The organism is Taibaiella chishuiensis, assembly GCF_003014535.1.
GTDB classification, from domain to species: domain Bacteria; phylum Bacteroidota; class Bacteroidia; order Chitinophagales; family Chitinophagaceae; genus Taibaiella; species Taibaiella chishuiensis.
The window spans coordinates 230,687-288,357 of the sequence record NZ_PYGD01000007.1; the positions used below are offsets into that span (position 1 = coordinate 230,687).

General features: G+C 39.3%; 56 protein-coding genes (2 of these 56 running past the window's edge). 41 read left to right on the plus strand and 15 right to left on the minus strand.

Annotated features, from left to right (window positions below):
- The 3 genes in view from B0I18_RS17720 to B0I18_RS17730 are tightly spaced (at most 26 nt apart) and all read left to right on the plus strand, a layout consistent with a single transcriptional unit that may run on beyond the window.
- Positions 1-687, plus strand: partial view of a SusC/RagA family TonB-linked outer membrane protein gene (locus B0I18_RS17720; protein ID WP_219906001.1) — the 3' portion only. The gene continues 2,928 nt to the left of window position 1, outside the view; only the last 687 of its 3,615 coding nucleotides appear in the window; the start codon falls outside the window, past its left edge; it ends in the stop codon at positions 685-687.
- An 11-nt stretch (positions 688-698) separates the two neighbouring features.
- Positions 699-2,096 (plus strand): RagB/SusD family nutrient uptake outer membrane protein, encoded by a 1,398-nt coding sequence (locus B0I18_RS17725; RefSeq protein ID WP_181358509.1) that lies wholly within the window; start codon positions 699-701, stop codon positions 2,094-2,096.
- A gap of 26 nt (positions 2,097-2,122) precedes the next feature.
- Positions 2,123-3,643: a TlpA family protein disulfide reductase gene (locus tag B0I18_RS17730; RefSeq protein ID WP_106524074.1), complete on the plus strand. Its 1,521-nt coding sequence runs from the start codon at positions 2,123-2,125 to the stop codon at positions 3,641-3,643.
- A 30-nt stretch (positions 3,644-3,673) separates the two neighbouring features.
- Here the strand turns inward: B0I18_RS17730 and B0I18_RS24980 are convergent, their stop codons facing one another.
- A complete protein-coding gene (locus B0I18_RS24980) occupies positions 3,674-3,958 on the minus strand; it encodes a hypothetical protein (protein ID WP_146146792.1) in 285 nt (94 codons plus the stop codon).
- Positions 3,959-4,627: 669 nt separating this feature from the next.
- On the opposite strand from B0I18_RS24980, the gene B0I18_RS17740 reads away from it, so the two are divergent.
- Entirely contained in the window at positions 4,628-5,674 is a 1,047-nt protein-coding gene (locus B0I18_RS17740) for a sensor histidine kinase (protein ID WP_106524076.1), read from the plus strand.
- Entirely contained in the window at positions 5,671-6,375 is a 705-nt protein-coding gene (locus tag B0I18_RS17745) for a LytR/AlgR family response regulator transcription factor (RefSeq protein WP_106524077.1), read from the plus strand. Before B0I18_RS17740 ends, B0I18_RS17745 begins: the two co-directional genes overlap by 4 nt.
- 16 nt (positions 6,376-6,391) lie before the next feature.
- Here B0I18_RS17745 and B0I18_RS17750 read toward each other — a convergent pair whose 3' ends face one another.
- From B0I18_RS17750 to B0I18_RS17760, 3 genes are all read right to left on the minus strand, one after another.
- The gene (locus tag B0I18_RS17750; RefSeq protein ID WP_106524078.1) at positions 6,392-9,211 is read right to left on the minus strand and encodes a lantibiotic dehydratase; all 2,820 of its coding nucleotides are present in this window, start codon (positions 9,209-9,211) and stop codon (positions 6,392-6,394) included.
- Positions 9,212-9,322: 111 nt separating this feature from the next.
- The gene (locus B0I18_RS17755; protein ID WP_106524079.1) at positions 9,323-9,694 is read right to left on the minus strand and encodes a helix-turn-helix domain-containing protein; all 372 of its coding nucleotides are present in this window, start codon (positions 9,692-9,694) and stop codon (positions 9,323-9,325) included.
- Positions 9,695-9,773: 79 nt separating this feature from the next.
- Positions 9,774-11,309 carry a hypothetical protein gene (locus B0I18_RS17760; RefSeq protein WP_106524080.1) on the minus strand — a complete coding sequence of 512 codons (1,536 nt, stop codon included), beginning with the start codon at positions 11,307-11,309 and terminating at the stop codon, positions 9,774-9,776.
- Between the two features lie 181 nt (positions 11,310-11,490).
- Here B0I18_RS17760 and B0I18_RS17765 point away from each other — a divergent pair, with 181 nt between their 5' ends.
- The gene (locus B0I18_RS17765) at positions 11,491-13,767 is read left to right on the plus strand and encodes a T9SS type B sorting domain-containing protein (RefSeq protein ID WP_106524081.1); all 2,277 of its coding nucleotides are present in this window, start codon (positions 11,491-11,493) and stop codon (positions 13,765-13,767) included.
- A gap of 38 nt (positions 13,768-13,805) precedes the next feature.
- Here the strand turns inward: B0I18_RS17765 and B0I18_RS17770 are convergent, their stop codons facing one another.
- Positions 13,806-15,257 carry a hypothetical protein gene (locus B0I18_RS17770; RefSeq protein WP_106524082.1) on the minus strand — a complete coding sequence of 484 codons (1,452 nt, stop codon included), beginning with the start codon at positions 15,255-15,257 and terminating at the stop codon, positions 13,806-13,808.
- Between the two features lie 420 nt (positions 15,258-15,677).
- Between B0I18_RS17770 and B0I18_RS17775 the strand changes: the two genes are divergently transcribed.
- The 4 genes from B0I18_RS17775 to B0I18_RS17790 all read left to right on the plus strand — a co-directional run bounded on the left by B0I18_RS17775 (position 15,678) and on the right by B0I18_RS17790 (position 17,859).
- The gene (locus B0I18_RS17775; RefSeq protein WP_106524083.1) at positions 15,678-16,025 is read left to right on the plus strand and encodes a hypothetical protein; all 348 of its coding nucleotides are present in this window, start codon (positions 15,678-15,680) and stop codon (positions 16,023-16,025) included.
- Positions 16,026-16,142: 117 nt separating this feature from the next.
- Positions 16,143-16,544, plus strand: a complete 402-nt coding sequence (gene tssD / locus B0I18_RS17780) for a type VI secretion system tube protein TssD (RefSeq protein ID WP_106524084.1) — start codon at positions 16,143-16,145, stop codon at positions 16,542-16,544.
- 11 nt (positions 16,545-16,555) lie between these two features.
- Positions 16,556-17,497, plus strand: coding sequence for a hypothetical protein (locus tag B0I18_RS17785; protein ID WP_106524085.1), 942 nt, complete (start codon positions 16,556-16,558; stop codon positions 17,495-17,497).
- Between the two features lie 2 nt (positions 17,498-17,499).
- Positions 17,500-17,859, plus strand: coding sequence for a hypothetical protein (locus tag B0I18_RS17790; protein ID WP_106524086.1), 360 nt, complete (start codon positions 17,500-17,502; stop codon positions 17,857-17,859).
- A gap of 266 nt (positions 17,860-18,125) precedes the next feature.
- Here the strand turns inward: B0I18_RS17790 and B0I18_RS17795 are convergent, their stop codons facing one another.
- From B0I18_RS17795 to B0I18_RS17805, 3 genes are all read right to left on the minus strand, one after another.
- Positions 18,126-19,820, minus strand: coding sequence for a toll/interleukin-1 receptor domain-containing protein (locus B0I18_RS17795; RefSeq protein WP_106524087.1), 1,695 nt, complete (start codon positions 19,818-19,820; stop codon positions 18,126-18,128).
- Positions 19,821-19,859: 39 nt separating this feature from the next.
- Positions 19,860-20,597 carry a hypothetical protein gene (locus B0I18_RS17800; protein WP_106524088.1) on the minus strand — a complete coding sequence of 246 codons (738 nt, stop codon included), beginning with the start codon at positions 20,595-20,597 and terminating at the stop codon, positions 19,860-19,862.
- A gap of 79 nt (positions 20,598-20,676) precedes the next feature.
- The gene (locus B0I18_RS17805) at positions 20,677-21,468 is read right to left on the minus strand and encodes an XRE family transcriptional regulator (RefSeq protein ID WP_106524089.1); all 792 of its coding nucleotides are present in this window, start codon (positions 21,466-21,468) and stop codon (positions 20,677-20,679) included.
- Between the two features lie 73 nt (positions 21,469-21,541).
- Between B0I18_RS17805 and dinB the strand changes: the two genes are divergently transcribed.
- From dinB to B0I18_RS25535, 7 genes are all read left to right on the plus strand, one after another.
- Positions 21,542-22,681, plus strand: a complete 1,140-nt coding sequence (dinB, locus tag B0I18_RS17810) for a DNA polymerase IV (RefSeq protein ID WP_106524090.1) — start codon at positions 21,542-21,544, stop codon at positions 22,679-22,681.
- A 22-nt stretch (positions 22,682-22,703) separates the two neighbouring features.
- Positions 22,704-25,652 (plus strand): DNA polymerase III subunit alpha, encoded by a 2,949-nt coding sequence (locus B0I18_RS17815; protein ID WP_106524153.1) that lies wholly within the window; start codon positions 22,704-22,706, stop codon positions 25,650-25,652.
- A 75-nt stretch (positions 25,653-25,727) separates the two neighbouring features.
- The gene (locus B0I18_RS17820) at positions 25,728-26,282 is read left to right on the plus strand and encodes a GNAT family N-acetyltransferase (RefSeq protein ID WP_106524091.1); all 555 of its coding nucleotides are present in this window, start codon (positions 25,728-25,730) and stop codon (positions 26,280-26,282) included.
- A gap of 87 nt (positions 26,283-26,369) precedes the next feature.
- Positions 26,370-26,579 carry a hypothetical protein gene (locus tag B0I18_RS17825; protein ID WP_106524092.1) on the plus strand — a complete coding sequence of 70 codons (210 nt, stop codon included), beginning with the start codon at positions 26,370-26,372 and terminating at the stop codon, positions 26,577-26,579.
- Positions 26,580-26,585: 6 nt separating this feature from the next.
- Positions 26,586-27,065 (plus strand): hypothetical protein, encoded by a 480-nt coding sequence (locus B0I18_RS17830; protein ID WP_106524093.1) that lies wholly within the window; start codon positions 26,586-26,588, stop codon positions 27,063-27,065.
- Between the two features lie 5 nt (positions 27,066-27,070).
- Complete coding sequence (locus B0I18_RS17835) at positions 27,071-27,874, plus strand: SOS response-associated peptidase (protein ID WP_106524094.1); 804 nt, start codon at positions 27,071-27,073, stop codon at positions 27,872-27,874.
- Between the two features lie 16 nt (positions 27,875-27,890).
- Entirely contained in the window at positions 27,891-28,127 is a 237-nt protein-coding gene (locus B0I18_RS25535; protein WP_106524095.1) for a DUF6965 family protein, read from the plus strand.
- Positions 28,128-28,276: 149 nt separating this feature from the next.
- Here B0I18_RS25535 and B0I18_RS17845 read toward each other — a convergent pair whose 3' ends face one another.
- Together B0I18_RS17845 and B0I18_RS17850 are read right to left on the minus strand one after the other, a co-directional pair.
- A complete protein-coding gene (locus B0I18_RS17845; protein ID WP_106524096.1) occupies positions 28,277-30,034 on the minus strand; it encodes a UvrD-helicase domain-containing protein in 1,758 nt (585 codons plus the stop codon).
- Entirely contained in the window at positions 30,027-32,087 is a 2,061-nt protein-coding gene (locus B0I18_RS17850; protein ID WP_106524097.1) for an ATP-dependent nuclease, read from the minus strand. Before B0I18_RS17850 ends, B0I18_RS17845 begins: the two co-directional genes overlap by 8 nt.
- Before the next feature lie 302 nt (positions 32,088-32,389).
- On the opposite strand from B0I18_RS17850, the gene B0I18_RS17855 reads away from it, so the two are divergent.
- The 3 genes from B0I18_RS17855 (at position 32,390) to B0I18_RS17865 (ending at position 34,762) form a co-directional block, all read left to right on the plus strand.
- Entirely contained in the window at positions 32,390-33,256 is an 867-nt protein-coding gene (locus B0I18_RS17855) for a hypothetical protein (RefSeq protein WP_146146793.1), read from the plus strand.
- 54 nt (positions 33,257-33,310) lie between these two features.
- The gene (locus tag B0I18_RS17860) at positions 33,311-34,099 is read left to right on the plus strand and encodes a DUF5677 domain-containing protein (protein ID WP_106524099.1); all 789 of its coding nucleotides are present in this window, start codon (positions 33,311-33,313) and stop codon (positions 34,097-34,099) included.
- A 93-nt stretch (positions 34,100-34,192) separates the two neighbouring features.
- The gene (locus tag B0I18_RS17865) at positions 34,193-34,762 is read left to right on the plus strand and encodes a hypothetical protein (protein ID WP_106524100.1); all 570 of its coding nucleotides are present in this window, start codon (positions 34,193-34,195) and stop codon (positions 34,760-34,762) included.
- A 72-nt stretch (positions 34,763-34,834) separates the two neighbouring features.
- Here the strand turns inward: B0I18_RS17865 and B0I18_RS17870 are convergent, their stop codons facing one another.
- The 3 genes from B0I18_RS17870 to B0I18_RS17880 all read right to left on the minus strand — a co-directional run bounded on the left by B0I18_RS17870 (position 34,835) and on the right by B0I18_RS17880 (position 37,342).
- The gene (locus B0I18_RS17870; protein ID WP_106524101.1) at positions 34,835-36,034 is read right to left on the minus strand and encodes a phospholipase D-like domain-containing protein; all 1,200 of its coding nucleotides are present in this window, start codon (positions 36,032-36,034) and stop codon (positions 34,835-34,837) included.
- Between the two features lie 12 nt (positions 36,035-36,046).
- Positions 36,047-36,865: a phospholipase D-like domain-containing protein gene (locus B0I18_RS17875; RefSeq protein WP_106524102.1), complete on the minus strand. Its 819-nt coding sequence runs from the start codon at positions 36,863-36,865 to the stop codon at positions 36,047-36,049.
- 195 nt (positions 36,866-37,060) lie between these two features.
- Positions 37,061-37,342 (minus strand): helix-turn-helix domain-containing protein, encoded by a 282-nt coding sequence (locus B0I18_RS17880; protein ID WP_106524103.1) that lies wholly within the window; start codon positions 37,340-37,342, stop codon positions 37,061-37,063.
- Positions 37,343-37,398: 56 nt separating this feature from the next.
- Between B0I18_RS17880 and B0I18_RS17885 the strand changes: the two genes are divergently transcribed.
- Positions 37,399-37,659, plus strand: a complete 261-nt coding sequence (locus tag B0I18_RS17885; protein ID WP_106524104.1) for a hypothetical protein — start codon at positions 37,399-37,401, stop codon at positions 37,657-37,659.
- A 24-nt stretch (positions 37,660-37,683) separates the two neighbouring features.
- Positions 37,684-38,442 carry a metallophosphoesterase gene (locus tag B0I18_RS17890; protein WP_106524105.1) on the plus strand — a complete coding sequence of 253 codons (759 nt, stop codon included), beginning with the start codon at positions 37,684-37,686 and terminating at the stop codon, positions 38,440-38,442.
- A gap of 111 nt (positions 38,443-38,553) precedes the next feature.
- On the opposite strand, the gene B0I18_RS17895 is transcribed toward B0I18_RS17890, so the two are convergent.
- A complete protein-coding gene (locus B0I18_RS17895) occupies positions 38,554-39,576 on the minus strand; it encodes a hypothetical protein (protein WP_146146794.1) in 1,023 nt (340 codons plus the stop codon).
- Between the two features lie 559 nt (positions 39,577-40,135).
- Here B0I18_RS17895 and B0I18_RS17900 point away from each other — a divergent pair.
- From B0I18_RS17900 to B0I18_RS17965, 12 genes are all read left to right on the plus strand, one after another.
- Complete coding sequence (locus tag B0I18_RS17900) at positions 40,136-40,402, plus strand: single-stranded DNA-binding protein (RefSeq protein WP_106524107.1); 267 nt, start codon at positions 40,136-40,138, stop codon at positions 40,400-40,402.
- Between the two features lie 181 nt (positions 40,403-40,583).
- Complete coding sequence (locus tag B0I18_RS17905; protein WP_106524108.1) at positions 40,584-41,654, plus strand: DUF932 domain-containing protein; 1,071 nt, start codon at positions 40,584-40,586, stop codon at positions 41,652-41,654.
- 48 nt (positions 41,655-41,702) lie between these two features.
- Positions 41,703-42,110: a hypothetical protein gene (locus B0I18_RS17910; RefSeq protein WP_106524109.1), complete on the plus strand. Its 408-nt coding sequence runs from the start codon at positions 41,703-41,705 to the stop codon at positions 42,108-42,110.
- Positions 42,094-42,588, plus strand: coding sequence for a DUF1281 family ferredoxin-like fold protein (locus B0I18_RS17915; RefSeq protein ID WP_106524110.1), 495 nt, complete (start codon positions 42,094-42,096; stop codon positions 42,586-42,588). Before B0I18_RS17910 ends, B0I18_RS17915 begins: the two co-directional genes overlap by 17 nt.
- Before the next feature lie 5 nt (positions 42,589-42,593).
- Positions 42,594-42,782: a hypothetical protein gene (locus tag B0I18_RS17920; RefSeq protein ID WP_106524111.1), complete on the plus strand. Its 189-nt coding sequence runs from the start codon at positions 42,594-42,596 to the stop codon at positions 42,780-42,782.
- Positions 42,783-43,324: 542 nt separating this feature from the next.
- Positions 43,325-43,651 (plus strand): hypothetical protein, encoded by a 327-nt coding sequence (locus B0I18_RS17935; RefSeq protein ID WP_106524114.1) that lies wholly within the window; start codon positions 43,325-43,327, stop codon positions 43,649-43,651.
- A gap of 11 nt (positions 43,652-43,662) precedes the next feature.
- Positions 43,663-44,208, plus strand: coding sequence for a prtrc system protein e (locus tag B0I18_RS17940; RefSeq protein WP_106524115.1), 546 nt, complete (start codon positions 43,663-43,665; stop codon positions 44,206-44,208).
- Between the two features lie 18 nt (positions 44,209-44,226).
- Positions 44,227-44,433, plus strand: coding sequence for a PRTRC system protein C (locus B0I18_RS17945; RefSeq protein ID WP_106524116.1), 207 nt, complete (start codon positions 44,227-44,229; stop codon positions 44,431-44,433).
- A gap of 61 nt (positions 44,434-44,494) precedes the next feature.
- Positions 44,495-45,589 (plus strand): hypothetical protein, encoded by a 1,095-nt coding sequence (locus B0I18_RS17950; protein WP_106524117.1) that lies wholly within the window; start codon positions 44,495-44,497, stop codon positions 45,587-45,589.
- Positions 45,586-46,302 carry a PRTRC system protein B gene (locus tag B0I18_RS17955; protein WP_106524118.1) on the plus strand — a complete coding sequence of 239 codons (717 nt, stop codon included), beginning with the start codon at positions 45,586-45,588 and terminating at the stop codon, positions 46,300-46,302. The genes B0I18_RS17950 and B0I18_RS17955 overlap by 4 nt, the downstream gene beginning before the upstream one ends.
- Positions 46,299-47,099 carry a PRTRC system ThiF family protein gene (locus B0I18_RS17960; protein WP_106524119.1) on the plus strand — a complete coding sequence of 267 codons (801 nt, stop codon included), beginning with the start codon at positions 46,299-46,301 and terminating at the stop codon, positions 47,097-47,099. The genes B0I18_RS17955 and B0I18_RS17960 overlap by 4 nt, the downstream gene beginning before the upstream one ends.
- Positions 47,100-47,549: 450 nt before the next feature.
- Positions 47,550-48,323: a hypothetical protein gene (locus B0I18_RS17965; protein ID WP_106524120.1), complete on the plus strand. Its 774-nt coding sequence runs from the start codon at positions 47,550-47,552 to the stop codon at positions 48,321-48,323.
- Positions 48,324-48,361: 38 nt separating this feature from the next.
- On the opposite strand, the gene B0I18_RS17970 is transcribed toward B0I18_RS17965, so the two are convergent.
- Positions 48,362-48,643 carry a hypothetical protein gene (locus B0I18_RS17970; RefSeq protein ID WP_106524121.1) on the minus strand — a complete coding sequence of 94 codons (282 nt, stop codon included), beginning with the start codon at positions 48,641-48,643 and terminating at the stop codon, positions 48,362-48,364.
- Positions 48,644-48,795: 152 nt separating this feature from the next.
- Between B0I18_RS17970 and B0I18_RS17975 the strand changes: the two genes are divergently transcribed.
- From B0I18_RS17975 to B0I18_RS18005, 7 genes are all read left to right on the plus strand, one after another.
- Positions 48,796-49,704, plus strand: a complete 909-nt coding sequence (locus B0I18_RS17975; protein ID WP_106524122.1) for a toprim domain-containing protein — start codon at positions 48,796-48,798, stop codon at positions 49,702-49,704.
- Positions 49,705-49,894: 190 nt separating this feature from the next.
- Positions 49,895-50,284, plus strand: a complete 390-nt coding sequence (locus tag B0I18_RS17980) for a plasmid mobilization protein (protein ID WP_106524123.1) — start codon at positions 49,895-49,897, stop codon at positions 50,282-50,284.
- A complete protein-coding gene (locus B0I18_RS17985; protein ID WP_106524124.1) occupies positions 50,269-51,558 on the plus strand; it encodes a relaxase/mobilization nuclease domain-containing protein in 1,290 nt (429 codons plus the stop codon). The genes B0I18_RS17980 and B0I18_RS17985 overlap by 16 nt, the downstream gene beginning before the upstream one ends.
- A gap of 12 nt (positions 51,559-51,570) precedes the next feature.
- Positions 51,571-53,565, plus strand: a complete 1,995-nt coding sequence (mobC, locus tag B0I18_RS17990) for a conjugal transfer protein MobC (RefSeq protein WP_106524125.1) — start codon at positions 51,571-51,573, stop codon at positions 53,563-53,565.
- 282 nt (positions 53,566-53,847) lie between these two features.
- Positions 53,848-54,192 (plus strand): hypothetical protein, encoded by a 345-nt coding sequence (locus tag B0I18_RS17995; RefSeq protein ID WP_146146796.1) that lies wholly within the window; start codon positions 53,848-53,850, stop codon positions 54,190-54,192.
- A 138-nt stretch (positions 54,193-54,330) separates the two neighbouring features.
- Positions 54,331-55,740 carry a S41 family peptidase gene (locus B0I18_RS18000; protein ID WP_181358510.1) on the plus strand — a complete coding sequence of 470 codons (1,410 nt, stop codon included), beginning with the start codon at positions 54,331-54,333 and terminating at the stop codon, positions 55,738-55,740.
- Positions 55,730-57,671: the 5' portion of a response regulator gene (locus tag B0I18_RS18005; RefSeq protein WP_106524128.1), read on the plus strand. It continues 89 nt past the right edge of the window; only the first 1,942 of its 2,031 coding nucleotides appear in the window; its start codon is at positions 55,730-55,732; the stop codon falls past the right edge of the window. Before B0I18_RS18000 ends, B0I18_RS18005 begins: the two co-directional genes overlap by 11 nt.

Sequence of the window (57,671 nt, forward strand, 5' to 3'; positions counted from 1 at the left end):
TCTATTCAGACAACGGGAGCGCCCGTTGCGTTAATAGGGAAACCTATGTATAGCATTTTTAGTTACAAATGGACAGGTCTTGACCCACTCAATGGCGATCCCCAAGGCTATTTGAATGGCGTAATGAGTAAAGACTACGCTGCAATAATAAATAACTTTAGTCCGGACAGCCTTATTTTTCATGGCTCTGCAAGACCAACCGTGTTTGGTTCCCTGCGTAATGATTTCTACTACAAGGGTTTTAGTCTTTCCGTTAATGTGGTTTATAAGTTTGGTTATTATATTCGAAAACCGACGATATCGCTTAACTACTCGGACATTGTCAGTCAAAATAGGAATACCGATTATGGGTCTCGATGGAAGGTGCCGGGTGACGAATTACACACTAATATACCCTCTATCGTATATCCTTCCAACTCAGCCCGAAATAATTTTTACCAGTATTCCGAGTCCCTGGTTCAACGCGGTGACCATGTTCGCCTACAGGATATTAGCCTAGGCTATCTGGTGCCTCAGAAGCTTATTAAAGGAATTAACCGTATCCAGTTGTATGCGTATTTGAACAATATTGGTATTTTATGGAGAAAGAATGATTCTGGAATCGACCCTGATTCCTACAGTACTGGCGGGGCGTCGGTATTTCCCAATCCGCTCTCTATTTCATTTGGTGTAAATGCTAACTTTTAATGGGACCTAACATGAAAATTAATATGCAAATAATATATTCAGCATTCCTGATCGTACTTGTAATGGCAGTAGCGGGCTGTAAAAAACAAAATGATTGGCTGGATGCAAAGAGTCAGAATTCATTTGTTGTTCCGGAAACCTTAAAGGATTATCAAGCTTTATTGGAGAATCCAATCACAGTCCATAACGCGTTTTCAATATTTGGGCTTGTGGGCGCGGACAACTATTATTTAAGAGAATCTGATTTTCCGGGTTCTGCTGAAGATGTGCGTAATGGTTACATCTGGAGGCCTTCAATTTGGGTTGACGGAAATTCTCCTGACTGGAATAGTTTCTTCGCCATTATAGAACTTTCCAACATCATACTTGACGGATTAAGCAAAAAGGGACTCAATAATGATCAGGCAACTTTCAATAGCATAAAAGGGCAGGCTTTGTTCTATAGAGCGATCAGTTATTACAACCTTTCGCAGTTATTCTGCAAAACTTATGACGCTGGTTCCGCATCATCAGACCTCGGCTTACCAATTCGATTAAACTCCAATGTCAATATTATCTATCAAAGAAGTTCGATTGAAGAAACCTACAAACAAATGGTAGCGGATACAAAAGCAGCTATTGAGTTGCTTCCTGCGACTCAGGTAAACAACCGTAGACCAACAAAAATTGCTGCCAACGCTTTACTCGCAAAAATATACCTGTGTATGGAAGTTTATGCTGAGGCAGAGTACTATGCTAGCGAGTCACTAAAATTGAATAGTACACTGCTTGACTTTAACAGCAGTTATGCTTCTCTGAACCTCACTTATCGTTTTGCGGAAGCCGGAATAAATCATCCTGAAATATTGTTTTATGCTCAAGGCGTAGGGTACTCTCCAGTAATACCTCATGCTTTCGCGAATGGTAGAGTATCGATGACGCTTATTAATCTTTATAATGCCAACGACCTAAGAAAGTTGTTTTTTTTCGCCTCAAATGGTAATGAATTTCAGTACAGGGGAACGTATACAGGAAACACCAGCACATTTTGTGGAATTGCCAATAACGAAGTTTTTCTTATAAGTGCGGAAGCAAAAATTCGTACCGGTGATATTAATGGCGGAGTAACGGATGTCAATACGCTTCTCAGTAAAAGATACAAAACTGGAACCTTCGTGCCATATACCATAACTGATGGCGAGCTGGCATTGAGCCTTGTTCTTGAGGAAAGAAGGAAAGAATTACCGTTTGTTGCAAATCTAAGGTGGGAGGATCTTAGACGACTGAATAAAGATCCAAGGTTCAAAATTACTTTAACCAGGCAGGTCGCAGGAGTAAACTATATTTTAGAGCCCGGCAGTAATAAATATGTACTTCCAATTCCAGATAATGAAATCCAGATAAGCGGCATATCCCAAAATCCCAGATAAAATTTGCACACTTAATTTGATTAGAAATGAATAATATATTATCCGCATTAGCTTCCGTATCGCTATGTTTTGCCTTACTATTTACAAGTAGTATCAGTAAGTCGGGGACTAAAAGTAAGGCCATTTCAATTGCAAAAGCAGGCACCGTTATTATTAATCTTGAATACAGTCAATATCAGCCGGGGGACACCTTAATGATCAGAAAAATAGATCTGATGAACACTACTGATCACAAGAACTACTATCCAGTAAAAGACCTAAATGGGATGTTTCGATTTGAATTTCCGGCCGTCGAAAAATGTGGCTATTGGGAGCTCATTGAAATAAATAGGAATTTCGATAAACGAGGACAATTTATCGAACAAGCCCTTTCGATGTCTTACTTTTGGGAAACTGGAGATAGTATTACTTATTACCTTTCTAAAACCCGGCTTGCTCCTTTTGCTTTTGCAATGGCCCAGTTCATCGGCCGTGGTGCCTTTAAGTACAATGTTAGCCGGGCAATCAATGATTTAAGTATCGTTAACGGGCTTCCACAAAAAAAACGTTTAAATCCCTGGTTTAACGATCGTTTTGAATTTATAAGACAAACAGATACGCTACTCCAAATGAAATTGGATTTACTTCTGTCACTTAAGCCGGGGCTATCCTCTTTGTCATATGAAGTACTAAAAGCTGATGCTATTTATTCCAATGATTCGCCAGAATATTTTACTCGTAAATATTTCGATGATTATGTTTCGAAACTTCCCAAGTCTAATAGAGAAAAGTTGGTTGCAAATTATTTCAGAACATTTGGTAATGTTTCCCTATCTGCGATTAGTATTGATGGAATTGAAAACTCTGCTTATTCAGCTTCTTACTTGCGGAAAAAGCTTTCAACATCAGCGTATTTGTTATCCGGCAAGGAAGATCAAGTTGGTACATACAACCAGATTAAACAAAATACCGGCGGTTATATTCGGGAGCGAATATTATCAGGATATTTTTTGGGATCAAGACTGGTGGAAAATATTGATAGCCTAATAGTTGACGCTAAGAACTTGTTTGTTTCAAATTCGGGTAAGATTATTTATGAAAAGAAGATCTTACCAATGACCTTCAAAAAGAAATTTAAGAATTACGAATTAGTAAACCGTGAAGGTAGTACGGTCACTTTAAATAAATTCCTTGGTAAAATTCAGGTACTGGATTTTTGGTTTTCTGGCTGCGGAGGCTGTATGCTGTATTATACTACTGCGCTATCAAAGGCGGAGGAACATTTCAAGAACGACCCGGAGGTTGAATTCATTTCTATAACATCAGATCGCAATGCAGACATTTGGGAGCAGGCCATAAAAAGCAAGAAATACACAAACGAAAGAGTTACGAATCTGAGTACCAAAGGAAGTGAGCATGCTATTTATAAAGAGAATAACATTCATTCTACTCCAACAGCATTGTTACTGGATAAGGACGGTACGGTTGTATTCAACAACACCTCCAATTTGTACAATGTCGATGGGTTGATTAAGGCAATTGCTGAACTTAAAAGTAAAAAAAGGTAAACAAGGAATTTCCTTGTTTACCTTTTGCCGTTAAAAAGCAGGCCTTTTGCTTACGATTGTTGTTAAGCCAGGGTTGTTTGCTTCCGAAATGGAAATCTGAAGATCGGAATGTTCTTCTGTTGTAACGATTTCACATGGCACAGCGGTTCCTTGGTCACAAAGTGGACTTGGCGAAGTTGACAATAAGTAGTCAGAGCCACTTACACCTACGACATAGTAGGTATAGGTATCTTCCTGGGTTGTTTTGTTTTCGCGAGCAAAAGAAGCGTTAGCAACTGCCATGAGGATGACAGCGGAAAAAAGTACTTTTTTCATAAAAAATGGTTTAAGAAATTAAGAAAATGATTAAAATGAAATGAAAAATGAAAGTGGGCTTCTGCTGCCTCATAAAGGAGCCTTTACAAGCGGTGAGGGAATGTGTTTGAGTATTGGGAATGCTTATCTGGACGGCCTGGAAACAAGGCCTAGTGTGATGTTTTCTATGGTGATAGAATCTGGATTCTTTTCGAGAGCTTATACTTCTAAATCCTGGAATTGGACAATATTTAAATAAATAGCGTTTTGACACTAAGTGTTTATGAATAGTTTATAAAGAAAATATTATAACTTATGATTAAAGTTTAAATTTATTTTCGGTATTTTTAATTACAAAAAGTATCAAATGAACCGGGCGAATTCGCCCGGACTCATAGCTTCTTACTTCAAACAAGTTTTACTTACGGTTGTAGCTGTGAGCAATGAAGAAGTAGGGTCTGACTTCCCTCCTTTTACAGAGTCATTTGAGTTTTTCTCAAATTTGTAAGTGGTTTTCCTCATGATTGGAAATGTTAATGATCTTGTTTTCATCTTGTTACGGTTTGTGTTAATATTTGTTTTGTTGTTGGTATGTCAAAGATAATATCCCTTGCTGACGCTATTTTTCAATTTATGTGAAATCCGCTTTTCACGATGTGAACCCCGCATTTCACTTTTTATGCTAAAAAAATGAACACCGAAAAAGGAACTAATTTTAAAACAATTGGATTGCATGCGCTGGCAGTACTGACGTTTGTAGCCTATGAAATCACGACTATGGTTTTAACACAAAAGCCATTTAATCCTTGGGTTTTGCTTTGCTTTTATTCAATGCATATAGTTTTCTTCTACATTACTGCGTTTTATTTCCTTTCCTATATCAACTCTAAAGTCTATTATCGGTTAGTAAGAATCCTGATGTGCGTCTTGGAAATAGTATTGTACAGTATAATTACCGTGGTAGTCTATAAAGTTATAGAGCTAATCCTGAAGGGGAAATACACGACAGATAATCTTATCGGGGAATTCGTTGACAATGCCTGGAGGGGCTTTTACTTTTTTTTCCTTGCGTTGTGCTTTTGGTATGCCAGGTATAGCGTATTAAAGAAATTAGAGGCTAGGAATCAAGAAATTTTGAGATTACAAGCACAGGAAAATGAACTTAGAATGGAAGGCGCCTTTCTTCGCTCTCAGGTTAATCCCCATCAGCTTTTCAATACTTTCACTGTACTCTACTCGCGGTTACTTAGTAAAGCACCGGAGGAAGCCAAAATCATGCTTCTTATATCTGATATGATGGAATACTCTTTGGATGCGGACGTAATAAGTGGTCAGGTCAGGTTGGGTGAAGATCTGTTACAAATTGACAGAGAAATCAGACTGCAGCAGGTTTTTTACAATGCGAACCTTAAAATAAAGTATGAGATAAAAATCGATGACCAGATTAAAGACATTAAACTGCCTCCCTTACTATTCATGAATTTCGTGCAGAACATATTTAAACATGGCGATCTTAACGACCCGCTGGAACCTGCGACCATTACTATTGATAATATTGGAAACGTGCTTCACTTTCGCACAAGCAATAAAATCGCACCATCACCTAATGCCCCGAGTAAAAATACTGGATTAAATAACACACGGACCCGCTTGGAGAGACATTATCCGGACAGATTTGAATTGCTAACACACCAGGAGTCCGGTTTATTCTTGGTGGACCTAAAAATTTCATTATGAGTATACGTTGTTGCCTCATTGACGATCAGCCCGCAGTAATGGAATTGATCGAAGGTTATCTGACCAAAATGCCAGGATACGAAGTGGTCGCTAAAGAAACAGATTCTTTAGAAGCTTTCCGAAAGTTTGTAGCTGATGAAATAGTTGCTGATCTAACTTTTATGGACATCGATATGCCGAGAATGAACGGCATAGAGTTAGGTTCTAAAATTAAGGATATGACTTCAATTATTTACTTGACTGCTCACAGAAACTACGCACCGGAATCCTATGAGAATGGTGCAATAGATTATCTTGTAAAGCCTGTATCATTCCAGAAATTTCAATCGTGTATTGAAAAGGCTAGGCAAAAGCTTGACGCTCAGGAGCGTGAGGCCGAAAAAGAATCGATTATTTTCATCCCCGGTAGTGGTAGAACAAAGATCAGAGTAAATAAGCCCGAGATAGTCCGCATTCAGGGAGCTTCAAATTACATCTGGGTTATCACTCATGAGCATCATCACTTGGCCTATATTTCAATGGCCCAAATGGCATCGTACCTACCTAAGAAAAATTTTGTCAGAATTCATAAGTCCCACATCATTAATCTGGCGCACGTTATTCAGCTCGACCCAAATACGGTCTATATGCCTGAAAATCAGGAATTACCTATTTCTGAATCCTTCAAGAAAGAGCTTGCGGCCAGGATAAGACCTCGCTAATCCTGGAGAAATTGCCTCATTTTCTGAGCATTTTAAATGCACTCTCACGCTGAAGGTCCTTAAGCATGAAGTTATAGATGAGCATCTCATGGGTCCTTTGGTTGCTGTTAAACAACCTGTTTACATGCATATGGAACAGGTCCGTAAACAGATTGTATCTCCTGGTTAGTGCACAGTCTCGTAGCGTATCCTTAAATGATTCCTTGAAATCATGACAGCTGCGGTTGGTTTCACGATTCACATCATTTTGGTTACTTTCAAGATATTTCGAGTAGTATCTGTTGGCCTTTTTAAAATCATCCATATTCATGGAATGCTCTTTATTAAAGGAATCCCGCATTTTTTTAAGGGTATCATGAAAATTATCCTGGGGTTGGAAGACTTCCTTTGCAACCGCTGTTATAAACTGCGAACACAAACGATACTTTACCTGATCGGTTAAAGATTGGCGTAAAAGAATGAGCACATATGCGCTATCTTTTTGAAAATGGGATTCGACAAGATCTATTAGGTCGTTTCCATATCTTTCGACCTCCCTCCTATAGGTCTTCACCTGCAGATCAGATATTATTCCTAATGCGAATTCTTTGGCAAAAGAAACATTGAGTGCTTGTATTATTTTTTGACCGTCGCTAAACTTCTTGAATTTTACTCTCAACCTGATATGATCACCATTTTCGTTGTACCGGATAAAGAACCAACTTTCGATATATGCCTTATAATTTCTGAGCAATCTGGATATGGGTTCAAGCAATAATCCGTCAGCACGCTGAGGATGGCAGTAGATTTCAAAGTATAACCAGTCATATGCAGGTGGATACGCAGGCGTATTTGTGATGTTCAGATTGCGATTCTCAATCGACACGTCTTTATAAATCTCTTCGGTGTGCGTCATCGTGAGTAATACCTGTCCGCAAAACTGCTTGCCCTTTCTGTCAAAGAATGGGCTTCGGTCAGGAATCAGAGCCTCCTCAATATAGAGCGAACTGACCTTTTTGCTATATTGAATAAACATCCGAATATCTGAAGCATTGTTGACATTGAAACAAAGAGTCTGATCCAATTGGCCTGTTTTAAAATACGCGCCTATACCAATGTCCTTTAGATATTGAGTGCAGGCATCGATATTTTGTTGTTCGTCTTCATGTTCGAGAAAATCGTTAGGCACAATCTTCCACGATGCTGGTGAGACTATGATGTTTTTATATTGCACTCGCGGATAGAACTTCAGGTTAGGAATGCTATTTTGTATTCTTATGGAAAAACCGGATTGGATTCCCTGGTGTTGAAGATCACAAAGGAACCGGAATGCAGGCAAGTCAGAGCGAGAATAATTATAGGCTGAAGCCAGACGTGGGATAACTCGTTTATTGTTGATTTTAGACCGTAAAATCAGCTCATCTCCCTGCAATCTTATTACAAGGTCGTTTAATGAAACTGGAGCGTCGCAAGCGCTGTAATTTTGAATATTCAATTGATGCTCGTAGATAGATTTCCTTCTATTCACATTGTCAACAGTAACCTCGGCCATGTAAGCAATGTCAAAAAATATAACCTCGGGGTTACTTTGGCTTTCTATGTTTGCTATGTCTCTGCAAAAATTCAACAATTCATTACTGGCAAGTGTAAACCTTCCAGCAAGTGCGTTGGCGGTGCACCCGCCTAGGTGGTCTATCTGAATCAGCCCGTCTGAAACCGAAAGCATTGCGCTAAAGGAATTGGGTAGCATTGTCTTTTTAGTACCTGGCTTAAATTTATGATCGTCCAGAAGAATAACCTTACGCTGAAAACCTTCTGTATCATTAAACCGGTCGATAAGCAAAGACTTTAAAGGCAGATCTACATCCTCTAGGTTATTTTTCTCTTTTGCAATAAAATCGGTTACTTTAAATTCCGTGCTTTCAGTTTGAGCGAATGTCCCATATTCTATACCAAGCTCCGGGTCCAGGGCTTCGAGCAACGACACCTCTTTCTGATCGTATTTCCTTCTGAAGCTTTGCTTGAATTTTTTCATAAGATTTGGCTCCAGGTCTTCACCACTGATATCTTGCAGTATTTCAGTAAGCTGCGGCAGTGCTTTGAACAGATCCGCAGGCAAATGACCCGCTTCCTTTGCCCGCTGGCTAATGATGTATTTCTGTTCTGCCTTATTTAAGGTAATTCCATTTCGTTGAAAAAAATCGATCCCTACGATATTTCGGTGCTGATCGCTGAAGATCAGCTGTAGATTGACCAGTTCATTGATCAACAGGTGAAGATCTCTCCAGCTCAAACCGAGGGCATCGACTTCATTTCTTAAAAGACTAAATCTGATTGGTATGCGGCAGGCATTTAAAATTGTTTCGATAGTTTTATCATACCCGATATCTGTTAACTCAAATGTTCCTGAGTCCTTGTAGATATAACGTATAATGTCATCAATACGATAATAGCTGCTGTTTGATATCACAAGTCCATCCTCTGCAAGCAGCGTAGAGAAACTAAACTGCGGGTCGTTTTGATATGCCCAATCAACAAACTCATGTGCTTCCTGCTGATCTTTTAATAGGATTCCAGAAGAAAAGTCATTGCTTATTTCACTTATTCCAATGCTCGCAAAAGTGCCATAGGGGACTGCTCTTAACCTTGCACGATTGAAGTATTTAAAAATAGAAAAAAGGACTTTGGGGGAAAGTCCTTTAAGTTCTTCTGCTGTAATGTCTTTTATCTCTTTGTAAAAATCCTTCGAAGATATTGAAATAGCATCTTTTAAATCCTCCCAATGCCATTTCAACTCTGCATCTATTGGAAATTTAGGAATTCGGTATAGTACTGTTTTTTCAATTTTCAATTTCATTTTTCAGGTTTAATTCCGAATTATAATGAAACAAATCTTTTGAAAATCTGAAACTATGTGAAATGGCCGATTGACTATGTATAATGCCGTTCTATGTCCGCTTATTAGTATCTACTTTTCAGCCAGTTTCTTTTCCAGTACTTGAATCTTTTCCCTTTCCAGGCGTAAAAGATCTTCATACAGCGCCACAATTTTATCTACTGGATTAAAGTTGTAATGATAGACACTTGCCTGCTGGTTCATATTCTGGATATTGATGTTTACAGCATCATCATTAAAGGTTCTGATTGATTCTGCTGTTACGCCCAGCGCATTAGCGATTTTTCCCAGCGTTTCATCGTCAACGGTTTCACTCTCTTCTAAAGCTTCTACATCTGCGACTGAAAGCCCCAATTCTTTGGCGAACATTTCTGGACCAATACCTCTTAATCCCCTGATTTTAGCAATTCTTCTACCTAATGGGGCGGCAAATGGCTGGTGCATAGTATTGATGTTTAATGTAAATAAATTATTTGATTATTGAGTAACAATAAATATTAAAGCAAATTTAAGCATTTATTCTTTATTTTCTGGAAAGCCCTGAGTACCAAGCAGCGGCCACCTTGCTGTAAGGCTCATTAGCCAACATGCTATCTATCCATATCAAATACCTTGAATAATGCTCCTGAAAATTATTCGCCCCCTTCAACCCGGAAATGAACTTTTGAATAACTCCTCTGATCTCCTTCAAAACTTTTGCCAGTGCAGCAGGATTATCATAGTCGATATTTTTCGTTAACAACATGGATAATGGAAGTTCTACCTGATAGACGGTCTTTGCATCATCAAACTTCTTGTAATACCTGCTTGCTGAAAGGGCAGCGGACGGCAATAAAACGTAAGTTTTATTATATAGTAAGCTAAACAATCGGAATAGATATAGATCTGCATAAATGTCTCTTCGGAGTGTTTTTGTTTGCTTGTTAAATATGGAATCCCAGATAACATCGGCACTTTTAATATCGCCGATCCCGACATATGCATTCATCAGGTTTCCCATTAAAATCTGTTTTAGTTCCAGGGATAGTGAGTTTTCGTATAATTTCAATTTGGCTTCGGTGGTCTTTATCGCATCCTTCAGCTTACTTTTTCTGCCCATATAGTTGTAAATGATAAGCTGATAAGTCGCATGGTAGGCAAACATCAGTGTATTGTAGGTTGGGGACTGATTCAAATGATATTGATCTATGTAGGCCTCGCTCAATTCGATTCCCTGAAGAGCAGTTTTAAATTCACCAATACAAACACTGGAAGTGATGTGCTGCAGCAAAGCGCTAATGTGAATGCTTGGAAGTATCGTGCTGCTTCCAGGATTAATTAAAGTCCCACTGAACATGTAAGCCTGTTTGTGCTCATAGATCATCCAGTGGTAGATCGAATTAATAAAGTTATGGTAGAATCTGGCTTCATTACTACGACACTCCTCTAATAGAGGCATTTCTTTCGAACCGACTGTTTCTTTTTCAAGTTGCGTCTTTAGATCACCCTTTGCATATCCGTAAAGCTTTTTAAACTCCATGATTCTACCATAAATACTCTCCAGGGTACTGATCTGTACCAATTTGCCTAATGTGTTCTTTTCATCATCAGCGATTTCTGGTTGCGATCTTGAAGGAGTATCGATCACAATATTTATCCTCTTTTCCCATTTGAGTAATTGCAACACCAGGCCAAATTTCTCATGATCATTGGCTAGGGCAAGGCTTTTAGATAAAATTTCGTTGGCCTGCGCTGGTAATGCCCGCTTATACAAAATCTCAATTTCTGTTAGCATATTTTGGATATCGATTTCAACTGACATCCCCTCATAGAAGATCCTTAATCCCTTCAACAGATTGTTATAAAGACGCTGTTTGGTCTTTGCAAGAGCCATCGGCGTAAATTCAGTCTCTAAATCTGAAGATTCAGAAACATTTCCATCGAGTAGTTCAAAGAGCTTAACATAGAGACTCTTGTTTTCTTTCTTACCAAAAGCAGCAGAAAATAAGGAAAAATGCCGTTTCTCTGCCATTGAAAGGCTTCCAATTAAGTCTGTTAAGGCATTTTTCTTTCGGTTCATTGATGGGTGTTTTGTCCAAATTACATCATTTTTCGGGATAAAAGTGTTAATCTGAAAGTTCAGAAAGCGTTCAAAACTGTCCTGTGTTTTACTATTCTATTAATTTACTTTGTAGGCATCAATATCAGAAAAAACTTTTTTCAACACTACTGCCGCTCCGGTAGAGCAAACCTGAATCCACATGAAGAACTATTTATTCCAATTTGCTTTCCTCCTATTGAATTCCTATTTATCATTTGGACAAGGGGAAAATAATATTTGTGCTTATGGCTTTGAATCTAACAATGGTATCAATTTCGGTTCCGGCGCACCGGGAGTAACAACCCTCCCTTACGTTCCCTATAATCAATCAGGATGGGCAAGTGTGGTATGTGATCCAAGCGGACAGCTTCGTTTTTTCGTACGGTTGAAATACAATTTTAGCGGTGACCCTGAGTTTTATGTTTTTGACCACTTAGGTACACCTATTGCCGGTAGTGATCTTATGACCGACGCCGGGATGCTTGACAATTCAATGCCTGTGGTTATTCCAAGGCCGGGAAATCCTGATCAGTATTACATCTTCCATTCTCAGGACTACGGTCTGTTTTATTCCCTTCTGGATATGAGCCTGAATTCAGGCGCCGGTGCTATAGTCGCAGCTGAGAAAAACATTCAGATAGCCGATTTTGGCTCAGTATATACCCGTTTAATAAGCCCGGTAAAAGCCTGTGATGGGGCTTGGTTAGTAATCCGTTCGCAAATTGCAAACGAGTACTACAGCTACCACATCACCACTGCCGGAATCGACACACATAAAGTAATATCCTCCATTGGGAATTTCCCTGAGCCGGATTACAATTCTTATGGTTCCTTAAAAGCCTCACCTGACGGAACTATGCTTGCAACTACAAATTGGGCCGGTGTTGAATTATATAGCTTTGAGCAGTGTAGCGGTATTTTGAAAAATGCTGTAGTTATAGAGTCCTCTGGAAATCCGCCTATGTTCCCAGGTGCGGGAGCTGTGCTTCCCTCCTATAGTTATTTTACTGGGGTAGGTTTTTCTCCTGATAACGGAAAACTTTACATAACCAGAAATTCACACACGAATTTCATGGTTGATCCGGGAGAACTTTATCAGTTCGATTTGAATCTGCCCTCTACAGCAGCTATAATTGCCTCAAGAACCTTGATACTTACAAATTATCCTTCCTTATTTGAAAATATTAACTGGATGTGTGATGTGATTGTACAAAACCCATTGGGTGAAATAAAAAGAGGTCCTGATGGGAAAATGTATGTTGATAACGGCTCCTATACTTGTCTGGATACTGCGTCTGTACCTGCAGGCTTTAACCCTGGCCCTGCATTCCATTCGATAGACTTCCCCAATCTTGCAGGTAGTGCCTGCAGCCCCTTTCGGAACCGAATTAAAACCCCGGTTACCTATCCGTTTTTTGTATCTGGTGATGGTGGTGTATCACTACTGCAAAATGAAATTGTTACCCCCGGCATTTCTCCGGATACGATAACCGGCTCTTCCATTATCGTTTCGGCTTGTTTTGTTGACAGCATAGAGTTACATGCAGATACTTCAGGGCGTTGTCTGACTTGGAATGATGGTTCAACAGGGTATAAAAGAATGGTTTACTTTCCTGGCAAGTATTACGCAAGCTTTATTAAAGACTGCAGTTTTATCACTGACACTTTTCTTGTTTCCTTTAGCGGCCTTCCCACAATTCAAGTCGTTAGTAACAGCTGTGAAGGAAAGCCATCGGGCAGGATTGCCATAGCTTCTGAAGGGGATTTCACAGCACTATGGATTGGCCCAGACAGTGATACTGTTAAGGTATCAAATAATTTCAATGTTGATACTGTTAATGGCCTTAGAAAAGGAGCTTACACAGTATATATCTTAACCGCTACCGGATGCGATACGGTACTAACGGCAACAGTTGGACAATATCCTGCACCGATCATCACCACTTCGCCAGCAGATACAATGATTAGGTATGGCGACAGCGTGCAATTATTTGTTTCGGGTGCTTTATTTTACACATGGACACCTTCAGGTTTGTTGGATTCTGCTATCAGCGCAACACCTTTCGCAAGGCCAATTGAGCCTACAAATTTTTACGTTCTAGGCCTTGATGAAAATGGTTGTATCGATACAGGCATGGTTCGGATAAGGATAGACTATACTATGCCTGACTTTGTCCCAAATGCATTTTCCCCAAATGGGGACGGTTTGAATGATGAATTTATTATTTCGAACCTAACTTTTCAAAAAATAAAGCAGTTCAGTGTTTTTAATAGGTATGGGCAATTGGTATTTAGTACAACTGATCCCAAAAAAGGATGGAATGGCACCTTCAACGCTAAGCCAAGCGATCCCGGCACATATTACTATTTGATACAGCTCGAATATCCCGACAAAAATGAGAAAACATATAAAGGCGACGTTCTTCTTATCCGGTAAAATTAAAGGCATCCGAACTGATCGGATGCCTTTTTAAGCTAAATACAATAGTTAACGTCACCAGGACAAGGCGCTATCCAACCTTGTGTCCAGTCGGTGCTTCCAAATGCGCCACGGTAATTTGGGTGAGCAAAAGCGCTTCCTGTATCCCATGAGTATACTGGCGCCAGTAAAGAACTTGCACCAAGAACAAGATTAGGACTGAACCCAGAAGCACAGAAATTACCGCAGAAAGAGGCATCATAGCCTAATGTGGCTACAGACAATTGATTTCCTGTTTCACGGCAAGCAACAGGGCCTGTTCCATTTATCCAACTTGCAATTGAAGTACCACATCCTCCTGACAAACTCCATGAAGTTCCTGAAATAAAATTGAAGGTGGATGCAGCTGAATTGTGGAACGAATTATAAGAGAACTGCAGATTATTTAATCCAGTTTGGTTTACGGCCTGCTGGCCGTCTATAAGCAATCCCTTGCCGTTAAACGATGACAAAACCGAATTATACATTTCTGCTGCACCATTATTAAAGAACCTTACGGCATACTGGTAGTTTGTGCTTACACTGGTTGCTCCACAATAGTTGGGTCCCAGGATTGTAAGGTTTGAAATAACCGGTTTAGTAATTGGAGTTGCGCTGAGGCTGCTCGGATGATTGCTAATATTCATTCCATATACACTCAATGGCGGTACTATAGATGGTGTAAAACGTAAGGCCGCGATAAACTGCATGTTTCCTTGATAGCCGTAAGACAGCTGGTAGTCCATCCTTCTTTGATTGTAACTGAAAATATTATCCAATTTTACCTTGCCTCCGAAAACTGCAAGCCCGTCATTTAGGGAATTAGTGATCTGGATATGATCAATGGCGGTTCCGGTTCCGACAGAATTCAGAAGTAGAGCACTTCTGGTAGTGGTCGTTGCATTAGCAGGTGATCCTGCAAAATGAACCTGAACGTATTTAAAAATTCCTGAGTTGTCTGCATTATTTGTACCTCCGCCGATATATGGCGCGCAACCCATGTCTACAGATAGCGAATTTGAATTGTTGTTGTTCGAATTTCCAAAAAACGCAATTCCTCCCCAGTCGCCGGGTGCTCTTGACCCTACGGGTTGATCACTGGTAAAGATAATCGGATTTGTAGCCGTTCCATTGGCAACGATTCGACCGTTCCTTTCAACAATTAGAAAGGCTTGGGCACCGGTAGTTTTAATGCCTTGCAAAATTGTACCAGCCGGGATGGTTAACGTTACTCCTGACTTGACCGTCACACACCCATTAAGCTTATAGACGTTCGCAGCTGATAGAGTCATGTTGGATGTAATATCACCGGATAGGGTAATAAAATCACAAGCTACAGCATCCCTTACAGAAGCTGAACGGTTATCATTTGATTCAAAAGTTGAATTATTTTCCCCCGCTTTTTTACATGCGAAGATCAGCACAGTAGTAAATAGCACTACTGCAGCTACGGTTAATAGTTTTTTCATGGTTGTTTAGAATTGAATTTTTAATTGGACATTTTATTTGTCCCCCCTAAAAATTCATCAAGGTGGTAAGCCGTGGAAATGCGCACATGGGCAGCAGTTCCAAAGGCGTTTAAAAGTGAGAGGTTCCATAAACAATAGGATTACATCCATTCAAGATTATTCCTGTTTGGAATACTAAAGTTAGATACCCAAAGGGCTGGATGGAGAATAAACCACCTTGGGAAACCCTGAAAGCACTAAATTGGTTTATGAGCGCACTGTTTGAAGCATTGAATGCCCCTAGATTTGAAATGAGTGATTTTGGCATCCCTGCTTATTTTCAAGATGGGGGCCTTGGCCGGATTGTGAATTACCAAGGATTGTGAAAGATTGAATTGGATTTTTAATTTTATCCAGAATTATCGTACTAAATCGCTTACCATGTATGCAGAAATTATCGCGGCAGAGCAATGCCCTCAACAAAATAACCGGTGGGTAGTTATTGAAATGCATGAAGATGTTAATCTGAAGAATTTTATCCTTATCTACACCCATTTGCCCAAGTCTAATAGTAGTGTTGGATATCCAGTTATGATCTATGACTTCCCTGACCTGGCTGTTAAAAAAGAGGATATCATTTTTATTTCTGATAAACAAGGTATATATAAGTCGGCAACACCAAACGGCTTCACCTTTCATTACCTTTTCAATATGGACTGTTATCGATGTAATTTTAATCTGGGAACACTCTCCCTTGTTAGTTTTCGAACCTTTCTTGATAAGGGTTGAGCTTGGTCATTAACCATTTAAGCATTTGTAATAAAAGCAATCCGGCATTCTCAACTGATGACACAAATTATTTTTGTAGTGGCATGTTTATTGTGATTATTAAAAAAATCTCACATCATGTCCTCATTTAACGCCAAATTACATTTTACAGATAATCCAGGTAAAGAATACTCGGTATTACAATGCAATTATTCTTTCGTTCAAAAAACAGATGATAAAGGAAGACCCAGCTCTCCTGCTCTTGGTGGTAATGTCTATATCACGCTGACAACGCCACCCGATAACTTTTTACTAAAATGGATGGTAGATAGTTATAAAAGAAGATCTGGTTTTATCAATTTCTTCAAAATAGATGAAGAAGCTACTTTTCAAAAAGTATTTTTCACAAACGCCTACTGTGTAGAATATCATACAAATTTCAGCGCCGAAGGCTCTGCCAGTATGGTTACATCCATTGTACTTTCTGCACAGAAGTTGCAAGTCAACGGAGTTGATCACAATAATGATTGGCCAGATTAATCAAGACACATATGATTAACAAAGGGAAAATTATATTTATTAACGGCTATTGGCAAAACACTGTACTTGGCAGGATAGTTATCGGTTCCAGTGCACCTAACAAAGGATATTGGAATAATGGAAATTTTGACGGATATGCGAAGGCCGCAATGAACTTCTTCGGACTAAATGAAAACATCCAGGAAGCTTGCGTATGTTTAGATGCATCGAGCCTTATCGTTTTGGATGATACTGGTGCTGCTAGAGCGCAACGCGGTGCAGATGACTTCACAACCTACCAATGGGCAGGAACCCTTTATAGAAAAGTTAGTGATCAATTTGGTTACGGATTACCTGAGACATCCGGGCTAAGAAATAAGGTATTATCCTCTCAAATACATGAAAGAAACCTTAACAGCCTTACTAAAGACATGAACAAGGAAAATCATGCTTTTTATCTGGTAGGCCACAGCGAGGGCTGCGCTTATGCAGCCGGATTAGGTCGATTACTAAAAGAGCAAGGCTGGCAGGTGAATTTCATTGTTTACCTTTCTTCCTACGATAGTGGTTCATTCAGTAATCCGCAGGGAATTAAAGCATATCAATTGGGTTATGCGGGAAAAACATTTGGTGACTGGGCAACGAATAATAACCCTGTTCATAGTGGAGTTGAGAAGGTAGCAATAGTCTATAAGGATTTCGGAAGTCAATGGAACAATTTTTCAAGAATGCACGGATCAACTAAGGGGGAGGAAGTTTGGATTCACCTATCCGATTTGCGTACACTGACGATCAGAACTGGAAGAACCTATGGGACGAAATGGGCAAGTCAGGTTGCTCATTCTACTCCCAATCACACCGTCTTTGCCATGTATAATGGCATATCGCTTGATCCGGAGGAATACATAAACGAAGAAAACTCAAAAATTAATCAGTATAATTATAAGACAATGCATAAGTATAAAAATTACTAATTATGTTTTCAGAGCAGACCCTTCAAGAGATGATTTATCCAGTCGGTAGAGTAATCATTTTTATATTTAGCACTTTACTGATCTTGTTATTCATAACCCCTTTTCTTGGTTATGGTGAAAGCTATCACACCATGCTGGTGGAAGATGGTGTTGCTTTTTTCGTTTGGATAAGGTTCCTGGTATTACTCACTATTACAGCACTGTCATTTGGTATGCTTTTCATCCTGGGCAGAATCTGCAAACGAGCGACAACTAAAAAGACTTACTTATTAATGTTTTTCATTTTACTCTCAATCGCAATCTACGCAACACTCGCATTTCTGGATGGCAATCTTTGGAGTTATCCCCAGGAAACGACATAAACAATAATCCTTTGCGAATTTTAGATCAATTAATTATCTGGCGTCAGCTTTTCATTTGCTGAACATCTACCTGCTGCAAATGCTGAATTATCATTTTTAATTCGTTGAGGTCAATCAAGGCCTCAGGAAAGGCTACAGTCTGGTAGCTGTAAAACTTCCGAATTTCAAAATAAGTTTTCAGTTACTAACAGAACTATTTTTGGAAAGGATAACAGGATTACTGACGGTCTGCTACTCACCACCCAAAATTCAAAAGCAACAAAAGTTTACCAGCTGCCCGCAAACATATCCTTATTCAACGGTATTGCATCACCATAGGATGATGGTGAGGAAGGAACCTTGAAAAGCTCATCAACCATGAATTCTTTTGCATAATTACCATGATCGGTAAAAACTGTAATCGTTACCGCTGTTCCCAATATCCGATAGATTGATTGCCCTGTGATTTTGACATTAACAGAGTTGCCATTAATGATTAGATTGGGATATATCTTTTTCGATACTTCTTCATTAAATACAAAATATCCATCTTCAATTGGCTGACTATAGTGTTCAGGTGCCATTTCAGTTTTAATCTTTAAACTATATGCAAATCCATCAATAGTCTTCCCAGAAGCATTACGAAAGGTAGGTCTTAGTGTAAATTCGATTGATTTATATACTCCAGCAATACTTGATGTATTTCCCTTTTTTATTGATGGTACTTCTATTTTTATAATTGATTCAGGGCTAACAGCCATAAATTCTCCTATTTGCACTGGCTCAAAGCTTGGCTTATCCGGCGATACCTCGGAAAATACATATTCATCCTGATCAAGCAATTTTCTGAATAGCTTTTCCTCACCATCGGGTTTGGAAAGGTCAATAATATCTCGTCCAATAAAACCAAATGGTATAATTTCATCTGGGCGGCCATCAAAGCTTACCAGAATATATTTTTTGCCTTGTTTGTTGATGTCGTTTATGATCAGCTGGTATTCTGTCCCCACGCCGCCGTTAAATGTATCTGCACTAGTCTTATAGCCTTTTGACAACACCACAATTACCTTTGGATACATCATTGCCTTGTGCATCATGGCGCCAAAATTGGTAGCGGTTTCCTTCTGACTCAGCATTTTATCGATCTCTGCGTCAATTCCACTTTTCCGCAAATGTTCCGTAAACTCAACTACTTTTTTTTCGTGTTCCGGTGTATCCCAACGATATGATATAAAAACTTTTGACATAGATTCTTTTTGAGTAAAGATATTAATTTCTGTTGTTGATTTAGTAGCTGATTCAGTACGATATGCCTCTTTAGAATCCCCGGAAAACCCACCTCGAGAAAGAAAAAGATCGGTTTCGGTAGAATAAGCCAGGTATCTATTACCGACCACTCTTACATTCCCACTACTAAGAATCTTGCTATGTAAGTGCTTTGCCTCTTCTAGGGTGATTTCTTTATTGAAAATATACTCCTGAATTGCATTTGGTGTTATATTATGCTTTTCCTGATTGGCAACCAAATAAATCAACACCTTATCTAATTTTTCAGCGGTAGTAAGTGTCATCGGTTTAGGCATTATGATATTCTTCTCGTCCAGCCACTCATTAATTAAGTCGATGTATACGGTTTTGTTCCTTTTTTCAAGAAGCGGTATGATTACGTATTTCAAGTGCTTAAGAAAAATCTTGTGCTTCTCAGGAAATGTTTTGCAGTAATAATTATAATGAAAATCTAAAAAAGAATCGACTTCATAAGGTGGATCAGTTGAAGAAATTCTTGAAGCGAATTGATCATCATAATCCCTTTCGGTAGTATCTCTATAATAGTCTTTCATTTGTGAAGTTCGCTCTCCCCATCCACTCCTTTTGCTTGTTCCCAAGGTCATAAATACAATTTTCTCCCCAAGATTCGTAAGTTGGAAACTATTCCGAGAGTTCTCACCCCCATCACTTATATTATAAAATTCATTCTTCATTGGACGTTTCTCATTCGTATTTATCAATTCTATTATCGATTAGTTCTTTAATATCTTATGTACCGATTCTGTAAGTTTTGAAGATATTAAATCATCTTTGGTTAGCCAGTAGTCACATAGAGTTCTTATTCCAATAACTGCGGAATTAATTGCGACTTTTATTAATGCTTTTACTTTTGGATATTGTTCGGGAATATATGGTGCCAATAAAATATCGAAAGTAAACGCTCCGTTATGTTCAAATTTTGATAATTTCATATAGACCTCACGACATATTTTGCCTTCTCTTTGCAGCGATTCAAAATTGGTAATTTCCTCGACCAATTTTTTTGAACTTAAATATTCAAATTTTTTCTGCTTCCCATCCAACTCAAATAACTCAGGCCAATCTTGTCTAATTGTGTCCTTCTCCTCGTCAGAGTAATCTTTAAATTCAAATTTGAAGTGATCAGCCATAAGGCGATTTATCCGATATTCTTGTTCCTGAGTTTTATCAGAAGAATCCATTACATAATAGACATTTAGAATGTCTAGCATTGCCGTTCTTAATAACAGACATAATGAGACGGTAAAATCTCGTTTTGCATCAAGATTTTGTAAATGAAAATTCATTGAACCTATGACAAATCTCAACTTCAAAAATAAGATGAAGTAAAATCGATCAGGTTGCTGCCTGCCATAATTCTCATCTTTCCAAATAATATCCAAAACGTCATTTAACTGGTTAACATAAATTTCAATTTCATCACTAGTGGTCTTTAGGTTAATTGTATTCATCGTGGGATATTCTTTTCCTATGATAGTCTATAACATGAATACGAAAATAGAAAATATTTTAATCTGAATTAAACATAAGTTATTTGTTTAATTTCTCTTTTAGTTCGATGAACATTCTGCGTATTTCGTGCATATCAGGCTCTCCTTCAGGAATTAAAACTGACATAAATTTGTAATACTTCCATACTTCTAAAATTTCCTCGCCAGGAACAGAATAGGACTTATAACGATTGTTCAACGATTTTAGTGAGAAATAGCCGTTTTTTTCAACCGTAACTAATTTAAATACAAAATCCTGACTTCCTTTTAAGATTACGATGCAGGGTGTTTCAGGCTTAATGCTCATCCAATCTTCGACGTACTGGGTTATAACGTCACTGCCCTCTGGTATAGGATGCATGGAATCACCCGCTGTAGGGAACATCCTGAAGGTACCTTTTGGTAAATTCGGCATTGAAAACTTAGGCAATGCAGCAATATACTCCGGATCGTTGTAGCCGGCAGCATATCCCGCTTTTGCCCTCACCGGCACATACTCCAGGTTCTCATTATTGTTTGCATCAACTGAAATAGCAATCACGCGTAGCTTGGTACCTGTCATATAAACATCGTTGCCGGCTTCCAGTTCCCTAAGCTTTAACTCTCCAAGCCTGGAAAGGTCAACTTTCATCAAACTGTCGATACTAATTTTATAGAAGTTGGAAAAAGTAATTAAATCCTCTGGCTGAGGCGCTTTCGTCTGACCGTTCTCTAACGCACTTAACTTTGATCTACTGATATTCAATAATTTAGAAAGATCATCTTGGCCTAATTTTTTGCGATTTCGTAAGAATTTTAGGTTGCTTTGAAAAAATATTTTTGCGTTGTCCATTTTCTTATGCTATTATTGATGTCAACACTTTGACACTAATCATGTCAAAAGTAAGAATTTAATTTGAAATAAGATGGAGCGGCAGATAGTACATTGTGACTTGGATACTTTTTTTGTATCCGTGGAGAGGTTGATGAATAGCGACCTGGAGGGAAAGCCCGTTTTAATTGGCGGTAGTAGCGATCGTGGGGTGGTAGCGTCCTGCTCCTATGAAGCCAGGAAGTTCGGTGTGCATTCTGCAATGCCGATGAAACTTGCCCGTCAACTTTGTCCCGAAGCGATATTGGTCCGGGGAGATCATGACAAGTATTCCTATTACAGCAAAATGGTTACAGACGTAATTGCTGAACGCGCTCCCATGTATGAAAAGGCCAGTATCGATGAGCACTACCTGGACCTTTCCGGCATGGACAAGTTTTTTGGATGCTGGAAGTGGACCCAGGAATTAAGGCACCGCATCATTGACCAGACCGGTTTGCCTATTTCCTTCGGTCTTTCTGTAAATAAAACAGTGTCGAAGATTGCCACCGGCACGGCCAAGCCCTGCGGAGAACGGCAGGTACTATTTGGCACCGAAAAGCCATTCCTTGCCCCTCTTTCTATCAGAAAAATTCCCGGCGCGGGTGAAAAAACCTGCGGACTGCTTCAAAAGATGGGCGTTTCAAAAATTATCACGCTGCAGGAAATGCAGGTGTCCGTGATGGACAAAGTACTTGGCGCCAGTGGTGTTTCCATATGGAGGAAGGCCAATGGCCTTGATGATAGCCCGGTCGTTCCCTACTCAGAGCAGAAGAGCATGAGTAAAGAGCACACTTTTGAAAAGGATACATCGGATATGGAACTGCTCCGCAAGTATATTATTACCATGATCGATGAGCTGGCCTATGCATTAAGAGCAGACAAGAAACTAACGGCCTGCCTTACATTGAAAATTCGTTATTCGAATTTTGAAACTTATACAAAACAGGTGCAGATTTCCTATACCAGCTCAGAAAAAGTACTTACGCAGAAAGCATTGGAGCTGTTTCGGGGCCTATATACCCGGCGTATGATGCTCCGGTTAATCGGTATAAAGTTCAGCCAATTAATCTATGGCAGTTATCAGGCAGATTTGTTTGCTGACTCCGTTAAAGACCTGCACTTGTCTGCAGCGATGGACAGCATACGCAACCGTTTCGGTGAAAAGGCGGTGATGAGGGCGATTAGTTTATAATCATTTGTGGGGAGGAAACGAAATGTTACTAAATATTCACAGCTATTACAGCCTGCGCTATGGTACACTCAGTATTGACCAGCTGGTTGCTGGGCTGGTTGCACGTGGTTATGATTCTGCTGTGCTAACCGACATCAACAACAGCACCGGATCACTGCAATTTATCAAAGCCTGCCAAAAGGCAGGAATAAACGGACTTGTGGGTGTTGAATTCAGGAACGGTGACGAGTTCCTGTATGTCGGTATCGCCAGGAATGAAGTTGGTTTCCGTTTTTTAAACGAGATGGTGACCGCTGCAAATCTTGCCAGAAACAAAACGTATCCTCCAAACCCACCACAATCCCCGGATGTTTACTTTATCTATCCCTTCAATCCACAGTTCCAAAACCGCATACTAACGGAAAACGAGTTCATCGGCATACGGCATTTTCAACTCAATCAGATCAGGCTTTACCCGGTAAGAGTTCAACAAAAAACCGTGATCTGGCAACCAGTAACCTTTACTAATGGCGAGCAATACCACCTACATTGCCAGTTAAGGGCAATTAGTCACAACCTCCTACTGTCGCAACTGCAACCTCATCAGTATGCCGACCGTCTGGAGGTATTTCCTTCCAGGGAGCAATTGCTTGAGAAGTTCCGGGACTTTCCTCAGATCATCAAAAACACAGAAGCAATTTTTGAGCGTTGTAGTTTTAACTTTGATTTCAAGCAGCAACGCAATAAGAAAACATTCACGGGTAGCCGCTACAGTGATAAAGAATTGCTTACACAGTATGCTATGGACGGCCTGGGTAGGCGCTATGGCTTAAATGATCATGAAGCAAGGGCACGGGTAGTCAAAGAGCTTGGAATAATTGATAATTTAAATTTTTCAAGCTACTTCCTGATCACCGATGACATTTGCAGGTATGCACGTTCCCGTAACTTTCATTATGTTGGACGAGGCAGCGGAGCCAACAGTATCGTAGCTTATTGTTTGGGCATTACAGATGTATGTCCCATAGAACTAAACCTGTATTTTGAAAGGTTTTTAAACCCCAAACGTCAGAGTCCGCCAGACTTCGACGTAGACTTCTCCTGGCAGGACCGGGACGACATGCATACCTATATCTTCAAACGCTACCAGTATTCCCATACTGCATTGATGGGCGCAATGAGTACATTCCGCTCCCGATCAATTCTGCGGGAGATGGGAAAGGTGTACGGCCTGCCCAAATCGGAAATTGACCGCCTGGTACATGATCCCGGAAATATGCTCAATAAAAATGAAGTAGTAGACATGATACTATCGGTCTATAACCTCATGGAAGATTTTCCTAATCAAAGAACCATACATGCAAGTGGAGTAGTAATCTCGGAAGAACCTATTACCACCTATTGCGCCCTGGACTTGCCACCGAAAGGGCTACCTACCATGCAATTTGATATGCACATTGCAGAGGACATCGGCTTTGAAAAGTTTGACATCCTTTCTCAGCGCGGGCTTGGGCATATTAAAGACTGTGTTGAGATTATTAAAGAAAATCGCGGGGAAACCGTGGATGTACATCAGCCGCGCAAATTCTTTAAAGATCCATTCATTAATTCGCAGCTCCGCAGTAGCAAAACTATTGGGTGTTTTTATATTGAAAGCCCCGCCATGCGCCAGCTGATCACAAAGCTGGATTGCGACAATTACCTCACCCTTGTGGCCGCAAGTTCCATCATTCGTCCTGGTGTGGCTTCCAGCGGAATGATGAAGGCTTTTATTGAGCGTCATCACAACCCCTCAACAGTAGAATACCTTCATCCGGTTTTCAAAGAGCAGCTGGAGGAAACATATGGTGTAATGGTCTATCAGGAAGACGTTATGAAGGTAGGTCACCATTATGGGGGGCTGGATCTTGCAGATGCCGATGTGCTTCGCCGGATGATGAGTGGAAAGAGCCGCAGCGCAAAGCACCTGGCAGAAATAGAATCCAAATTCTTTTCTCATTGCCATGACATGAATTACCCGGAGGCTACTTCAAAAGAGATATGGCGCCAGATGGAGTCATTTGCCGGCTACTCCTTCAATAAAGCCCATAGTGCCAGTTTCGCTGTGGAGAGTTACCAGAGCTTATTCCTGAAGGCATACTATCCAATGGAATTTATGGTCTCAGTACTCAACAATTACGGTGGCTTTTATTCCCGGAAGGTGTATGTGAATGAGGCCAAAAAATCCGGTGCCACGGTCAACCTGCCTTGTGTAAATAACAGTGCTATGAAGGCAACGATTAAAGGCAAAGACATTTTTTTAGGCTTTGACTGCATGCTGAACCTGGATGCTGTCTGCGCCCATACCATTACTGAAGAACGGAAACGCAACGGGGAATACACCAGCTTGAATAATTTCATCCTTCGAACGTATGTGCACCTGGAACAACTCATTATTCTGATCCGCTCGGGTGCAATGCGCTTTACCGGCTGTACAAAGAAAGAATTGTTGTGGGAATCACATATGCTCCTTAGTCAAACCGCAAGAAAGCAAATTCACAGCTCACTGTTTGTAGATGAAGAAGTAACAAAACCGGTGTTACCGGAATTTGATTGCCATCCCGTGGAAGATATTTACGATGAAATTGAGCTACTGGGCTTCCCTGTTTCCTCTACAATGTTCGATTTGGTGCAAGCTAACTTCCGGGGAGATGCGTATGCCTGTAATTTAAAAGACTTTGTTGGGAGAACAATTAGGCTTGTCGGCGACTTCGTTTGTGAGAAGCACGTCAGGACTAAAAATGATAAGACCATGAAGTTTGGCACTTGGTACGATGTGAATGGAGATTTTTTTGATACAGTGCACTTCCCTCCTTCTTTGGCTTCCTATCCGCTTAATGGCAGTGGCGTATATCTCATCTTAGGGAAGGTCGTACTTGATTTTGGCTGCCCTGCAATTGAGGTCATTAAACTGGCAAAATTACCCTTTAAACCAGACCCTAGAAGCATATAGTCCATGAAGAGAAAAATAAAACCATATTCATAATTTTGGCACCTTTGTTGCCCTTCGGAATTCAACTTTATTAAGATGCTGCAGCCTATTACTTTTGAAACTGAAAGATTAAAAATCCATTCTTTCCATATTACTGACATTGACAATCATACAAAGCTTGCGAACGATGTGTTGTCCCTGTTTTCTGATCCATTTACCTTAAAATATGTTCCGGAGAAAAGGTTAGTGGGGATTGAGTCTGCCCAGGACTTTGTGAAAACAATGATCATCAACCACCACATCGGACGAAATCATCTTCATTTTATCACCGCTAAAACATTGAACCAGGTTATAGGAACGATAGACATAATTACCCCTGCCGTCGTTAAGGAGTACTATTCTCTTCGAGAATACCCTTACTTTATTGAGTTTTTTTTATTGCAGAAATTCAGCGGACAAAAGATTATGACCGAAACAATACCCCTATTAATCGATGCAATTCACACTCAGGGCATCGAAAAAATTGGCGCTGTCGTAAACCGAGAAAATATAGCAGCGGTTAGCGTATTGAAAAATGCAAATTTTCTGTACCGGGGTCAATTCGACATAGTTCAAGATCTATATTTGGCAACTTCTATTCAATCACAATAGGGCTATTGCCGCTGAGGAATTTCTATATTCTTTTTTGTTACTGTGGATTCTCAAAAAAATCACTATTTTTCTAAATAAATAGTGATTATGGAAAATTTTGAGGTGCATTTACAGGATAAGGTTTATAAGATCAAATCCATCAATCAGGGAATGGAAACCGTCTTTACTACTGAATTAAATGGGAAAGTAATCATATTTAGAAGTTGGGAGGATACATTAAAGGTGCAGAATTATGAGGATATAGATCCCGCGCTTTTAGATGCGCTGGCTCAAAAAATTGACTCCCACCAAATGTAAAAGCTTATGTCTTTGCAATATTACAACCCTTTTGAGCCACTATCTGAAGATGTTTTAAAAAGAATAATATCTCAGGGAAATAGATATTTTGTGGTTCAGCGGTTCCCCTGGCCCGGCCTTTCCGCATCAAATTCATTTGTAGTCACACCCTATGCTGATAAAGATGACGCGTTCAGGCATGCTTCAGATTTGCAGGAAAAGGAAGGGAAACTGCTAATTGTCCCCGAGGAAATTTTGAAGATTACTTCCCTGATTACCTCGGAAGCTTATTTTATCTTTGTAAACACCTTCCGTGATCAGTCCTGGGCACCAAGAGTCATTAAGGCTTACAATAAAAATATTGTTTCGTATATTAGAGCAAGGACGAACTTTAAACCGAAGGACCCCATTGACATTGAACTTAAATTTGAGAACGGCAGGTTACTAGCAGTAATATCTTCAGGAGATATACAACATCTGACTTCTGCCTACGAACTAATTAAATAAACGGTATGTGCTACGACATCTCACTACATTCGAATATTGAACTTACAAAACAGGCCTTCCCGCAGTTGAGGGATCGCCGGACTCAGTTTACTGACGCAAATCCAGGAATTGAACATGTAACATCATTTGGCTTTCCTGAATACCCGGTTTTGGCAAACATCGACGGTGAACTGGTTTTAACTGAAATGGAGTGGTCTGTCAATCCGATTTATGAAAAAGATGAAAAGCAGAGATTAATCCGCCGACGGAAAATGGCTAATGCCACTACAGAAAAAGTGTTGGAAGATAAACGCTCCTTTTGGCAGCGAATAAAGAATAATCGCTGTTTGATACCAATGTCAGGCAACTATGAGCATCGGGAAATAGAGGGATGGAAAAACAGGGTTCCTTATTACATTTGGATGGCTGATCGGGAAACTTATCACCTTCCTGGCTTTTATCACGTTGAAGATGCAACTGACGCAGATGGACTACCAATCAAAAAATATTCCTTCGCATTATTGACAAGGCCGGCAAATGAGGTGCTTAAATTAATTCACAACTCGGGAGAGTTTAAACATAGAATGCCGCTCTATTTAACACCGGAAATCGAAGAGTTTTGGCTATCCAACCAATTTACCAACGATGATATGAGAGCAGTGTTTGAATACATGATGCCTGGTGAGAACTTTAATTTTCAAACCGTGTATTCCGTTCGAGGAAGAACACCGCGGCCTGATGGGAAACATAAGTACGATCTATGGACATATGATAACCTGCCTCCTTTGGGAGAAGATAAACCACAAGAGCCACAGGCAACATTATTCTAACAAATATCTTTAATGCATGGGCAGGAAGGAAGAGATTGAACGGTTAAAGAGGTTTTTTAATGATATCAAACTACCGGATGGTATTATAGACATGGGATTTTTCAGTGTTAATAATATTGAGCAATATCTTGACACCTGCTTTATCAGGTTGGAGAGAAATGAAGGCAATTCATGGTTTGAATCAAACCTTAAAATGCTCCAAAGGATGGAACAATATTTTTTAGACCAGCCTAATATCGTACGGATCGATTAATGTAGAATCTTAAAAACGAATTTGCTTCGTTGCCTAAATTAATCAAATTGGATTTTTATCCTCAACCTATCGTAAAACAGCAAAAGGGCCGTATAGGACGGCCCTTTAAATGGCAGGTTCAGCTAACAAACTCCTTAAAAAATGGAAGCCTAAATTTGAATAATATTGTTACCAAACCAATATTCCAGTTGAGCTATTGCGGGACCAGTTAACTCCTGAGTAAATAACAATGCTAAACGTTTCTTTGGTCGGGAACAGGCAACGTAAAACAAATTCCTATTTCTTTCGAACGCACCTTGTCTTGCAACTGGAATATTATTTTCACCCCCATTGGCTAACTCTAGCATTTCGTTCCAATTATATTGATTCCATCCTCTACCAAAAACGATTAGTACATTTTCAAATTCGGCGCCTTTTACTCCATGTTTTGTGGAGTACAATGTTTTATCATCGATGTATTTGACAGCATTAATTAATTGTTCATAGGGCAAATCTCTGATTGATTTGATCTTATTTATTAGTTCTGTTTCCTGCTCCTCCCTGGCTTCCACTGGTTTGGCTAGTGCTGCTGCATAACTCACTTCCTTGTCATAGACACGTTTCGAAAGTCGCGGTTTATAAGTCGTTTTCAACAGGTCAATTACATCCCCAATAGTTTTGGTTTGCCTTGCCTCCAATAACATTGTCATATCATCATGCCAAACTTTCTTATCTGTATGTTTGGTGATCTTAGGTGCTTTAATATTAAATACCTTTAGCATTTCACCATACCTTCCGGCTTCGAATGCTTCCGCTCCGGGTTCAACAACGTCTGACAAGAGGTTGATATAATCATCGTTCTTTTTGAGAATATCATCGTTATCAGAAAATACACCGATCAGATCGGAATATCCTTGCTCGTTTGCCAGAACATTATTTGTTAGCATCAGTATTTTGGTTGTAGCCGGACCAAACGACCAGCCATTTTGTTCCAGTAAAGCCTTTGTGGTTTCTAGATAATCATGAGCTATGTTCTCCGGCAAATCGCCGTTCCAATGTTGTCCGGTTCTGCGTTCCCCGTCGTAGCCATTGGAATGAAATATATGAATTTCACCTACAGAGTCTGGATCAGAAAAATGTTGTTGTAGCTCCGGTCTGATTTTATTTAGCGATTCCACAATCAAACGCTCAGAACGAAAATTTGCCTGTTTGCCTATGACAGTCATTCTTTCAGGTGTTGCGGTGATTAATCCGCAGGATTTGCTTCCGTATATCTTTTGCCAATGGTCACCGAAAAAGCCTACTTGAGGTCCAGTTCCGGTTTCAATAAAATTTGCAACAATTGCATCCGCTAGATCTTTATTGGTATCTTGATATTCATCAATAAGAATTACAGGAAACCTGCTTTCCACTATACGTCGAAATTTTGCTACACTCATTAATTTTGTCATTAACTTAATCACATCATCATGGTGTAATGATATACTCGTGTCATAAATTTTGGGATAGCCAAGGTTATAGTCTACATACCTTTCACCAACACCCCCAACTTCATCAATGCGTTCGGTCCATCTGTCTCCCAAACTACTGATCAGCCTTCTAAGATCCTTTTGAAAGTCTTTTATTAGATGCCAGCAAAAGGCATGAATTGTCTCGGAGAAAACAACAGGGTGATTATCCGTTCTTGACTTAATCTCGTCTTTTGCAACATTCGTATAGGTAATGCAGGCAATTTGCCTGTTTGTTCTAAGATACTCTTTGCTTCTATCCTTAATTAGCTCTCTAAGTGCTTTAATCAATGTGTATGTCTTTCCCGCACCTGCACCTGCTTCGACCAAGAAATTTCTATTATGATTAATTGCATCGAAAACCTGATTCATACATTCTATGGAAGCTTGTTCTGCTGGGCTTATTATCACATTAGTCATGTGGCACCTCCTCTATAACTGCTTGCAAAATCTCCTGAACTTCTTCCGCTGGTATATTTGGATTATCAGATAGCCACTTGAGCCCATCGGATATATAAAGCGGTGGCACCCAATTGACCTCCTCCAATGCATATTTTAGTGCAAAATTCGTCTTCTCAATTTTATCAGATTTATTATAGGCTTGAGCTGCAAATTCGGCGTCCGAAGGTCCTGTTAATTCAAATAACGCAGTATTAGCCAGCATAAAAGCATCCTCAAAGCTTCTTCCACAAAATGTGTGACCGTTTTCAACGATTTGGTAAGCGATTCGCCTAAAACCATTTATTTTTTCTTCTGCCGTTTTCCCGGTACAAACTGCAAGCGCAATATATCCTTGCCCGGCACCATCAAACCAATTTTTTATTCCGGCATTGGTACTATGACTCCCATCAGCTACCGCACAAGCTGGGTAGGTTGTATTTCCGTTATTTTCTGTTTTTAATACCGAATCCAAATCAGTAATAACAAGGGTTCTCAATTCAAGAAAATCAAGGAATTTATAAAAATGATGTGCATATGCTCCTCCAACTTCTATTAAAGAGATATACTGAGCAATCAACTTTGGATGTTGGTCTTGTATTTCATCTGTTTTTTGAATCAACATCGGCATTAGAATTCGTTCGGTTGCCCCCTCTATTAAAATTGCTTTGTCAGCAAAAAACAGATCACATTTAGTCAAAGTAAGATATTTATGGAGGAATTCCTTATCAGCTAACAATCCTGGGGCGCTGAACTCCTTTCTTAAGTCTTTAATTTTGGTTTCCTTTTGCTGATTTCTCGCCGTAAAAAAATATCTCACAGAATCAAAATTGGCTTCGTTGGCGATATGAGTTGAATGCGTCGTTACTACAAATTGGACAGGCCATTCATTTCCGTCATTTAGGGTCCTTGAAAATTCGGATGCTATTTCTTTGACCTGCTTTATAAAAACCTGCTGCATTTGAGGGTGTAAATGCGCCTCTGGCTCTTCTATGAATACAAGATACAGACCATTAGTAACCGGGCTGCTCTGCCATTCACGAAAGAACTCAAATAGCTGAAAAAGCATGTAAATTAAGTTTCTGGAACCAAGTCCGTTATAAGTCTCAGGCAGATACATACCATTTCCCTGACTGTATCTTATTTTAGTATGGCTATCTAAAATATTACTGATGTTCAATGTTGTCTCCGTGCTCAGATTTGGATCAGCAAGTCCAGGATAACCAAACAACTGAAGAGCAGGAAGAAGGGCGTTAACTTTTACATTAAAATCATTGTCAACCTTTAATTGTAGTTCCTTTATTACGAGGTCAAGTTCCGAGGATTTTTGACGTAAATCCTCTGGCGCCGAAGCCCCACTGGCTGTCTTAAAGAGTTTCGCAAGTACTTTGCCAAGCACATCCTTCTCTGTGTGAGTAACATCATCTAACCCCCTTTGTGCATTTATAAATCCCCCTCCGATTAGTTGTTTGAACTTTGTATAGTCAATGTTAGAAAAGTTTGTCTCATCATTGGGATCTTGAGCCAGTACCTTAATTTGGAAAAGTTTTGGGACATTATCTTTTAAATCTTTGATGAATTGATTAATACTGTCAGCACTCTCGTCCGTAATTCCTTCAAAAAGAGCCTTAATCGATCCATCCTGTAGCTCATATCGAATAATGATTTCGACTGTAGTACAATCTGGATTTAAATCAACAATGAAATCTCCCAATACACCTAAGTCTGGCGTATCTTCATCGTAGGTGATTGTAATTTTAAGTTCAATAACAGGAAGATGAGCTCTTGTTAAATTCTCCTCTTCACCCAGCAAATGGGATTTAAGTGCCATTTTAAACTCTTCGATCGCGGAAATGCTAAAATCATATAATTGAAAAGATGGAGTCTTATCTGCAAGCAACCTTCTAAAAATCTCCGTTAAGGAGGTTTTTCCAGAATTATTCCTTCCAACAATAACGGTTGTCTTTTCTTCGAGGGATAGATTTACATTTTTGAGCAATCGAAAATTTTTGATGCTAAGATGCGTAATTTTCATGTTTTCAAGCGTTTACTACAATTCAGGGTATATTTCAAACTGTGTTGTTAAGAAAAACTAAAGATAGGGTGATATTACAATAATTTTGTGAATGAGAATAAATTACTCGCAATATTAGTCTTCGCATATGCACTAATACCATATTACTGTTATCAGTTTTCTCAGATCAACATAATACTTACACCTTATTGTAGCATTTCGAGATGCTATTGATGCATTGAAATATTTATTTTTAAAAAAAATTTAAACTACGCAGGTATGCTGCGTAGGACCGTTATAATTTGCAGCATAATTCAATCATTATGGAGAACCTTTTTAAATGGAACAATATAAATAGCAAGCTTCCGGATACCAGATGTGTCATGTTATGTAGTGATCCAACCGATGAAGTAATGAAAATAAAAGTTGGTGCTTTGATTACAACAGAGAAGGGAGAAAAGGGCTGGTTCATAGGAAATAATGCCCTGGTGGTCACTTTGCGTTCCTTAAGCTATTGGACCTATGTTTTAGAGACAGATATTACAGTACCGCAAGTCCAGCAGGATAGCCAACTAAAGTCAATCATTCCTCCCTTTATTCAAAAGCTGAGGAAATTCGAGCAAAAATTTCAAATCCTTGGTGTACAAATGATGACGCCAGGGAGTAAAACTTATCCCCTCGACCTTTATATAACTGGTATCTTAAGCAGAGCATCTTCGCTGATCTACGGCTTTGAAACCCTAATCACTTCAGCTAATTACTTGGCTGCTGCCCATCTGGTCAGACCACATCTCGATAATTATCTCCGGCTATTGGCCGGTTGGTTAGTTGAAAATCCACATGATTTCGCAAATCGGGTATGGAATGGTGAGCCGGTTAGAAAAATGAAAGACAAGAATGGTAAACTGATGACTGATACTTATCTAAAAGATAGGGCTGTCCTTGAATTTCCTTGGATGAAAGATGTTTACGAAGAAACATCTGGCTTCATCCACTTTAGCAATAAACACATTATGAATGCGACCAGTGTCTCCAGTAAAAAAGAAAACACGTTAAACACCTGCATAAGTAAAACTGATTATAATATTTCCAACCAATCTAAACTTGAGGCTATTATTTGTATGATTGAAATTTCCAACTGTATCGCCCATCGCGTTTCAGGGTGGATTGAAACCAAGAGGTTTGATTAATACTCCTGCTTTCTATTTAGAACATTATTCCCGTTTGAGTAAAAACAAAAAACCATGAATGATATTGAAAGAATACGTCAACTTGACGATGAGATTTTTGAAGAGTTTCAAAAATACTTTGAAAAAATTGAGAGTAGTAATTTTACCAAGCTTTATCCTAAGACCGCTATTATCCTACAATTGTTGGATATAGGTGCAACTTTTATCAAGAATTCGATACTCGATAACTGTGAGACTGATAATTATTATGCAGTAAAAATTCTGTATAGATGTCTGATCGAGCATTATCTTAAGTTTCAGTTCATTTTCACCAAATGGGGCATGTCCAAAACCGACGACTTTTCAGCTGAATATTTGGACTATAGCGACGCACGGGAAGTTTTGGATTCAATTAAAGCGAGAGTTTCAGAACATCAGTTGTATGATCCCGATTATAAGATTGCCAACTGGGACAGTTTTTTGACGACGCATCCTATGTTTAAATCCAAAACCCGTAAGCAGGTAGATATTGAATCCCAGAAATACACATTCAAAAACGTGATCCGGTTTCTCAATGAAAAGTATACGGAAGGCAAGCATGATCTATCTTCTCACCTGGGCAAGTTTATAATTGAATATTCGGAACTTTCCTCCTTCGTTCATGGAGGAACAAAGTCTTATCAGGAACTGATGTCTATGCAAAGTCTTTCACAGCTTGAGAAGGAATACAGCCGGATTTCTGGCCTGGCCCTGCATCAAAGCAGCTCTATAAAATTATTTAGTCTCTTGATGTACATTCAGACTGACAAGGATTTGTTCAGTAAGCACTATTTTAAAATAGACACTTTAATAAAAAAATTGTGACGGATGAAGATGGAGTCCATGCCTCTTAAGTACATATTAACTCTCAATATAACCATTAACCCTACAATTCACAGTTTTAACCCTTTTTAAATTATGAAAACCACTGGAAAATATGTCTTTGACAACAATGCCATACTCGAAAAATGCTACGACCTGCTATGTATTTATTTCTCTAATAAAGAGTTATTACGCCGCATTGATACGGTCAATACGGAATCGCCCCTTGCTCTGCTTCGGGAGAGGTTTTTTGAAGCAAAAATTAGCCGCCTTTTAATTGAAATTGCGGCTTCATTACGGGTAATGGATGATCAAATGAAAAAGTTGGCCAATAACGATGAGACTCGAATTTCATATAAATCAAAGCTTGAGTCGATCGATAAATATGAATTTGGGCTCTTTGCCCAAGAAAACCTAACCTTGAGAAAGACTTGTAACAAAATCATTCATTCTGAGTCTTTTGAATTTCACCTTAGTACAGGAGAAGAAGCGCACGAACTTGATTATGATTATAGACTAGGTTTATCTGAAAAAAATATTGAATGGAAGTATCCCGGAGGCTACATACGACTCTCGGGAAGCCTAGGCAGAAAGGACTGGCATGTGCTTCTCGATGTTGAGATATTCGTAACCGCGGTCTCTGATTTATTTCTGCTGCGCGACTAGTTTAATCGCAGCAAGTTTCGATGACGAATGCCAAAATACGAATTACGACAGATCAAATGCTTGGTTTGTTTTTCATGCAAATTGAACTTCTTTATTTTTTCTCTTTATTTCCTGATAAATTTCATTAAAGAAATAGTCAGCAGCCAGCATATTTTTCATCCCTAATTTAAATGCAATCTCCTTAACAATACTATTGTACTCTTCATAATCTGCTCCATTAAAGCTTTGGGAATGTGATTTCAAGTTAACACCCCCTTCATCTCTCAATACAGTTATTGGATTTCGGTTTATGTTAGCCAATTTTTCCGGCGCATAGGTCATCATAATCTCGCCAATAAAATTTGGACCGACACGATATATCGATTTGCTGATTTCTTTTGCTTCTTCATAGATATCTCCAGGAGACTTGTGTAGATTGTCTTTAATGTTGCGGACTAGTTTACGAAACCCTTCCTGCTGATTAAATATCTTTTCCTTTCCCCTATACATCCCATTCGAATACCAAAGACCTATCATTTTTGACTTTCCAACCAATTCTTCTATTAAATACTTAAACTCCTCAATTGGGTGTGTTTTTAGAATAATTTTATCCAAAACATTCTTTGCCTGCATATAGTATTTTTCCTTTTCTGTAATACCTTTTTTTATTTGCTTTTTGTCTAGTGAATCAAAATGCGATTTCAATTTATTTAAGTCGTAAAATAAATTGGTACTTAAATCCGGAATCTTATCCAACTCATCATGTATTTTTTTCTGTTTCAGATAGTATTCGCGGTAAATACTAATAATTCTATCAGTCAGAATATCCGCATTATCAGGGCTAACACAATTCATAAAATGAGCATATGCCTCTTTCCAAACTGGGTCATTTATTGAACATTGCACATACAATGACGATTCGTTATTATTATTCAATCCCCCTTTTGTAAGATTTGCTGAGCCTATAATTAGGTGCCCCTTACCTTTGACAACGAACATATACAGCTTTGGATGGAAAATCTGTTTTGAATCCATCCTATTCAAATAAGCAGCCTTGTTGTCATCCTTTGCCATCTTTAGCAATTCAGCCAACGCGTCAGGCTCAGTAAGGCCAAAATTTGCTCCAGCAATGACCCTAAATTTCTTCACTTTTGAAAGCTGTTCTTTGATTAATTTAAGACCAGAGGTCTTTAAAAATGCAACCATGATGTACGCCTCATCCGCAAGGGTTATCAGCTCACTGACTTTGTCAAGGTGTGTAGAAGATTCGGAATTAGATAAAAACTGGAGCATAGGTTTTGTGTTTTATGCGTTATCGTCAGCATTCTTTAATTTCATAAATGTTTCAGCAAATTCAGCAGCAAAATCAGCACTCTGCGTCACTGTGACTGTTTCATCATTGTATTGAGCTTTTACTGTCCAATTGTAAGAACCATGCACTACTGTCCTCAAATCTATTATACAAAACTTATGGTGCATCAGATTTTTGTATCTTCCTTTTGGTGCCTTATAATAAGCTTCGAATACTTTTAATACGCTTTCTTTTAAGCCCGCATTGATATCGTCGTCCTGAGTTACAATTTGAATATTTAATCCTTCCTCCTTCTTCTTCCTAAGCTCAGTTAATAGTTCTTTATCAGTCAGCCATGCTACAGCAACCCAAATTAAAAATTTTGCTTTCCTTATTTCTTCAATAATTTTTGTTCTGTTTTCTTCAAAATGGGCTGCGACTACCGCTTGCTCAGGGACAATAGCTCCACTTATCTTGTAAGTACCTTTACCAACATCCACAAGCTCGAAATTATCCTCAGCCAAGATCGTGTTCAATTCGGATATAGCATCATCAAACATTTGGGGATTACTCAAAAAATGAACCTTGGAGGCGATAATTTCGATTAACTTTTGTAGTTCGCCGGTACCATTTATCTCTTTCATTTTTTCAAAAACATAATTCTTCCGGCTAAGACTTCCAGGCATCCCTCCGTTCTGAAAGTCATAAATATCCTTGAATCCCACTTCATTAAAAAGCTTCAATATTGCAGTTCCATTCATATATGGGAATGGCCCTTCATCACCAATTATTCTGGTTTTTAATCTGTCAAGGGTTAAGAGCGAGAGCTTCATGGAAACAAATTTATGATTTAAAATACGTGTATTGTTATAACTATTAAAATCGTGCCTTTACTCTTATAGCATCAATTTTTAAATCGATAATTAGAGGCACTCCAATTTGCATTTGAGCTCCAATAATACTTTGGTCTTTCTCAATTCTCAAGAGCTTCATTTGCAAGCAATAACTGCGTTTTTAAAAAACTTCTTTTAAATACTCTCGTAAACAAAGAAAAACCGATCTGAACTAATCCTAAGTCCACGGCATAAAGCTATAATTGTTGAAAGCTCAAGGTTTACTTTTCCAGCAGTGATTCTTTGTACATGAGCATACTCCAGCCCGGCAGCTGCAGCAAGTTTATGGATACTCATTCCCTTTTCTTCAATCAGCAGTTTTATTGCCTTGCCAAATTTTATCTGTATTTCCTCCTTAGTATCCATTAGGGCCAATCTCCATCTTTTTGAAAAAATAATTGGCGTACGTTCATACATCACTTTAATTTTATTTGTTATATTAGTAGAAATGATTTTACAAACCGCTTTTACTAATGATGAAAATTGAAAACAACAGGGTAATCATTGAATTCCCTGATTTGCGTGGCTTTGAAGAAGATATTCTATTCAGACTGCCAACAGAGTTATGTAAGTTGCTTCAGTGTGCGACCATACTGCAGGTTGAACACGATTGGGAATTAGATTCTACGTTTTACAGCGTCTATTCTCTATTGGGTGCAATAAATCCAAGTATGGGCCAGGTAAGAACACTTCATTTTTGCGACGCCTCTGTTGGTTCAGACCTTGATGATTAAACTAAATGGCATAGAAATAATTTTATGAAGAAAGTTTGGGTAATGGGAGACATTCACGGTGCGAACATAGCGTTGAGGCAGTGTCTGGAGAGATCAGGGTTCGATTATGAGAATGACATCCTTATACAGCTTGGCGACGTTACCGACGGGTATCCAGATGTATATGAATGTGTAGAGGAATTATTGAAAATTAATAATCTCATTTCTATTAAGGGTAACCATGATGAATGGTTCAGAGAATTTATTGAAACTGACTTTCATCCTTTCTACTGGACTTATGGCGGTAAAGGGACGCTCATCTCCTATTTGAAAAATGCTGGCAAAGATGGCCGCTACTTTGCTACCGGAAGTGGATTCAAAACTTCATTAGAATCTTCCGACATTCCTGATACACACAAAGATTTCTTTAGAAACCAACGGTTACATTATATCGACGATAAGAACCGCTGCTTTGTTCACGGAGGTTTTGTTCGGGATGTTCCTTTTATTCACCAGGCGAAGTCCGAATACTACTGGAACCGGAGCTTATGGAGAGAGGCCCTGGAGCAGCATGAACACGGGGCCAATACATTTACCATTGCAACAAAATTCAGTGAGATCTTTATAGGTCATTCTCCCACCACACACTGGGGAACAGACAAACCATTAACGGCTTTCAATATTACCAATTTAGACACCGGAGCCGGGCATTCAGGTCGTTTAACGATTATGAATGTGGAAACCAAAGAGTTCTGGCAATCAGATCCGTTATTGGAACTATATTCTGAGAATTACAGGGACTGACCCTATAAACTCCTGAAATGGGACTCTGACACAATGTGGGGGAAAGCATGGCGACAGCCGGATAAATTTTTATATCCGGCGGCCATAGCTTGACTTATTTCTCTCAATTTCCTAAAGTTGGTTTTTCTTCATGATTTCTAACCTACGCTCTGGATAGGTTAACGTTGCCTCCGAAATAAGAATATCAGTGCCAATTAACTGAGCTTTTATTGTTAGAAACAACTCCTTTACACCGGTTGCTCCCATGAAATATTTATGGATTAAAAAACTTGGATTGTCCCATGATTCCTCATCAAACATTGGAATTTCTACAGTTTCTGTTTTATCCGGCCCAACTTTGCTGTTATCATTATACCTCGCAACAAGCTTTGCTTTTCCACTAGTGACAACCCTTACCAGATCGACTTTAATTGCGCCCAGAGTTTTCTTGAATTCATTAGATACTACAGGAAAATTTAATTGTGTAGCCTTATTTGAAGGGCTTAGTCGTAAAGTGTCTACATTCTTTCCCAGCATATTGATGTAATAATTTGAAGGGCCATAGTTTTCTGAGATCTTGGCAACTTGAATTACGTAATATACCTCCGGATTATCAACCACCGCAGACATTACATGCTTTGTGGCAAAATTCACACTATCCACCATCTTTATTATATTAAGTGCGCTGGCGTCACTTATAGCTGAAAATTCTTTGATGCCATCCAGTAATTTTGCCGGTTCCAGCTTTGCGTTTGTTTCCTTCTCCAAAATAATCTTAACGCTATCTGCCTTGAGGGCGCTATACACAAATGTGCCCGCCTTTAAGCTGTCCCATCCGGTGATGATATCTGTCTTCACTACATTTTTCGCATCAATAGTAATTTTTTTGACCGACTTACCGACGAAGAATTTGAGACCCAAGGCCATACTTCGTTGGAATTCCATCTTTTGACTTGTTGATGAGGTTTCATCTTTGAACCGAATATCCGGAGAGTTTAGAACGCCGGATATGGTAACCTGTTCCCCTTTCTTTTTGAGAAACTGTTTTCCTACAACGTTTGCCTGCATAGGTTCGTAAGTAAACCATATTGTGTTTTGCGCCTGGGCGATAAGTGATGATAGTAATACACCAATTATTAGAATTAGCTTTTTCATTTGAGAGCGATTTTGGTTAAATGACTGATAGTTACAGATTTTAAATACTAAAATAATCATTTATTGCACAATGTTATCAACTAAACGATAACATAATATAGATGTAAGCTGCCATTCGTTTCCCAGTGCTATGCATGAAATTCTGCTGGTTATTCTTGTTGGTGAACGTTCCGAAGTATTGCCTGCTATTCAAGGGCAGGTTTTTTTATTTATTCCCCTACTCATCTCCCAGCGACATAAATCCGAGTCGGCTGCTTTATAAAACCCTTCTATCAGCTTAAAAGGAAGAATGGGAGACGGCTCCGCCGGATCATTTTTCCATTCGAAAGGGTGAAAAAGGGCAGCGAAGATAATGACCGTAAGAACCTGGGGGCTCTTAATGGCCACACTGCCGTGCGGCCACCCTTCGGGACTTATTCCCCCAGGAATTCTTCCTGGCCATTCCTTTTCAGCTTTCTTTTTTACCCTTTTTTCTTTGAAAAAATGCTCTCCGGGACGGGCCGGGTGGAAAGGACAAAAGCGAGAAAAACAGTATTAATCACACTTAAAAAAAACAGTTATGAAAATCACAGGAAGAATTACAGCAAACGCAACAGTAAACACTACAACGAACGAAAAACAGGTGGTCAATTTTTCAATTGCAATCAACAACGGTGGTTACAGAAAGGACGGGGAGTATAAAGAACTGACCACATTTGTGAACTGCTCCTATTGGCTGGACATGGCAGCAGCCGGGAAACTTCAAAAGGGCGTTGAAGTTCAGCTTAAAGGACACATGGGGCTACACGTTTACCAAAACAGGCAAGAGCAATATACCGCGGGGTAATCACCTTCAATGTCACCGAATACAAAATTAAATCCATTCCTAAATCATTGCAGGGCGCACAGACTACAATCCTTAACAATCCTGTACCGGATTTATCACATGCAGTAACAGCAGACGATCTCCCATTTTAATCTGGCACTTACAAACAACTAAATCAAAAAGCAACTAAAACTCAAATATCATGGCACATAACATTTTTTTAGACGAGCAAACAGGCAAACATTCTTTCTTTTCTGTAAAACAAAAGGCATGGCATGGCCTCGGCAAGATTGTAACAGAACATCCCACAAGCGAAGAAGCAATAGTACATGCGGGACTGGATTATGAAGTGGTTAAAACTCCGCTTTACACCTTCGGCAATTCCCTGTCAATTACAGAAAACGGAATTGAAACGGTAGAGGCACAGGTTTCTGTCCCTGACTATTTCGCCACGATGCGCACAGATAACAACTCAGTATTGGGCGTAGTCGGCAAGGATTACGAGGTGGTACAAAATGCGGATGCGTTCAGCTTCTTTGATGCTATTGTAGGTGGTGGCGATGGTATTTTATACGAGACTGCAGGGGCGTTAGGTAAGGGTGAACGCATTTTCATTACGGCAAAATTGCCGGACTATATTCGCGTGGGTAATAACGATATGATTGAAAAATACCTGTTCCTTACTACTTCCCACGATGGTAGCGGAAGCATTACAGCAGCCTTTACTCCTATCCGCATCGTTTGTCAGAATACGCTGAATGCGGCACTGAAAGGAACAACGGGCGCAATAAAAATCAGGCATACTGTTAACGCCAAGCAGCGGTTAGATCAGGCACACAGGATTTTGGGAATGACTAATACCCTGACCATCGAAATGGAAGGAATCTATAACCACTGGGCGAACGTCCGCATAACAGACAAAGACTTGCAAAGGCTTATTCAACTGGCAATGGTTCCCAACAAAGAAACCTTAAACAATCTCCTTACCGGAAAAATAGACGATTTATCTACGCTCTATAAAAATACCTGCAACGATGTTTACGAGTACGCAATGTCAAGCGAAAGTCAACAACTGGAAACCACTAAAGGAACAGTTTTCGGGGCTTACAATGCAGTAACAGGTTATTTCCAGAATGTACGGAAGTTCAAGAATGACGAAGCAAAAGTACAGTCCCTTTTAATGGGCGGTACAGGCCAGCTTCGCAGTCAGAACACCTTTAACCTCTGCAATGATTTTGCAAAAAGTGGAAGCGACATTTTTCAGTTTAACTAATCCCATCACAGGCAGCCACGTTAAGTGGCTGCCTTAAAACAAAATCTTATGAAACCGTTACACAATTTGGACAATACAGGAAAAGGGCGATTATTGGCGGAGTTGTTCCCCCTTGAAATCCCCCGGATTATAGCTTATATGAAAGAAGCCTACGCAAATATGGTGAATCATGAGCAGCAGATTAAGGAAGGTTGGACAAATGGATTTATTACTGCAAACTTCTGGTATCAAAATGCCGCCGAGGTCATGAAGGTTTTGGATAAATGGAAAAATCCTGAAGTGGTAAGTATTCGTGTGTTCAGCGACCAATTATTTCATGATCTGAGGGCAATCTACACCATCGACTGCATTGTCAAATATGCAGAGGACAAATGCGATTATCCCAAGTTCCAAAAAATGGTAAGTATCCTATTCGATTATGAACCTAAAAAACCGAAAAATGGCGAATTGGTGTGATAATATCGTGGAGTTCTTCGGGGAAGATTGGGCGGTAGCAATGGTTATGCAGCTATTTGAAGAGATGATGGAACGGGAGAAAGTAAATCCGGGACAGTTGCCCTATTTCATTGATTCCAAAGACGGTCATTTCTGCGGTATAAATATCACAGGTTCAAAGGTGACCTATGAAACGAGTTGGTATCCCAATACAGGGGTACTACTCACTGTGGCTGATCACTATCAGGTTTCTTTCCGGCTCATTTTCGAGGAACATACCAATTGCATTTATGGTGCAGCCAGGTATCGCAACAGGGAACTGGATGAATTGGAATTGAAGTACATCGAATACGAGAAGTATTTCCAAAACAAAGATACCGGGTTATGGCACTACGAAGGATTAAAGTATAACAGTGAATGGGAAATTTTAGAAATGCTAATGGATAGAAAACGCTTCAATCAATCCGTACTGAGTAACCATCCACCTCAAAACAATTAGCAACTATGTATATCACAGATCAGAACGGTAAACAGGTAGAGGTCACTGACCTGAAAGCAGCAATAAAACAGGCAAAAATGTTCAAAGGCTTGCGTCACGTTGATGCTTCACCGGAAAGAGCATCTGCCGATGACCAGATACAGGCTTACTGGCAAGACATCTATGAAAAACTATTGCAGCTACAATCAAATTAAAATCAACTTAAAAATTAGCAATCATGAGCAGATATCTTTTGCAATCACACTTGAGCATACTTGAGTTTTCAAAACAAAAACAAGTATATCCTACAAGCGTTTATAGCGCGATCAAGGCCGGAAAAATAAAGCCCGATTTCGTGGGACAAGGCTGTATTAAAATGATCGACCTCGATAAATACCGGGATTACAAATTTGGGATACACAACTACGACAAGACCGCTTTAAACAATTGGTTTGAAAGTATTACCCCGCAAAGTAAAAAACAGAAACCTACAACACAAAACAAAAAGTCATGAGCACATACAACACAGACCCTCAGTTTTACGGATATATATTCCTATCAATTGGCATTATTATCCGGTATGTTATTCATCGCAGAAGGTTCAATAGACGCAACGTAGCCGGGCTTTACGGCTTTAGCTCCTTTGAGCATAGGGTAATTATCCCCTTAATTGAATTTGTCTTTAAATGGGCTGCAAATGCGCTTATCCTGTTAGGAATTTTCATGGCAATAAAATGGTAAACTAAAATACAGAATTATGATAAGGACTTATGACATCACGAACGACTTTGCCGATTGGTGTTACAACCGGGCTGTTGATGCAGCACATAAGAGAGACATCGGCCTTGTCTTTTCCATGATTTCCGCTCTGGAAAAGCATATTGAGTATAATCTGAGTAACCGGAAATTCAAAAGCCAGGCATCAGTTGCCAAATCAAGGGTTAAAGACCTCATGAAAGCAATGAAGAGCCAGAAATATTTGGAACTGGAATACTGCGGTCAGGAATTTGTTGACAAATGGAATGCAGATAAACAAAGAAGGATTGATTATTTAAAATCATTAGGTATTGAAGGCGAAATTTAAAACAAGAAACTATGGAAACGAATTTTTTTCAGCAGATCGAAGCGTTACAGCCTGCAAAGAACAGCGAATGGCTGATCGTGATCAAAAATATAGAAGGACAGCAAATTGTCTCAGTGCTATATAAGGACGAATCTTGTGGGGATAATGCCCGTAAGATCATTCCTCCTCTGACTTTTAATGAATCTCCCCAACGAATAGATCAATGTTTTTTTGAGGATATGCATTCGGCTTTTTCCAAGACTTTCGGAATTTTCAACAACATGGAACATTACCTTAAACAACAGGAGAAAGCACAACTGGAATCAAAAATGGAAAAGGACAAAGAAAAGAAAACCAAACTTGAGAAAACTCCTAGCGAACAACTTCCGGTAAAGACGGACAGAGAGAAGAAATATGAAAATGGGCTTAAACTGGCTGCTGACCTTGAAGCGCAAGGGAAATACCAGGATGCGTGGATGAAAGTTCCTGACCCGGCAGATTACCCTGAACATGTTGAGTTTCTGAGGAAACGCAGGGAAGAAATTTCTATAAATTTTCCACCAAGTCTTTTTAGTTAATCCATAAATATTACTGCTATGATAATCGCATCAGAAAAAAAACGGGTATTCATTTACAAAGACACCCAATTATCAGACCCTTCAATAAACCTGAGTAAAGAAGCGGTTTTGAATTTTTACGCCAACACTTACCCCGAATTGAATAATGCCACCATAGATGGGCCGGAAATTAAAGACACAGAACTGCATTATAAATTTCTAAGCACACTTGGCACAAAAGGATAAGCATGAAAAAGACCAAGCAAAAAACAGCAAGAATTTTAGAAACTGAAAAAGACTGGAAATTATGGAGACACTACAATCAGTTAGGCCGTTGCGCAGAAGCACTAAACGACCTGAGAAATGCAAGCGAAATAAAGCGAGAACAGCAACGGAGCGCACCAATTTGTTTGTTGCCGATGCTTTATTGAAAACTCAGTTTTTGCCAATTGTAAAGGACAGTGGCCAGTTGGAAAACTTTCAGCAAAAGGAGAAGGATTTCTTCTCCTCTTTCCACAACATAACTACCTTTTATAAAATCCCAAAAGCGAATTTCAAAAGTGTGGCATATCCCTATAACGTTGCATTAGCCCATCAACACGTTAATACCTGCCTTAGTCAATTAAGATGCCACGATCAGGTAATTATTGTGGCCACAGATGCAAATCCATGTTGCCTTGCTACCGTGAAAAGCTACAATACTAATCGTACGCTCTACTATATTCCGCTAAGCCCATTGGTAGACTTGCAAAGAAATCCTGCCAAACATCAGCAGTACAACCTTTTGCTTTCTGTATATGCGTACTTGTTTCAGGTGGTCAGGCTCCCGTCTTATCAAAGCGATGATTATATGTCCGGCTGCCATGAAATGCTGAAAGAGTGGGTGGTTTCTGACCCCGATGAATGGGAGGATGATTCGTTTGAAAATGCGATGTCAGAATTTAAGATGGCTGAATATTTTGGAGAGAGGCTGCGCAAACAAATGAAACATCCTTACCATTTAGCAAAAATGAAAGAACGGATTGAATCCATTATACCGCGATCTGAATGGGATTTAGAATTGGTTAATGTAGCCGAATCAGCCCACCTGTTGTACGTGGATTTTCCAAAGCGAACATTCTATGAAAATATTGTTCCTGACCTTTTCAGTTATGATGAGGACAACGTAACATGCGCTGACCAATATCTTTCATTTATATGGTCTGCAAAAGGTTGGCTGTACGATCAGGTAGTGGAATATGTAAATTCCGCGACACAGGAAGACAATTACCTGGAGGAGCCAATGCTTGTTTCTCTTTTCAATAGCAAAACGCCAACAGTATCGGACAACCTTGAATTTGAAAAACGTCTTTTTGACCTGTTAGGCGATATAATTGACCTTACCTATTTATTTAAGCCATGAATAATATCACGAGAGAATTTGAGCAAATTTTTGCTCCCTATAAAGCCTTGCTGATTTATAAAACATTGAAGCAGGACAATGAAACCTATGTGGAAGCCTATGACGTCGATCAAAATGGTTTCCCGATTAACGCTCATCCGCTATCCATTCAGGAATCTGTTTCCCTTGCCCAATCCCTTGCCTCCTCAAAGGAGCTAAAGAACAATTACCTGCAATGCAAGGGGCTATTGCCGGGAAATTTGATCTATCTGGATTTGGACTTTTCCGGATATGCCGTTTGGTTCACACCTCCGCAAAAAGTTCAGCTTTATTTCAAAGATCATTTGGGGATTCCCTGCGGACAGGCACATATCCCATCACTGATCTGGAAAGCGGATAAAAAGGCGGTCAGCGTTTTTGCACATAAAGGACAGGAAAGACCATCGCTCAACAACGTTTTATATGTTGCACCCTTTTTCAATGTGGATTCTAATGGAAATGTTTGCATGGGAAACGTCGATGTTGATTTTTCCCAGGGCTATTTCCTTGAAGACTTCATAAGAAAATGGGAATCTAATTTTTTTGGTTCTTACTTCAGTCATACACTTGGCGGTCACAGTTTAGCAAAAGGAAACATCGTTCAGTTATGGCAGCGGTTGATGGGTAGTGGGAAGACCTTTCCTGAATCCCAACTTGTAAAAACAAAACTTACCCTTAAATCACTTTTGAAATGAAAAACTTACCTCCAATGCATTTCGTCCATCACTACCTGATTAATCCGACCAATCCCGTTAAGGTAAACCTGATCGGTGCGGGCGGGACAGGAAGCTATATGATTATGGAATTGTCAAAAATAAATTTAGCAATGCTCAAACTCGGGCATCCCGGCTTGCAGGTAACCATGTGGGACGGTGACATAGTTACGGAAGTTAATACAAGCCGGCAGCTATTTGCAGAATCCGAAATTGGCCTGAACAAAGCCGTTGCAAAAATAAATGCTGCAAACCGTTCGCGGGGAACAAACTGGAAAGCCATTCAGCAGCCATTCAAAAATAATCACCTCCCCTTTTTACCCGAAAATGGGGCAAACATTTATATAAGCTGCGTTGACAAAATCAAATCAAGGTTTGAAATTGCCAGAATCCTTAAAAAACTAGCCGTTCAAAATCTTCAGAGCAGAGACAGACCACTTTACTGGATTGACATGGGTAATGCAAAAGACACAGGGCAGGTATTCCTGTCAACTGTTACCGAAATCCGGCAACCGGATTCCAAATTGTACCAGACAGTCAGCAACCTGCCATTTATCACCGTAGAATTTAAAGACATGCTTCGGAGTATGTCTGATGATAACGAACCAAGTTGTTCGCATGAAGATTCGCTTAAAAAACAGGGCTTGCATATCAACTCGGCAGTTGCCAAATTTGGGGCTTCTTTACTGACGGATATGTTTCGGGAAGGAATGACCCAATACAGGGGGATTTACCTCAATCTGAGCACTTATACCTCCCAGCCTGTGAAAGTCGCGTAATGTGGCGCTAAATCGCCGCAAAAACTACTCCCTGCGTTCCTGGGGAGCAGTTTTTGCGCTTCAAAATAGGTGCCGCAGGCATCCCGGTTGACCATTTCTAAATGGGCAAAACAACCGGGATGCCTGCGGCGCAGTAGTTTTATGGATAATTTACCAGCTCTGCTTTAAAAATACGAAAGAATAGTTCTCATATCTGCAAGCTGTTTGATTTGAGATCGACTTTTCAGGCCACTGCACTCCCATAATTAACAAGTAGCTGGTAGATTGCATTAAATATTTTATAGTGCCCTGGTCTAAAATTCTTGTTTTTTTCATTTTTGATTTAAATATCAAAATCATTACGTTAATTAGAATGAAACTATAAAACCTTTAAACAGAAAAAAGATTTCCGTTGTACACAATAAAATCATATAATTGGATATTATATTATGAACTATTACGCTCAATCAAATGACAAGACCAAGACCACGCCGGAATTTTATCTCGAAAGCAATTCTTAAATATAACGACTGGCAGGAAAGAGAGCGAAGAAAAATATCTGGCAATATCGACATTACTGCATTCTTTGCTGTTTCTACGCTGTTTTTAATACTGTCAGGTTTCCTGTATTTACAATTTTACTACGAAAAATTTCAGGTTACATATTTCAGTTACTACACGTTAGAGGATTCCTTTAACGTCCTGTATGAAAAGGGAGTGTTATTGTATTTTATCCTGGTTATTTTGGGCATGGCCATTATAACTGTTCCTGTAGCAATCTTGTTCATTAACTCAAAAATTAAAGAGCATCTTAAAAAAAACCTGGTGATTCCCTTGTCAACCATTTTAGGGGGTCTGATATCTTTCTTCTCCTTCACAGCCCTAAGCGGCTTTCCCTGGTTTATGGGATGTATTGCGGCGGTTCCAACAATGCTCATAACCTTGCTTATTTTCTACGTTGATCTCCGGTCACTTTATCTGTTTCCCATCTTACTTGGTATGATGATGTTGCTGCTCGCAAAAGCGGATGGGAATCGTGTAGAAGAAGATCGTCTGACTTTTAAACTGTCACTGCAAAACGGAGAAATACCTATGGTTGAAAAGGACAGACATGTATTCTGGATTGGTACCACAACAAAAAATATCTTTTTATTTAACGACTCCAGCAGGCAGGTAAGGATTATTCCTGTATCCCTTATTAAAGAGATTACCTTCACCAGAATAGAAGGAAAAAAAGCTAAGTAAAAAAGAACGAGCCTGCAGCAATACAGGCTCGCTCTTTTTTACCCCGGTAAAGATTTCAATTTGTCATTTAGTTCTGTGATACCCGCTTTTTCTAAACACAAAGCTGACAAGACCTGCAACTCTCCAATGGCTTCCTGAGATGCCAGGTCGAGATACTTCGTGCCCTCCTTTTCTTCCAATCCCAGTCCTCTCTCAACAGCCTGGCTGAGCAATAAGACATTTTTTCTGCTCAGCTTTAAATCTACCTTAACCTGATCATTCATTCCTGGGATACACAAAAGTGTGTCATAAACCACCTCCATTTCTTTCTTCGTCATCATAATTTAATTGTTTAATCCTGCAATAATTATCTCTACAAAAGTAGCGCCTGCGAAGGATTTGCTGACGTTCAGAATTTGAACGTCATGATGATTTAAATGACCCTGATCATAATTTTGTTTCACTTTATTGAAAACGTAGAAAGGGAATTGTGATGAAGAAGAACAATAAAGAGCACTGGCCTTCTTGTGAGCAGGTCAAGGCTTATGATATCGTGGAATATCTCCAAAGTTTGGGTATTCGGGCTGTCAGGCAAAAAGGATGTGATCATTGGTATCTATCTCCATTAAGAATGGAAAGAACTGCCTCATTTAAGGTTAACCAAAGAATGAACCGATGGTTCGATTTCGGTTTGGGGCAAGGTGGTAATCTTGTAGATTTTGGCATAACATATTTTCAGTGTACGGTTAAAGAATTTCTGCAAAGGTTCGGCGAAACTAACCAGACAAAATATTCAGAATCTCCAGAACGCCTATTGTTCAAGAATACAACGTTTGAAAGTGTAGCTATTTCGGCGAAGAAACCTCTATATCATCCCGCACTGATTTCTTTTTTGCTCAGCCGCCGCATTCCTACTGAATTGGCGACAAAGTATTGTCAGGAGGTAAACTTTGAAATCTCAGGCAAAGCATATTTCGCTCTGGGATTTGCTAATCAGTCAGGAGGCTACGAACTAAGAAGCAAATATTATAAGGGAAGTTCAACTCCTAAAGACTTCACATACCTGAATTACGGAAACCGGAAAATTCGGGCTTTTGAGGGCTTCTTTGATTTTATGTCTTTCTTGGTATTATTCCCAACACTAGATTCCGACTTTTTAATTCTGAATAGCCTCTCCTTTTTTGAGCGTGCAAGAGTTACGCTGGAAACCTACTCAGCCATAGAACTTTTCTTCGATAATGATGCCTCTGGTCAAAAATGCAGTCGCTATGCGATTTCGCTAAGTGATAGGTATGTAGACCGATCTGCGTTATACCTAAGCTATAAAGACCTCAATGACTATCTCTGCGCTGGTAAGAAAATCTACAGCCATGATCTTGTTCTTCCATTTAAGCCTCCCTAAAACTTTGGCTGAGATACTAAACAAGAAAGCAAACTATAATAAAATTAAGCTAAGGGGGCATTCCTGGTCTCCCTGAATACGGCAAGATGTACAGTTGTTTCACAACTGCTTCTTGCTGCCCTTACTCCGGAGTCGTGGGCAGGACAATGAGTGCCTGCAAAAGATTATTACCTGTGCAAATGATAATGTGATGAAAGAAAAGAATAATCGAACAAAATGGGTGCATGTGCGCCTTACCGAAGCAGAACATCTGCTCATTCAAAAACAATTCAAATCTACTACCGAAAGACAATTCAGCAATTACGTCCGTAATATAATTCTGAAAAAACCGGTGTATGCGGGTGTTGTCAATCAATCCCTGAAGGACATCATGGCTGAGCTTTTCGAAATGCGAAAGGACTTTAATGGCATTGCCAATAACCTGAATCAGGTGGTACATAAACTGCACACTTTGGACCGGCATCAGGAGATAAAAGCCTGGCTGTTGTTGTTCGAGATTGATAAGAAATCCTTACAAAAAAGCATGGAGGATATGCGGGTTTATATCAATAAAACTGCTGACAAATGGTTGCAATCGTAGGGCAGGGTGAGTCCATTAGCAGGAGCTTTTATTATAATGAGAATAAGGTTGGTGAAGGTGTTGCCAAATTAATTCAGGCCCAAAACTATCCAAGAGATAGCCAGGATCTGACGCAAAACATGAGGCTTGGTATGTTAACCAAGTTAGCGGCGTTGAATACCAGGACACAGGTAAACAGTCTGCATATCAGCCTGAATTTTGATCCTAACGAAGTGTTTTCAGAGGCGAAACTAAGCGAAATCGCAGCCTCCTATATGGATAAAATAGGCTTCGGTAACCAGCCATATTTGGTATACCAACACTTCGATGCCGGCCACCCGCACGTACACATCGTAACAACGAATATTCAGGCAAATAGCAAGGCTATAAACCTGAATCTCATTGGAGCGTTAAGGTCGGAACCTGCCCGTAAGGAAATTGAAATAGCCTATGGATTAACCAAAGCTGAAGATCAGAAATCCGTTGATTATGAATTGAAATCAGCATTCTCCAGCCGGGCACAATATGGCAAATCAGAATCCAGGAAAGCCATAGCAAATGTTCTCAACTCAGTTTTGAAAACGTACAAATTTGGCTCTCTAGCTGAATTTAATGCCGTTCTAGGACTGTATAATGTCAAGGCAGACCGTGGCTCTGAAAATTCAAGGACTTACAAAAAACATGGACTGGTCTATCATATCCTAAATGCTGAGGGAATGCCTATTGGTGTGCCTATTAAAGCCAGTCTGTTTTACAACAAACCTACATTGAAAGACCTCGAATCCAGGTTCCCAGCTAACGAATTGGCGAAGGACAAACAAAAGTCGAAAGTCAGAAATGCTATTAATTCTGTATTTCAAAAAACTGATGGAATTTCTCTAAATCAGTTCGTTGGTGAATTGAAAAAAGTCGGGATCGATGTTGTGTTACGCGAAAATTCAGATGGTATTATTTACGGTATCACCTATGTTGACCACAAAAATAAATGTGTGTTTAATGGCAGGCCCTTGGGACCGGATTATAGTGCAAAGGCAATTCTTGAACGCTGCAACCAAACAAATTTTTCTGCTTTAACAACGCAGATCTCCATGGAGAATTCAAATAAGCAGCAGCCAGGCTACGCCGGAAATGCCCATCTGTATGCCCCTCCTTTTCATAAAAATCGACATGACCCAGTTCCTTCCGAAAAGGATCTGCTTGAGGAATTGTGGCAGGTCGAAATGGGCGCCGACGGGCTTCCCTACGAGTTAAAAGGCAGAAAGAAGAAAAGAAAGAAACGGAAAATGAACACTTAAAAATAAGAAAAAATGGCGTTACAGACAGGTGAAAACGAACAGGCGATGAGGAAGATTCTGGATATGACCAGGTTAATGAGTATTATAATACTCTTCATTCATTGTTACTACTATTTATATGCTGCATTCGAGTTGTGGCAGCTAACCATACCTCTTACAGATCGTTTGTTGGGTAACATTCGCAATACCGGATTGTTCAACAACTTTCATAACTCAAAGCTGATAGCACTGGCATTTTTATTCATCTCACTCCTGGGTGCAAAGGGTAAGAAGAAGGAAAAGTTAAGCTATAAAATTGCATTACGTTACCTATTTACCGGGTTGTTGCTATATTTTATAAGTTATGCTTCCCTCCTTTTACAAATCAGTATTGTGTTAAAGGCAATTTTCTACATTGGTGTTACTGGTTTGGGGTTCCTTCTTATTCTTTCCGGTGGTACACTTTTTACCAGAATTATTAAGGATAACCTTGCTGATGATCCCTTTAATTCAGAGAACGAAACCTTTCCTCAGGAAACCCGCCTGATTGAAAATGAATTCTCCGTAAACCTTCCCACACGCTTCCGGTATAAGGGAAAAGTCCATAGCGGATACTTGAATTGCATATCACCACAACGTGGCGTAATTGTCCAGGGTTCTGCTGGCAGCGGAAAAACGGCGTTCTTTTTGCGCCATGTAATTACCCAAAGTCTCGGAAAACCAGAGCCTTTCAGTGCCCTGATATATGATTTCAAGTTCCCGGACCTATCGGTCATCGCTTATAACCATTGGCTTAAAAACAAACATCGATACAAAGCTAAATCAGACTGCTACTTTATAAACTTCGATGACCTTTCGCGCACACACAGAGGAAATGTATTTGATCCTCTGGGCATGACGGATATTACCGATGCATCTGAATCAGCCAGGACAATCCTTCTCGGTTTAAATAAAGAATGGCAAAAAAAACAAGGCGATTTTTTCGTGGAGAGTGGAATAAATTTTGTCACTGCAGTCATATGGTACCTCCGAAAGTACCAGGATGGCATGTATTGTACATTGCCGCACGTACTGGAATTAATCCAGGTTGAGTTCGATCAGCTCTTCTCCATTTTAAGCCTCGAATCAGAAATTAGTGTATTGATCGGTCCGTTTTTATCGGCCTATCTCAACGATGTAATGGAGCAGCTTGAGGGCCAGATTGCGTCTGCTAAAATAGCACTAGCAAGACTGACCTCGCCACAATTGTATTATGTCCTTTCAGGGAATGATTTTTCCTTGGATATAAACAATCCTGAGCACCCTGTAGTGCTTTGCATGGGAAACAATCCTCAGAAAATAATGACCTATGGAGCAGTGCTTTCTCTATATGCTAATAGGATTCTGAAGATTATCAACCAGAAAAATAAGGTAAAATGTGCGTTGGTATTTGATGAGTGGCCAACGTTAACAGTAGACTTAAATACAGTGGTTTCTACTGGCAGGCAAAATTTAATTTGTACCTATATAGGCTTGCAGGAAGTTGCCCAGGTACGTAAAGAGTACGGTAAAGAAAGTGCTGATGTAATTATCAATATGGTTGGTAATATTATTTCAGGACAGGTGTCAGGAGATAGTGCCAAGCAATTGAGTGAGCGGATCGGAAAGATCAATCAGAACCGTACAAGTCTTTCCATCAATAGCGGCGACACTAGTATCAGTAAAAGCAAGCAGCTTGATTATGCTGTGCCAGCATCAAAAATTTCCGCCCTTTCCAGTGGTGAATTCGTTGGAATGGTTTCCGATATCCCTCAGCAAAGAATGGAATTGAAAGCTTTTCATTGCGAGATCGTTAATGATTTTGATTCGATCAACAAGGAAGAGAAAGCCTATAAACCGATCCCTATAATTAGAAAAGTAGACAATGCTATGGTTCAAAGAAACTATATTCAGATACGTGAAGATGTTCAGGATTTGGTAAGCTCCGAAATTGAACGTATGAATAATGACCCGGCGCTACAGCACCTAGTTATAAACAAGAACAAGTAGCCATATTACTTTTGGAAAGACTTACCCCTTCTAATAGCAATGTTAAACAAATGCAAAAAATTGTTTCTATTTAAAATTCCCAAGCAGTCTTCTGCATCCCTCTAAATCAATATGGATCAGTTATAGGGGATAAATAGACGCAAATTATTGAATTGATATTTGTTGGCTGATTTTGGTCTAAGGTTTTTGTCTGTAGGTTTGTATTAAATTTTTCCGTTTAATTTGTCCTATAAAACATAATATAGAATCTGATTCTGTGTTATCTTTTAATTGACCAGGTTAATGCCTTCTTTTCTGTTGTTTTCGGGCCGGATACAAACAGGAGAAGCACTTGCCCTGAATAAACTAGTGTTCGCTGAAAAACCCTCCGTGGCGAAAAAGAAAGGAGGATTTATCATTCAATTTTTTATGAAAAAAAGAATCAGTTCAATTAAAAGGCTTGAATTCATCAAACAAAATATTGTTGTTTTGACAGGTGAACAATCTATGAGAATTTTGACTGGAGCCACATCTCAAAATAGCCAGAACCATACAAATTGCACACAAAATACATCCCTGGATGCGGCAGATTGTTCGGGATTGAGAACCAATACCAATACACAGGGATCTTCAGTTGGAGTCGGTTAGTCCAGACTATCAAACCAGATTTATTTTTCCAGCATGTACAATCAATTCATGATTTCTATAGCAGAGATTATGGATAGATTGTACTTGCTTATATGCTTTATACAGCCCAAAAATGCACCCAAAACAAATATGCCTGCAATGAAATACCTAAGCGCCACTCTTACGTTCATCTTTATCCTATTTACAGGTAATTCCTACAGTCAGGTTGATGATGTGACATTTTTAATAAACAGAATCAAAGATAATTATGCTGGCTACGAGGACAAAGTAAAAGGAAATGAATTCGATAACTATGTGAAAGCCGTTCTGAGGGAAGAAAAAAAGGACACCTTCAAAATCCTGTCAAAAATTGTCATCTATTTTGAGAACCCTCACCTGCAAATATTTCATGCCAATTCACTTCAGGATATCAAAATAGACAGTACTTCATGTAAACAAAATCTTGAAAAAGTACGACACTATTTTAGCGACAATAAGAGCAAGAAGGAAGGCAGGGAAGGTTTTTATATCAATGACAAAAACAGTTCTGTATTAGCTTTAATTAAAGAAAAAGGCACACCGATTTCTTACAGTGCGTATATAATGGAAACTAGAAACCCTCCCTCAATTCCTTACGGTTATCTATTTGCCAAAATTGAACAGCAACCAAATGGGAAATTTCTTGCTGATTTTGTGACCCCCAGGGGCGCGATGAGGGTATTCATTCCAGTGATTTTCAGAAATGATTCAACTTTCACCACAAGTGACCTTGCTAAATGGCATAAGCTTAACGAGGATTATAGTAAACCGATCATTTCTTCTCTTTCCCCAATGGGATACTATACATTTGGAAAACTGCTAGATAAGGATAATTACCTTCTAACAATGTCAGATTTTCAAAAACCAAGTATTGAATTGGTGGATAGCATCATTAAAAAAGACTTCGAAATCATAAAGTCAACCAAAAATTTAATTCTTGATATCAGGGATAATTCTGGTGGAACAGTTAGAACATACCGCCCCCTTTATCAATTCGTATACACAAATCCAATCGTGGCAATTGGAGCCTATACTAAGTATAGTAAAGATTATTCCGAGCAAATGAAAGAGTCTTTGGAAAGGCTGAGAAACTCTCCAAAAATTGATTCAACCATCTTAAAATATCGTGAGGATCAGCTCAGGAAATCAAAAGGCAACATCGGAAAGTTTGTTCATGAACCGGGGGACACTTTGGTCATGGACAGTGTCATGGCTTATCCTAAAAATATTGCGATAATTATGAATTACGCAGTTGAAAGTGCAGGAGAAATGATGGTTTTGGACTTTAAACAAAGTAAGAAAGTCAAAACTTTTGGTGAGCCTACAATGGGTGCTGTCGATTATTTGAATACCTATAATACAATGCTTCCGTCGGGTAAGTACACTTTAATTTTGGCAACTACAAAACGAGAAATCCCGTCTGGGCAATCTCATCTTGATAAAACTGGTATTCAACCTGATGTGCCATTGCAGGACAGCGTTCCTGATTGGGTTGAATTTGTAAAGAACTATTATAAGAATGGAAATTAACGCAACAGAAAGTCTTGTCAATGGAGGATCAGTTCTTAAAGAAAAACAACGCCCATGGATTTTTCGATACCGTTGGCATTTTATCTTCTGGATAGTTTACTTTCTGTACAGCTTTGGAACCGATAAATTGAATATGGGTAAGTATATGTCTTTTTCGAAAGAAGCGATACTCATTTCAACCCATCACATTTATTTATTCTACACGCTGCTGTATTGCCTGAAAAAATTCCAAATCAAGCCGACACAAAAATTTGTGATTAGCATTGTACGATTCGCTATGGTAATTGGGGTGTTTCACTGCGTACGGATATTGGTTAATTTCCGCATTTTCCCTATGCTAAGTGAAGCAGAAGGCGTCGAGTTCTATGGCCTATCTGCCAGGGAACTAGCCATCAAAACCATTTTCTGGGTAACAGAATTTTTTATTAAATCATTCGCTTTCTTCTACTTTTTTAAATTTGAGGCGAAACAGGTACAACTCAGGAAGCTCCTAGTAGAATCTTATGAACAGAAGATAGCTTTAGATGCAAATAAGGTAAAGGCAGAAAAGGCAGAGCAGGTAAAAGCAGAGTATTCCAGATTAGAGACGACTTTTGTAAACCTTGTTCATGAGACCAAAACACCATTGACTATAGCCAATAATTGCATTTCAGAACATATAACTAAATACGGCAGTTCACCGGAGCTTGAACTTGGGATAAAAAGTTTGAATAAGTTAGGCAAAGATATTTCCAACCTGTTCGACATTGAGCGATTCAAAAGGGGAAAACAAATCTATCAAAATGACCAGATTTGTAATGTATCCGAAATTTTGACGGACAATATCGCTTTGTACGCTTTCTATGCAAAAAGGAAGAATATTGAGATTACCAACTCAATATCCGAAAACCTTTACTCGTTTGCAGATCCATCAGCGATTAACAGAATTGCTAATAATTTGCTTGAAAATGCGATACGATATTCAAATGAAAATACATTTATTAAAGTGGAACTTTCTTCAGATTCCAATAATCTATTTTTCAAAATTGAAGACCAGGGAATAGGAATTGAGGATGAAGATTTGGACAAAATATTTGTCCCACATCTGCAGTTAAACAAAAACAAAAGTAATACTCAAGGTCTCGGCATAGGTTTGCCGCTGGTAAAATCAATTATTGAGGATCTGCATGGTGAAATTTTGATAATAAACAAAAAACCAGATAACGAAAGGGGGGTAATTGTTCAGATCACTCTTAAGCGCGCAATCAGTTACGGTCAGGTGCCAGAATTTAAGGTGCCGGAGGACGGGATTATTATGGATGAACCAATTGAGATTTCCAACACCTTTATTGGAGATCAGTTTCCTGACTTGCTAATAGTTGAAGACAACAAGGAGCTTGGTAGTTACATCCTGTCAAAACTGGGACAAGAATTTAATGTTAAATTTGCCCTGAATGGACAAGATGCGCTTCAAAGCCTTAAAAATGGCATCCCTGATTTAATCATATCAGACATAATGATGGATATAATGGACGGTTTTGAAATGGCTAAAATCATTTCAGAAAACCCGAGCTATAACCATATTCCAATTATCTTTCTAACCGCAAGAAATAGTGAAAAAGATAAATTGAATGGATTCGCATTAGGCGCGGTAGACTATTTAGAGAAGCCTTTTTCTCTGGAAATTTTGCTTCAGAAAGTCAATTCGATACTTTCCAATCGTGAAATTCGAGATCAAAAGTTATTTAATGCGGCTTACCGATCTATGAAATCGCTCATAAAAACACCTGAATTCGTGAATAATGAGCTACCTGTCGATCATTTTGAAGCAAATTGCAGAAATTTTGAACTGACAAAAACGCAACAAGAAATTGCCCGAATGATAATTGATGGCAAGTCCATTAAGGAGATTGCAGAAATTCGATTTATTTCCGAAGGGACTGCAGACACCC

Excerpts from the sequence above, each read along its gene's own strand:
- B0I18_RS17870 (WP_106524101.1), bottom strand. The coding sequence starts at position 36,034 with ATGCTCCAGTTTTTATCTAATTCCGAATCTTCTACACACCTTGACAAA.
- B0I18_RS24980 (WP_146146792.1), bottom strand. The coding sequence starts at position 3,958 with ATGAAAAAAGTACTTTTTTCCGCTGTCATCCTCATGGCAGTTGCTAAC.
- B0I18_RS17905 (WP_106524108.1), top strand. The coding sequence starts at position 40,584 with ATGGCACATAACATTTTTTTAGACGAGCAAACAGGCAAACATTCTTTC.
- B0I18_RS17960 (WP_106524119.1), top strand. The coding sequence starts at position 46,299 with ATGAAAAACTTACCTCCAATGCATTTCGTCCATCACTACCTGATTAAT.
- B0I18_RS17835 (WP_106524094.1), top strand. The coding sequence starts at position 27,071 with ATGTGCTACGACATCTCACTACATTCGAATATTGAACTTACAAAACAG.
- B0I18_RS17845 (WP_106524096.1), bottom strand. The coding sequence starts at position 30,034 with ATGACTAATGTGATAATAAGCCCAGCAGAACAAGCTTCCATAGAATGT.
- dinB (WP_106524090.1), top strand. The coding sequence starts at position 21,542 with ATGGAGCGGCAGATAGTACATTGTGACTTGGATACTTTTTTTGTATCC.
- B0I18_RS17725 (WP_181358509.1), top strand. The coding sequence starts at position 699 with ATGAAAATTAATATGCAAATAATATATTCAGCATTCCTGATCGTACTT.
- B0I18_RS17775 (WP_106524083.1), top strand. The coding sequence starts at position 15,678 with ATGTATGCAGAAATTATCGCGGCAGAGCAATGCCCTCAACAAAATAAC.
- B0I18_RS17755 (WP_106524079.1), bottom strand. The coding sequence starts at position 9,694 with ATGCACCAGCCATTTGCCGCCCCATTAGGTAGAAGAATTGCTAAAATC.
- B0I18_RS17850 (WP_106524097.1), bottom strand. The coding sequence starts at position 32,087 with ATGAAAATTACGCATCTTAGCATCAAAAATTTTCGATTGCTCAAAAAT.
- B0I18_RS17970 (WP_106524121.1), bottom strand. The coding sequence starts at position 48,643 with ATGATGACGAAGAAAGAAATGGAGGTGGTTTATGACACACTTTTGTGT.
- B0I18_RS17865 (WP_106524100.1), top strand. The coding sequence starts at position 34,193 with ATGAAAACCACTGGAAAATATGTCTTTGACAACAATGCCATACTCGAA.
- B0I18_RS17955 (WP_106524118.1), top strand. The coding sequence starts at position 45,586 with ATGAATAATATCACGAGAGAATTTGAGCAAATTTTTGCTCCCTATAAA.
- B0I18_RS17975 (WP_106524122.1), top strand. The coding sequence starts at position 48,796 with ATGAAGAAGAACAATAAAGAGCACTGGCCTTCTTGTGAGCAGGTCAAG.
- B0I18_RS17980 (WP_106524123.1), top strand. The coding sequence starts at position 49,895 with ATGAAAGAAAAGAATAATCGAACAAAATGGGTGCATGTGCGCCTTACC.
- B0I18_RS17795 (WP_106524087.1), bottom strand. The coding sequence starts at position 19,820 with ATGAAGAATGAATTTTATAATATAAGTGATGGGGGTGAGAACTCTCGG.
- B0I18_RS17790 (WP_106524086.1), top strand. The coding sequence starts at position 17,500 with ATGTTTTCAGAGCAGACCCTTCAAGAGATGATTTATCCAGTCGGTAGA.
- tssD (WP_106524084.1), top strand. The coding sequence starts at position 16,143 with ATGTCCTCATTTAACGCCAAATTACATTTTACAGATAATCCAGGTAAA.
- B0I18_RS17900 (WP_106524107.1), top strand. The coding sequence starts at position 40,136 with ATGAAAATCACAGGAAGAATTACAGCAAACGCAACAGTAAACACTACA.
- B0I18_RS17885 (WP_106524104.1), top strand. The coding sequence starts at position 37,399 with ATGATGAAAATTGAAAACAACAGGGTAATCATTGAATTCCCTGATTTG.
- B0I18_RS25535 (WP_106524095.1), top strand. The coding sequence starts at position 27,891 with ATGGGCAGGAAGGAAGAGATTGAACGGTTAAAGAGGTTTTTTAATGAT.
- B0I18_RS17815 (WP_106524153.1), top strand. The coding sequence starts at position 22,704 with ATGTTACTAAATATTCACAGCTATTACAGCCTGCGCTATGGTACACTC.
- B0I18_RS17940 (WP_106524115.1), top strand. The coding sequence starts at position 43,663 with ATGGAAACGAATTTTTTTCAGCAGATCGAAGCGTTACAGCCTGCAAAG.
- B0I18_RS17805 (WP_106524089.1), bottom strand. The coding sequence starts at position 21,468 with ATGGACAACGCAAAAATATTTTTTCAAAGCAACCTAAAATTCTTACGA.
- B0I18_RS17910 (WP_106524109.1), top strand. The coding sequence starts at position 41,703 with ATGAAACCGTTACACAATTTGGACAATACAGGAAAAGGGCGATTATTG.
- B0I18_RS17825 (WP_106524092.1), top strand. The coding sequence starts at position 26,370 with ATGGAAAATTTTGAGGTGCATTTACAGGATAAGGTTTATAAGATCAAA.
- B0I18_RS17985 (WP_106524124.1), top strand. The coding sequence starts at position 50,269 with ATGGTTGCAATCGTAGGGCAGGGTGAGTCCATTAGCAGGAGCTTTTAT.
- B0I18_RS17730 (WP_106524074.1), top strand. The coding sequence starts at position 2,123 with ATGAATAATATATTATCCGCATTAGCTTCCGTATCGCTATGTTTTGCC.
- B0I18_RS17740 (WP_106524076.1), top strand. The coding sequence starts at position 4,628 with ATGAACACCGAAAAAGGAACTAATTTTAAAACAATTGGATTGCATGCG.
- B0I18_RS17770 (WP_106524082.1), bottom strand. The coding sequence starts at position 15,257 with ATGAAAAAACTATTAACCGTAGCTGCAGTAGTGCTATTTACTACTGTG.
- B0I18_RS17855 (WP_146146793.1), top strand. The coding sequence starts at position 32,390 with ATGGAGAACCTTTTTAAATGGAACAATATAAATAGCAAGCTTCCGGAT.
- B0I18_RS17945 (WP_106524116.1), top strand. The coding sequence starts at position 44,227 with ATGATAATCGCATCAGAAAAAAAACGGGTATTCATTTACAAAGACACC.
- B0I18_RS17995 (WP_146146796.1), top strand. The coding sequence starts at position 53,848 with ATGCCTTCTTTTCTGTTGTTTTCGGGCCGGATACAAACAGGAGAAGCA.
- B0I18_RS18000 (WP_181358510.1), top strand. The coding sequence starts at position 54,331 with ATGAAATACCTAAGCGCCACTCTTACGTTCATCTTTATCCTATTTACA.
- B0I18_RS17920 (WP_106524111.1), top strand. The coding sequence starts at position 42,594 with ATGTATATCACAGATCAGAACGGTAAACAGGTAGAGGTCACTGACCTG.
- B0I18_RS17800 (WP_106524088.1), bottom strand. The coding sequence starts at position 20,597 with ATGAATACAATTAACCTAAAGACCACTAGTGATGAAATTGAAATTTAT.
- B0I18_RS17890 (WP_106524105.1), top strand. The coding sequence starts at position 37,684 with ATGAAGAAAGTTTGGGTAATGGGAGACATTCACGGTGCGAACATAGCG.
- B0I18_RS17915 (WP_106524110.1), top strand. The coding sequence starts at position 42,094 with ATGGCGAATTGGTGTGATAATATCGTGGAGTTCTTCGGGGAAGATTGG.
- B0I18_RS17745 (WP_106524077.1), top strand. The coding sequence starts at position 5,671 with ATGAGTATACGTTGTTGCCTCATTGACGATCAGCCCGCAGTAATGGAA.
- B0I18_RS17820 (WP_106524091.1), top strand. The coding sequence starts at position 25,728 with ATGCTGCAGCCTATTACTTTTGAAACTGAAAGATTAAAAATCCATTCT.
- B0I18_RS17760 (WP_106524080.1), bottom strand. The coding sequence starts at position 11,309 with ATGAACCGAAAGAAAAATGCCTTAACAGACTTAATTGGAAGCCTTTCA.
- B0I18_RS17950 (WP_106524117.1), top strand. The coding sequence starts at position 44,495 with ATGGAGACACTACAATCAGTTAGGCCGTTGCGCAGAAGCACTAAACGA.
- B0I18_RS17895 (WP_146146794.1), bottom strand. The coding sequence starts at position 39,576 with ATGAAAAAGCTAATTCTAATAATTGGTGTATTACTATCATCACTTATC.
- B0I18_RS17875 (WP_106524102.1), bottom strand. The coding sequence starts at position 36,865 with ATGAAGCTCTCGCTCTTAACCCTTGACAGATTAAAAACCAGAATAATT.
- B0I18_RS17765 (WP_106524081.1), top strand. The coding sequence starts at position 11,491 with ATGAAGAACTATTTATTCCAATTTGCTTTCCTCCTATTGAATTCCTAT.
- B0I18_RS17860 (WP_106524099.1), top strand. The coding sequence starts at position 33,311 with ATGAATGATATTGAAAGAATACGTCAACTTGACGATGAGATTTTTGAA.
- B0I18_RS17935 (WP_106524114.1), top strand. The coding sequence starts at position 43,325 with ATGATAAGGACTTATGACATCACGAACGACTTTGCCGATTGGTGTTAC.
- B0I18_RS17750 (WP_106524078.1), bottom strand. The coding sequence starts at position 9,211 with ATGAAATTGAAAATTGAAAAAACAGTACTATACCGAATTCCTAAATTT.
- B0I18_RS17965 (WP_106524120.1), top strand. The coding sequence starts at position 47,550 with ATGACAAGACCAAGACCACGCCGGAATTTTATCTCGAAAGCAATTCTT.
- B0I18_RS17880 (WP_106524103.1), bottom strand. The coding sequence starts at position 37,342 with ATGTATGAACGTACGCCAATTATTTTTTCAAAAAGATGGAGATTGGCC.
- B0I18_RS17830 (WP_106524093.1), top strand. The coding sequence starts at position 26,586 with ATGTCTTTGCAATATTACAACCCTTTTGAGCCACTATCTGAAGATGTT.
- mobC (WP_106524125.1), top strand. The coding sequence starts at position 51,571 with ATGGCGTTACAGACAGGTGAAAACGAACAGGCGATGAGGAAGATTCTG.
- B0I18_RS17785 (WP_106524085.1), top strand. The coding sequence starts at position 16,556 with ATGATTAACAAAGGGAAAATTATATTTATTAACGGCTATTGGCAAAAC.